This is a genomic window from Vibrio sp. 811 (assembly GCF_033339195.1).
The window spans coordinates 171232-228902 of sequence record NZ_JAWOUB010000006.1; the positions used below are offsets into that span (position 1 = coordinate 171232).

Annotated in this window: 55 protein-coding genes (1 of these 55 running past the window's edge); 27 read left to right on the forward strand and 28 right to left on the reverse strand. The window is 45.3% G+C overall.

Translation table 11 applies throughout. The features are described from left to right. Positions 1–594, forward strand: the 3' portion of a protein-coding gene (locus tag R7Q46_RS12175) for a hypothetical protein (RefSeq protein WP_005374025.1). 63 nt of this gene lie to the left of the window's left edge; 594 of the gene's 657 nt are visible here — the last part of the coding sequence; its start codon lies beyond the left edge, outside the window; the stop codon is at positions 592–594. Here the strand turns inward: R7Q46_RS12175 and R7Q46_RS12180 are convergent. Continuing rightward, positions 584–1426, reverse strand: a complete 843-nt coding sequence (locus R7Q46_RS12180) for a YdcF family protein (protein WP_154204175.1) — start codon at positions 1424–1426, stop codon at positions 584–586. The two genes, R7Q46_RS12175 and R7Q46_RS12180, sit on opposite strands and share 11 nt — an antisense overlap. A gap of 131 nt (positions 1427–1557) precedes the next feature. On the opposite strand from R7Q46_RS12180, the gene R7Q46_RS12185 reads away from it, so the two are divergent. Beyond that, the gene (locus tag R7Q46_RS12185) at positions 1558–2928 is read left to right on the forward strand and encodes an L-serine ammonia-lyase (RefSeq protein WP_318077527.1); all 1371 of its coding nucleotides are present in this window, start codon (positions 1558–1560) and stop codon (positions 2926–2928) included. A 121-nt stretch (positions 2929–3049) separates the two neighbouring features. Here the strand turns inward: R7Q46_RS12185 and R7Q46_RS12190 are convergent, their stop codons facing one another. Next, on the reverse strand, positions 3050–3286 hold the full coding sequence (locus R7Q46_RS12190) for a hypothetical protein (protein WP_005374030.1): 237 nt from the start codon (positions 3284–3286) through the stop codon (positions 3050–3052). Positions 3287–3534: 248 nt separating this feature from the next. Here R7Q46_RS12190 and R7Q46_RS12195 point away from each other — a divergent pair, with 248 nt between their 5' ends. Next, the gene (locus R7Q46_RS12195) at positions 3535–4410 is read left to right on the forward strand and encodes a LysR family transcriptional regulator (protein ID WP_239932332.1); all 876 of its coding nucleotides are present in this window, start codon (positions 3535–3537) and stop codon (positions 4408–4410) included. A gap of 68 nt (positions 4411–4478) precedes the next feature. Here the strand turns inward: R7Q46_RS12195 and R7Q46_RS12200 are convergent, their stop codons facing one another. The 5 genes from R7Q46_RS12200 to R7Q46_RS12220 all read right to left on the reverse strand — a co-directional run bounded on the left by R7Q46_RS12200 (position 4479) and on the right by R7Q46_RS12220 (position 10201). After that, positions 4479–5348 carry a LysR substrate-binding domain-containing protein gene (locus R7Q46_RS12200; RefSeq protein ID WP_239932333.1) on the reverse strand — a complete coding sequence of 290 codons (870 nt, stop codon included), beginning with the start codon at positions 5346–5348 and terminating at the stop codon, positions 4479–4481. Positions 5349–5548: 200 nt separating this feature from the next. Continuing rightward, positions 5549–6529, reverse strand: coding sequence for an OmpA family protein (locus R7Q46_RS12205; RefSeq protein ID WP_005374035.1), 981 nt, complete (start codon positions 6527–6529; stop codon positions 5549–5551). A gap of 454 nt (positions 6530–6983) precedes the next feature. Further along, the gene (locus tag R7Q46_RS12210; RefSeq protein WP_017819760.1) at positions 6984–8108 is read right to left on the reverse strand and encodes a M14-type cytosolic carboxypeptidase; all 1125 of its coding nucleotides are present in this window, start codon (positions 8106–8108) and stop codon (positions 6984–6986) included. Between the two features lie 113 nt (positions 8109–8221). Next, a complete protein-coding gene (locus tag R7Q46_RS12215; RefSeq protein WP_318077528.1) occupies positions 8222–9622 on the reverse strand; it encodes an FAD-dependent oxidoreductase in 1401 nt (466 codons plus the stop codon). A gap of 219 nt (positions 9623–9841) precedes the next feature. Next, positions 9842–10201, reverse strand: a complete 360-nt coding sequence (locus R7Q46_RS12220; protein WP_017819758.1) for a DUF3316 domain-containing protein — start codon at positions 10199–10201, stop codon at positions 9842–9844. Positions 10202–10613: 412 nt separating this feature from the next. Between R7Q46_RS12220 and R7Q46_RS12225 the strand changes: the two genes are divergently transcribed. Then, positions 10614–11540 carry a VirK/YbjX family protein gene (locus tag R7Q46_RS12225; protein WP_005384371.1) on the forward strand — a complete coding sequence of 309 codons (927 nt, stop codon included), beginning with the start codon at positions 10614–10616 and terminating at the stop codon, positions 11538–11540. Positions 11541–11552: 12 nt separating this feature from the next. After that, complete coding sequence (locus R7Q46_RS12230) at positions 11553–12104, forward strand: outer membrane beta-barrel protein (protein WP_005374044.1); 552 nt, start codon at positions 11553–11555, stop codon at positions 12102–12104. 68 nt (positions 12105–12172) lie between these two features. Here R7Q46_RS12230 and R7Q46_RS12235 read toward each other — a convergent pair whose 3' ends face one another. From R7Q46_RS12235 to R7Q46_RS12255, 5 genes are all read right to left on the reverse strand, one after another. After that, a complete protein-coding gene (locus tag R7Q46_RS12235; RefSeq protein WP_138939767.1) occupies positions 12173–13078 on the reverse strand; it encodes an EamA family transporter in 906 nt (301 codons plus the stop codon). A 66-nt stretch (positions 13079–13144) separates the two neighbouring features. Next, positions 13145–13849, reverse strand: a complete 705-nt coding sequence (gene phnR, locus R7Q46_RS12240; RefSeq protein ID WP_005442366.1) for a phosphonate utilization transcriptional regulator PhnR — start codon at positions 13847–13849, stop codon at positions 13145–13147. 9 nt (positions 13850–13858) lie between these two features. Beyond that, on the reverse strand, positions 13859–15583 hold the full coding sequence (locus R7Q46_RS12245) for a putative 2-aminoethylphosphonate ABC transporter permease subunit (protein ID WP_318077529.1): 1725 nt from the start codon (positions 15581–15583) through the stop codon (positions 13859–13861). Positions 15584–15591: 8 nt separating this feature from the next. Beyond that, a complete protein-coding gene (locus R7Q46_RS12250) occupies positions 15592–16698 on the reverse strand; it encodes a putative 2-aminoethylphosphonate ABC transporter ATP-binding protein (RefSeq protein WP_318077530.1) in 1107 nt (368 codons plus the stop codon). Between the two features lie 889 nt (positions 16699–17587). Beyond that, a complete protein-coding gene (locus R7Q46_RS12255; RefSeq protein WP_258677665.1) occupies positions 17588–18598 on the reverse strand; it encodes a putative 2-aminoethylphosphonate ABC transporter substrate-binding protein in 1011 nt (336 codons plus the stop codon). Positions 18599–18864: 266 nt separating this feature from the next. Here R7Q46_RS12255 and phnW point away from each other — a divergent pair, with 266 nt between their 5' ends. From phnW to phnX, 3 genes are all read left to right on the forward strand, one after another. Continuing rightward, on the forward strand, positions 18865–19968 hold the full coding sequence (gene phnW, locus R7Q46_RS12260; RefSeq protein WP_005432490.1) for a 2-aminoethylphosphonate--pyruvate transaminase: 1104 nt from the start codon (positions 18865–18867) through the stop codon (positions 19966–19968). A gap of 26 nt (positions 19969–19994) precedes the next feature. Continuing rightward, positions 19995–21374, forward strand: coding sequence for an aspartate aminotransferase family protein (locus tag R7Q46_RS12265; protein WP_213871483.1), 1380 nt, complete (start codon positions 19995–19997; stop codon positions 21372–21374). A 90-nt stretch (positions 21375–21464) separates the two neighbouring features. After that, on the forward strand, positions 21465–22280 hold the full coding sequence (gene phnX, locus R7Q46_RS12270; RefSeq protein WP_213871484.1) for a phosphonoacetaldehyde hydrolase: 816 nt from the start codon (positions 21465–21467) through the stop codon (positions 22278–22280). 85 nt (positions 22281–22365) lie between these two features. Here the strand turns inward: phnX and R7Q46_RS12275 are convergent, their stop codons facing one another. After that, positions 22366–23394: a LacI family DNA-binding transcriptional regulator gene (locus tag R7Q46_RS12275; RefSeq protein ID WP_005442357.1), complete on the reverse strand. Its 1029-nt coding sequence runs from the start codon at positions 23392–23394 to the stop codon at positions 22366–22368. Between the two features lie 249 nt (positions 23395–23643). On the opposite strand from R7Q46_RS12275, the gene R7Q46_RS12280 reads away from it, so the two are divergent. Genes R7Q46_RS12280 through R7Q46_RS12290 form a run of 3 tightly spaced genes read left to right on the forward strand, consistent with a single transcriptional unit; the run spans position 23644 to position 25699 of the window. Further along, positions 23644–24087, forward strand: a complete 444-nt coding sequence (locus tag R7Q46_RS12280; RefSeq protein WP_005384357.1) for a PTS sugar transporter subunit IIA — start codon at positions 23644–23646, stop codon at positions 24085–24087. A 58-nt stretch (positions 24088–24145) separates the two neighbouring features. Next, entirely contained in the window at positions 24146–24433 is a 288-nt protein-coding gene (locus R7Q46_RS12285) for a PTS sugar transporter subunit IIB (RefSeq protein WP_005374080.1), read from the forward strand. A gap of 9 nt (positions 24434–24442) precedes the next feature. Then, positions 24443–25699, forward strand: a complete 1257-nt coding sequence (locus R7Q46_RS12290) for a PTS ascorbate transporter subunit IIC (RefSeq protein WP_005384349.1) — start codon at positions 24443–24445, stop codon at positions 25697–25699. A gap of 218 nt (positions 25700–25917) precedes the next feature. Here the strand turns inward: R7Q46_RS12290 and R7Q46_RS12295 are convergent, their stop codons facing one another. After that, a complete protein-coding gene (locus tag R7Q46_RS12295) occupies positions 25918–26280 on the reverse strand; it encodes a hypothetical protein (protein ID WP_005384348.1) in 363 nt (120 codons plus the stop codon). 9 nt (positions 26281–26289) lie between these two features. Further along, a complete protein-coding gene (locus tag R7Q46_RS12300; protein ID WP_025768035.1) occupies positions 26290–28320 on the reverse strand; it encodes a S8 family serine peptidase in 2031 nt (676 codons plus the stop codon). Between the two features lie 466 nt (positions 28321–28786). Here R7Q46_RS12300 and R7Q46_RS12305 point away from each other — a divergent pair, with 466 nt between their 5' ends. Then, positions 28787–30043: a type 2 secretion system lipase gene (locus tag R7Q46_RS12305; protein ID WP_017819748.1), complete on the forward strand. Its 1257-nt coding sequence runs from the start codon at positions 28787–28789 to the stop codon at positions 30041–30043. A 155-nt stretch (positions 30044–30198) separates the two neighbouring features. Here the strand turns inward: R7Q46_RS12305 and R7Q46_RS12310 are convergent, their stop codons facing one another. Next, complete coding sequence (locus R7Q46_RS12310; RefSeq protein WP_054728629.1) at positions 30199–30798, reverse strand: TetR/AcrR family transcriptional regulator; 600 nt, start codon at positions 30796–30798, stop codon at positions 30199–30201. Between the two features lie 111 nt (positions 30799–30909). Here R7Q46_RS12310 and R7Q46_RS12315 point away from each other — a divergent pair, with 111 nt between their 5' ends. Further along, positions 30910–31452: a carboxymuconolactone decarboxylase family protein gene (locus R7Q46_RS12315; RefSeq protein WP_005374097.1), complete on the forward strand. Its 543-nt coding sequence runs from the start codon at positions 30910–30912 to the stop codon at positions 31450–31452. Between the two features lie 96 nt (positions 31453–31548). On the opposite strand, the gene R7Q46_RS12320 is transcribed toward R7Q46_RS12315, so the two are convergent. Genes R7Q46_RS12320 through R7Q46_RS12330 form a run of 3 tightly spaced genes read right to left on the reverse strand, consistent with a single transcriptional unit; the run spans position 31549 to position 36081 of the window. Next, a complete protein-coding gene (locus R7Q46_RS12320) occupies positions 31549–32925 on the reverse strand; it encodes an efflux transporter outer membrane subunit (RefSeq protein ID WP_213871485.1) in 1377 nt (458 codons plus the stop codon). A gap of 14 nt (positions 32926–32939) precedes the next feature. Next, positions 32940–34904, reverse strand: coding sequence for a MacB family efflux pump subunit (locus R7Q46_RS12325; RefSeq protein WP_130546475.1), 1965 nt, complete (start codon positions 34902–34904; stop codon positions 32940–32942). Between the two features lies 1 nt (position 34905). Next, positions 34906–36081: an efflux RND transporter periplasmic adaptor subunit gene (locus tag R7Q46_RS12330; RefSeq protein ID WP_318077531.1), complete on the reverse strand. Its 1176-nt coding sequence runs from the start codon at positions 36079–36081 to the stop codon at positions 34906–34908. 771 nt (positions 36082–36852) lie between these two features. Here R7Q46_RS12330 and R7Q46_RS12335 point away from each other — a divergent pair. The 4 genes from R7Q46_RS12335 (at position 36853) to R7Q46_RS12350 (ending at position 40080) form a co-directional block, all read left to right on the forward strand. Next, positions 36853–38196 (forward strand): OmpP1/FadL family transporter, encoded by a 1344-nt coding sequence (locus tag R7Q46_RS12335; RefSeq protein WP_213871487.1) that lies wholly within the window; start codon positions 36853–36855, stop codon positions 38194–38196. Between the two features lie 78 nt (positions 38197–38274). Beyond that, a complete protein-coding gene (locus R7Q46_RS12340) occupies positions 38275–38994 on the forward strand; it encodes a carbonic anhydrase (protein WP_053349369.1) in 720 nt (239 codons plus the stop codon). A gap of 79 nt (positions 38995–39073) precedes the next feature. Continuing rightward, on the forward strand, positions 39074–39625 hold the full coding sequence (locus R7Q46_RS12345) for a YtfJ family protein (protein WP_005480925.1): 552 nt from the start codon (positions 39074–39076) through the stop codon (positions 39623–39625). Between the two features lie 20 nt (positions 39626–39645). Further along, the gene (locus tag R7Q46_RS12350; protein ID WP_085569217.1) at positions 39646–40080 is read left to right on the forward strand and encodes a hypothetical protein; all 435 of its coding nucleotides are present in this window, start codon (positions 39646–39648) and stop codon (positions 40078–40080) included. A gap of 80 nt (positions 40081–40160) precedes the next feature. Here the strand turns inward: R7Q46_RS12350 and R7Q46_RS12355 are convergent, their stop codons facing one another. Together R7Q46_RS12355 and yjjG are read right to left on the reverse strand one after the other, a co-directional pair. Further along, positions 40161–40700, reverse strand: a complete 540-nt coding sequence (locus R7Q46_RS12355; RefSeq protein ID WP_020834877.1) for an NUDIX domain-containing protein — start codon at positions 40698–40700, stop codon at positions 40161–40163. Between the two features lie 51 nt (positions 40701–40751). Further along, positions 40752–41426 carry a pyrimidine 5'-nucleotidase gene (yjjG, locus tag R7Q46_RS12360; protein WP_005374109.1) on the reverse strand — a complete coding sequence of 225 codons (675 nt, stop codon included), beginning with the start codon at positions 41424–41426 and terminating at the stop codon, positions 40752–40754. Between the two features lie 138 nt (positions 41427–41564). Here yjjG and R7Q46_RS12365 point away from each other — a divergent pair, with 138 nt between their 5' ends. From R7Q46_RS12365 to R7Q46_RS12390, 6 genes are all read left to right on the forward strand, one after another. Continuing rightward, entirely contained in the window at positions 41565–42488 is a 924-nt protein-coding gene (locus R7Q46_RS12365) for a LysR family transcriptional regulator (protein WP_025541423.1), read from the forward strand. Positions 42489–42603: 115 nt separating this feature from the next. Continuing rightward, entirely contained in the window at positions 42604–42918 is a 315-nt protein-coding gene (locus R7Q46_RS12370) for a hypothetical protein (protein ID WP_033906265.1), read from the forward strand. A 47-nt stretch (positions 42919–42965) separates the two neighbouring features. Next, positions 42966–43652, forward strand: a complete 687-nt coding sequence (locus R7Q46_RS12375; RefSeq protein WP_005374113.1) for a helix-turn-helix transcriptional regulator — start codon at positions 42966–42968, stop codon at positions 43650–43652. A 164-nt stretch (positions 43653–43816) separates the two neighbouring features. Further along, complete coding sequence (locus R7Q46_RS12380) at positions 43817–43999, forward strand: hypothetical protein (protein ID WP_021035913.1); 183 nt, start codon at positions 43817–43819, stop codon at positions 43997–43999. 1064 nt (positions 44000–45063) lie between these two features. Next, positions 45064–45381, forward strand: coding sequence for a hypothetical protein (locus R7Q46_RS12385; RefSeq protein WP_235213034.1), 318 nt, complete (start codon positions 45064–45066; stop codon positions 45379–45381). Further along, positions 45369–45749 (forward strand): hypothetical protein, encoded by a 381-nt coding sequence (locus tag R7Q46_RS12390; RefSeq protein WP_005374128.1) that lies wholly within the window; start codon positions 45369–45371, stop codon positions 45747–45749. The genes R7Q46_RS12385 and R7Q46_RS12390 overlap by 13 nt, the downstream gene beginning before the upstream one ends. Before the next feature lie 87 nt (positions 45750–45836). On the opposite strand, the gene R7Q46_RS12395 is transcribed toward R7Q46_RS12390, so the two are convergent. Beyond that, positions 45837–46391 (reverse strand): sugar O-acetyltransferase, encoded by a 555-nt coding sequence (locus R7Q46_RS12395; RefSeq protein WP_031780875.1) that lies wholly within the window; start codon positions 46389–46391, stop codon positions 45837–45839. A 129-nt stretch (positions 46392–46520) separates the two neighbouring features. Then, positions 46521–46919 (reverse strand): OsmC family protein, encoded by a 399-nt coding sequence (locus R7Q46_RS12400; RefSeq protein WP_005374132.1) that lies wholly within the window; start codon positions 46917–46919, stop codon positions 46521–46523. A gap of 202 nt (positions 46920–47121) precedes the next feature. Here R7Q46_RS12400 and msrB point away from each other — a divergent pair, with 202 nt between their 5' ends. Both msrB and R7Q46_RS12410 read left to right on the forward strand, forming a co-directional pair. Further along, positions 47122–48264, forward strand: a complete 1143-nt coding sequence (gene msrB / locus R7Q46_RS12405; protein WP_033906259.1) for a peptide-methionine (R)-S-oxide reductase MsrB — start codon at positions 47122–47124, stop codon at positions 48262–48264. Between the two features lie 23 nt (positions 48265–48287). Next, positions 48288–48434 carry a DUF2256 domain-containing protein gene (locus R7Q46_RS12410; RefSeq protein WP_005374142.1) on the forward strand — a complete coding sequence of 49 codons (147 nt, stop codon included), beginning with the start codon at positions 48288–48290 and terminating at the stop codon, positions 48432–48434. A gap of 61 nt (positions 48435–48495) precedes the next feature. Here the strand turns inward: R7Q46_RS12410 and R7Q46_RS12415 are convergent, their stop codons facing one another. Genes R7Q46_RS12415 through R7Q46_RS12425 form a run of 3 tightly spaced genes read right to left on the reverse strand, consistent with a single transcriptional unit; the run spans position 48496 to position 52099 of the window. Then, positions 48496–49203, reverse strand: coding sequence for an SDR family oxidoreductase (locus R7Q46_RS12415; protein ID WP_213871489.1), 708 nt, complete (start codon positions 49201–49203; stop codon positions 48496–48498). Further along, positions 49203–50747, reverse strand: a complete 1545-nt coding sequence (locus R7Q46_RS12420; RefSeq protein WP_206954835.1) for a cryptochrome/photolyase family protein — start codon at positions 50745–50747, stop codon at positions 49203–49205. The genes R7Q46_RS12415 and R7Q46_RS12420 overlap by 1 nt, the downstream gene beginning before the upstream one ends. Further along, positions 50747–52099 (reverse strand): DASH family cryptochrome, encoded by a 1353-nt coding sequence (locus R7Q46_RS12425; RefSeq protein ID WP_213871490.1) that lies wholly within the window; start codon positions 52097–52099, stop codon positions 50747–50749. The genes R7Q46_RS12420 and R7Q46_RS12425 overlap by 1 nt, the downstream gene beginning before the upstream one ends. Before the next feature lie 349 nt (positions 52100–52448). On the opposite strand from R7Q46_RS12425, the gene R7Q46_RS12430 reads away from it, so the two are divergent. Next, positions 52449–53462: a GGDEF domain-containing protein gene (locus R7Q46_RS12430; protein WP_005374150.1), complete on the forward strand. Its 1014-nt coding sequence runs from the start codon at positions 52449–52451 to the stop codon at positions 53460–53462. 90 nt (positions 53463–53552) lie between these two features. On the opposite strand, the gene R7Q46_RS12435 is transcribed toward R7Q46_RS12430, so the two are convergent. Then, on the reverse strand, positions 53553–54131 hold the full coding sequence (locus R7Q46_RS12435) for a malate synthase (RefSeq protein ID WP_005374156.1): 579 nt from the start codon (positions 54129–54131) through the stop codon (positions 53553–53555). Between the two features lie 174 nt (positions 54132–54305). Between R7Q46_RS12435 and R7Q46_RS12440 the strand changes: the two genes are divergently transcribed. Beyond that, complete coding sequence (locus R7Q46_RS12440; protein ID WP_005384164.1) at positions 54306–55862, forward strand: DUF3612 domain-containing protein; 1557 nt, start codon at positions 54306–54308, stop codon at positions 55860–55862. A gap of 387 nt (positions 55863–56249) precedes the next feature. On the opposite strand, the gene R7Q46_RS12445 is transcribed toward R7Q46_RS12440, so the two are convergent. After that, complete coding sequence (locus R7Q46_RS12445) at positions 56250–57605, reverse strand: diguanylate cyclase (RefSeq protein ID WP_021035911.1); 1356 nt, start codon at positions 57603–57605, stop codon at positions 56250–56252. Positions 57606–57671: the final 66 nt, after the last annotated feature.

The following is a 57671-nucleotide window of genomic DNA, read 5'->3' on the forward strand; positions in this document are numbered from 1 at the left end:
AAGCGCATTATTTATAAATCGAGTTTAAACGCCTTGATGATTGTCGCTATAAGTATTCTCGTTAACCTTAGTCTTCGTCTTGATTATGTCGTGTTGGGATCAAGCCTTGGCGAGCTTTCCGTTACAGAAACGCTCCAGCTTGTGATGCTTGCTATTGCATCATGGTCGTTTTTCAGCTTATCGAAACAACAGCCTCAGCTAAAGCATGCGGCTATTTTGATTGCAGGATTTTTTGCAGTACTGATTATTCGCGAAACGGACTATTGGACAGACATGATTCATCATGGCTCTTGGGTTTTCCCAGCACTTGCTGTCACCGCACTGGCTTGCGCCAAAGCTTACCAAGGTGGTAAAGGTACCATGAACGAAATGGCGACCATTTTAACAGTGCCACATATGAAGCTATTAGTTGGTGCTGTAATGCTATTATTAGTCTTCTCTCGTTTGTATGGTATGGGTAGTTTTTGGCAACAAGTGATGGACGAAAATTACATCCGTGATGTTAAAAATATCTCAGAAGAAGGTATAGAACTGCTTTGCTACTGTTTGATCGCATTAAGCGCCGTCCGCACAAAACGCGAGCTTAATGAATAGACTCTGGGTCAAAGCGACGGTTCAATGCCGTCAGTATCGGATGGAAGATACTTAATGCCTTTTCCGCAGCACCTACAGATTCATCCAAGGCCGTCATTTCGACGGCCTTTTTCATTTCTTCAATATGTTGCAAAGCCTCTTTATCGAGCGGTAAAGAGAGCAATTTGTGAATAGCATCTCTTGCGATCATAAGTGGCTTTTTTCGGACAATTGATAAATCTCGGAAAAATGCGCCATGCTTGATCCCTTCTAAATAAACTCGGTAGGTTGTGAGTTCATCGAGTAGCAAGAATGTCTCCGCCATAAGCCCTTTATGTGGGTATGGCACGCTAATATGTTTGCTGATATCCAGTGGAATATTGAGGGTCACCCCCATGGATTCGCAATCGGATTTAAGTACTCGTAATAAGCCTTGCTCATCCATCAAATTCTGGATATCAATGATTCGTTCGAGGTGGTAGTCATTAGACAGCAAGATAACCTCAACCGGATGCCCCGACCATAACTCGAACAACCCACTTTTGCACAAAACTTGGGAAACATAACGCATGTTTTGAAACGTGTTCAACGACTCCGTTTCTAAGAGTATATGACGTTCAGGGAACGGATTCACAGAGTCTGTGTTTAGGGCTCTAAAATACGCGTACATCGCCTCTGCTTCAGAAACGCTTTGTCCTTGCGTTACTCCGCCACAAAAAACAATCGCCGTTCGCTCTATCGGTAGTGATGCAGTCCTACAAGACAAAGCTTCGACTCTTGTTATGCCCTCAGAGGTCAACCTGTTATTGACGAGGCGTTTACCTAAAACGATGACGATGTTGTCTAACTTCATTTTAAAATATCGCGCTTAGTTGGCAGTGTTACAAAAATCTTCTTTCACTCCCGACCCACAAGCTTTAACATCTAGTTAACAACACTGTTCTAGAGACCTTTATAAAGGTTCACTGCTAAAGGAAGTCAATTATGCTGTCGATTTTCGATATATTTAAAATTGGTGTCGGGCCATCCAGCTCCCACACTAATGGTCCTATGCTTGCCGGATTCCATTTCACTCAGCTAGTTAGCGACTCTATGGCGAAAGTGCATCGGGTGCAAGTGGACCTTTATGGCTCATTGTCATTGACAGGTAGAGGGCACCATACAGACCGAGCCACGGTCCTTGGTTTGATGGGAAATAAACCTGATACCATCAAAATGAGCAGTGCCAAAAGTGCGCTACAAAATACCATAGACAATAATACGCTCATGCTCGCCGGTACACACCAGATTGAGTTTAGCTACGACCATGACATCGTCTTTCATAGCGACAACCTTCCCCTGCATGAAAATGGCATGACGATTACAGCATTAGACGCTGCTGGAGATCAAGTAGCGTTTGAAATTTATTACTCCATTGGGGGCGGATTCATCGCCACCGCCGACGAACTAGAGAACGGCACGCAACAAGATGAGATCGCAGTACCATTTCCGTTTACATCCGCAGATGAGATGCTGGAAAAAGCCGAGACGAACGGTTTCAGCTTGGGAGGCATGATCCTCCAAAACGAACTCGCATTTCGCTCAGACGAAGAAATTAACCAAAGAGCAGAGCAAATTTGGAAAGTGATGTCGCTCTGCATGCAACGTGGCTTCGATACGGAAGGGATTTTGGAAGGTGGTCTAAATGTCACTCGTCGAGCACCAAACCTTTTGAAAAAGCTCGAAGCCAACGCTGCAGTTGAAAACGATCCGATGGAGATCATGGATTGGATCAATCTCTTCGCCTTTGCGGTTAGTGAAGAAAATGCAGCAGGAGGGCAAGTCGTCACTTCTCCAACGAATGGTGCAGCAGGGGTGATTCCGGCGGTATTGATGTACTACCATCGCTTCATCAAAGAGCTTGATGTTAAACAGCTAAAAGACTTTCTCGCAGTCGCCGGCGCTATCGGCATCTTATATAAAACTAACGCGTCAATTTCTGGTGCAGAAGTGGGGTGTCAGGGAGAAGTTGGGGTTTCTTCATCCATGGCTGCCGCTGGCTTAACAGCGCTAAGAGGGGGCAGTAACGAGCAGATTTGTATTGCTGCGGAAATTGCGATGGAGCATTCATTGGGTATGACTTGTGACCCGATTGGCGGCTTGGTTCAAGTACCTTGTATTGAAAGAAATGCCATGGGAGCAATGAAAGCGATTAATGCATCGCGTATGGCATTAAAGCGCACAAGTAAATGTTTAATTTCGTTAGATAAAGTTATCGAAACCATGTATCAGACTGGTAAAGATATGAATAAAAAATACCGTGAAACCTCTTTGGGGGGCTTAGCTGTCATTCATATGGCACCGCCATGCGAATAATGGCAGGTGGTCATTGCGCTTAGCTTCTCACCATACGCTTATCTGGTAATTATGATCTGATGATATTACATATAGAAATGCCGCGTTCTTCGCGGCATTTTCTTAACAAGAAACTATTCGATTAATCACGTCGACCACGAAGTTCAATTTTTTGAGTTGCAGCATCCGAATGGATTGTTACACCGCCATAGGCCATTTCATTGCGACCCTTCAGCGTCAATTGAGAATCTGCACGCTCTACGTCAACCTGATTTTTCGTTGCCATCGTCATATCAATCGTGCCCGTGTATGACCCATCGCCAGCAAATGCTACGTTTGTTGAGCAAACCATCAAAACAAGTGCGATTAGTTTTTTCATACATCACCTCTATTATCGTTCTTACTTTCTGTCGGTGGAAAAACTGTAACAACAGAAACGCGCTCATACGAGGAAAGCCATTATTTACCAAATGGAAATCCATGCTAATAAACTGATGTAACCAAGAATAACTTATCGTTACCTTCAATAAATCAGGGATAAGGCAGCGACTTAAATTGACCGAGCGTTGTCTTTTCTTAAGAAATTCAGCGATATGATTTGTCGACAAAAGCCAAGCGAGACAATGTATGAGCGTTAATCTGGATATTCAAAATATTTTGGTATTAAAACGGATGTATGAGTTACGTAACGTCCGGTTAGTCGCAGAATCACTCGGTAAAACGTCAGGAGCAATCAGCAAAAATCTGACTAAGATGAAAACTCAGCTCAATGATCCGCTATTCGTTCAGACCAAAAATGGCTTTGAACCAACAGCTTTTGTGGAAGCGAACATTGCGCATTTTGAGCAAATAATCAACAGTATTGATTCCATCAAACCACAGAATTTTTCACCAGCTCATTTTGACGGTTCAATCACTATTTATGCCAACACATTGTTTTGGGAGTACTTCGGTGACAAGTTTTACTTGGAGTTACTAAAGCACGCCCCAAACGCAAAATTCTCATGTTTGCGCTGGGGTAGCGAAGCAAAAAAACGATTAATTAACGGTGAAAACGCCATTGCGATTCATTACTTTGATGAAGATCTGCCACAGTCAATTGTTCAGACCGAACTAGGGCGAGGAAAAGCGGTATTTTTTGTTCGAGAAGATCATCCCGCTCAAAACTCCCAAGAGCTAGAAGAGTACCCTTTCATACTTTTTAAAACGCCGGGATGGAACGACTACCGATACCCTGTGTTGGAAAGGCTCAAACATATGGGTTTTAGAGCCACACCTAAAGTGGAAATTGAGCATCCAGCGATGATTCAAAAAGTGCTTCTGCAAACGAATCATTTTGGCATAACGATGAGTGGACATGTTCCTAAGGGTTGCCGAAGTATCGCGCTTCCTGCTGGGCTAGAGCTTGATGTTCGCTACGTGATGAGCTGCCGTCGCTCTCAACAGCAAGATCCGGTAAATCAGTGGTTATTAGATGTCATTAAGCATGTCGCTCAGTCCTAGACTGATGACTTGCTACTGCTAATAATAGCCAAACCACACATGCGCTCTACTCACTAGCTGAACGAACATTAAAGACTCTGTATTAACCATTGAGCAAAGGTGTTTACGTGTGATTTTTCGGATGCTCGAACCACCATATAATGTGCACCAGAACTTGGCATATGCCAAGTTCCAACCTGGACTAATACGCCCTGTTGCAGCTCATCCTCAACAAGAAAGTCTCTTACCAGCAACACGCCAAGTTGATTAATCGCAGCATGAATAGCAAGCAATGAGTGTTCAAACTCGGCGACGACTTTGCTCACCTTCCCTTGATAACCTTGGTGCGTAAGCCACTCTTGCCAAGATTCATGATAACCGCTAGTACAGATTTTAGGCGCTTTAGCTAACTGCAAGAGGTCATTTATCGGGTTTAAATGCATAAAGCCCGGGCTTGCGACAACGATCCAGTTTTCTTGGGTTAATCGTATGGCTTCTTGCTCTTGCCAATCTCCATCTCCGTTAATAATTTCGATATCCGCAATCGCACTGGCGTTTGGAACTGTATTAGCAGTGGTCGAGATTTTAAAGGAAATGTCTGGGAATTGTCGCTGAAAATCAGCCAATCTTGGCATTAACCATTGAGAGCAAAAGCTGTGAGCGACATGTAAGTTAACTTGCGTATTCTTGGGACGAGTAAATAAATGCTGCGTCGTGGTCGATAATGTTTGAAGCACATGATTAACCACTGGCCAGTATTCTTGCGCGGAGCAGGTCAGCGTAAGGTGAGTGCCCTTACGCTCGAATAACGTCGCATTGAGCTGTGACTCTAGCGATTTCACCTGTTGGCTGACGGCCGCACGAGTCACATTTAGCTCCTCTGCAGCTTTTGTAAAACTCTGTAGTCGAGCCGTGGCTTCAAAAGCTCGGAGCAAATTGAGCGGCGGTAAACTTTGCATATCATTCTCCCAAACACTTGGCTGTCATGCTATGAACTGGTGATGACAAATTGATGAAGGTGCTGAGTTTACGTATGTTGAGCACATGTCAAAGCGTCCCGATATAACTATGTTTCTACACAACTACTTAGTTAGTTAAGCGGGATCAAAAAAGCCAGCGTGATACACGCTGGCTTTTGGAACTTTATCTTAAGCAGGAATTATTCTGCTTTTTCAGTTGTTTGGTATTCAAACGCAGGAACAACCACTTCAACACGACGGTTCATTTGACGACCTTGACGTGTCTCGTTGCTTGCTACTGGGTTAGCTTCACCCATGCCTTTCACTGTCATACGCTCAGCCGCAATACCTTTTGCTTGGAACTCGTCAGCAACGGCTTTCGCACGTTTTTCTGTGAGTTGCTTGTTGTAAGCAGCAGAACCTGTCGTATCGCTGTAACCCGTGATCTCAACTTGAGCTTGTGGGTAAGTATTCATCAAATCAACGGTACCAGAAAGGTTCGACGCGTCTTTCACTTCTGCACTTTCTAAGTCGAATTGTACTGTCGCTGTTGTTTGAGCAGGGTAAACGTGATCTACAATGCGTGTTGCAGGACGTGCTTCTACCACCTCTTCAACGGCTTTTTCTTGAACGACTGGTTCAGAACCAAACTTGTAGTTGAAACCGATACCGAAGAAATCTGAATCCATGTCTTCAATTACATCATCAGACATATCTTGGTAGCGTTGGTATTCAGCACGTAGGCTCCAGTTGTAGTTGATTTGGTATTCAGCACCCAGAGAGCCAGTTGGTACGAAATCTTTCTCGTCACCAGCCATCATGTATGCAGCACCAACTTTCGCGAATAGATTCCAAGAATCCGTTAGTGGTAGGTTAAATTTAGGAGCAAGCGTCAATGCCCAAAGATCACCATCAACGGTGTTTAGGCCAGGCTTTTTGAAGTTTGCAGTGAAGTCACCAAGGTAATCAACACCATACTCTGCCGCAACGTACTTGTTGAAGCTGTAGCCTAAGTGCATAGATGCTGCAAAACTGTCGTCGTCACAAGGTTCGTTCAGGTAACACGCATCGTTTAGAGAGTTGTAACCTACTTTACCGCCCATGTAAGTGTCAGCAAGTGCAACGTTTGAGATCACACCACCAGCAAGTACAGTAGCCACTGCTATAGCGATTTTTTTCATTATTCTTTTCCTTTTTCTTGTACACAAAGCAACACACCGCGGCAGCATACTGCCGTAAAATATGAAGCCGTAACTTTCTCTTTTCTTCGAATAGAAATAGCTAAATAGCGCAGGAAAGAATCAAAAATGATATTCAAACGCCAATGACGTAAAACGGAAAAAGGTAACCTCAAGACCATCTATTCATGAGCTTCATCCGCATACCCAACCGAAAAATAAAGTTCGTTGCGTTGGTTTAGCCATAGTCAATTCGTTGCGGAGAATATCACAAAGAAGCCAACTTTCTGTGACGCAAATCACCATAAAAAGCCACTTTCTCAAATTTAAGAATCATCATTTAAGCTTGTGAATGGCAACAAATTTTTACAGGGGAGCGTGGAGCTGGAGAGCACAAAAAAACAGCTCATTTAAATGAGCTGTTTTCGAAATAATGAAAAAGCGTTAACTCGTCGAGCTAAATTTTATCCGCTACGGTTAACGTTGCAGCTAATACATCTTGCCCAAACAAGACACTACGCTCAGGAGACCAACCATAAAGTGGATCTGGGTGATTGTTGTTATCTTTAAATGGCATTTCGATTGTGTAAGACAAGCATTTGAACTGCTCTGCAACCCAATTTGAACCGACCGTCAAATTCGCTTTACCAGGCTCATCTTTATCGTAACCAATCTCATCTTGGAACTCTGGCGTAATAGTCAGTAACGCTTGCTTAAATGATGTCTCTAAAGCGGCAAGATTTTCATCGTAAGAAGGAATACCTTCTGAGCCAGCGACGAAGTTATACGGAATCGCTTCATCGCCATGAATATCTAAAAACATGTCAACACCCGTTTCCAGCATGCGCTGACGCACAAGGTAGACTTCTGGGCTCTTTTCCATTGATGGCGTTTGCCATTCACGATTTAGGTTTACACCTACTGCGTTGGTACGCAAGTGACCGCGAATACCACCGTCTGGGTTCATATTTGGTACGACGTAAAGCACCGCTTTTTCAAGCAATGCACGCGCAACCGTGTCGTTTTCATCTAACAGACGTTGGATCATACCTTCCATGAACCATTCCGCCATGGTCTCACCTGGGTGCTGACGTGCAATCATCCAGATTTTCTTTTTGCCTTCTTCTGGCTCACCGAAAGTAAGCAAGCTCATGTCATTGCCATCTAGCGTATGACCAAGCGTCTCTAGTTGGCAGTGGTGCGCGCTTTGTGCCATGTGTAACAAGTCTAAATGACGATCGTACGTGTATGGCGCAAAGTACGCGAAGTAAATTGAGCTGCGCTCAGGGATTACAGTGAAAGTCAGCGTGTCGCCATCGAACTCTGCCGGTACTCGGAACCATTCTTCACGATCGTAAGACGCAACCACATCGTAACCTTGCCATCCTTCTGGATAAGCCGATTTAGCCAAATCAAGCAATTTGATGGTGTGTGATTGCTCGGCTTCTGTCTCAAGACGGAAGTGGAACCACTGGTAGAATTCCGACATATTGTCGTTAGGAATTTTGAGTTGGATGTCGTTTTTGTCGTCCGCTTTCACTACGTGAATGCTGCCGCTATCGAAGTTGCTGAATACTTTCATTTTATGACTCACCTTTTAAATCTGAGCTTGAAAGACAGAGGCTAACACAAGGCTTCATCGCGCCCCAATGACTTTCACTGCAAACTGTCTCGTTTGTGGCTAAAGTCTTCAGTTTAGTCAAGCTTATCCGCTTTGCCTGCTGGTCCTGCAAGTTTTGCTAGCCACTTATCCCAGATAAACGGCGTTTTCTCGTTATCTTCTGCTTCCTCTTTTCGACGTACCGCGTTGCGCACTATCATAGCCCCGGTCCAGCGAAGCGGTTCTGGTGGGAAATACCCCAACGGTCCTTTGGCTAAACCACTGTTCGTCCACTCGTTATCGATTCCCAATATCAATGAAGATAAGATCTTTCCGCCCATTCGAGTCTGCGCTACACCATTGCCTGAATAACCAAATCCGTAAAAGATATTGCTCTGTTGATCTAGCTCGCCGAAGAAAGGGAAACCAGTAGCAGAACGATCAGAGCCCCCCGTCCATGAATAAGCAAACTCCTCGCCTCTCAAACGAGGAAACAACTTATCGAACGACTTACGCAGTAGACCTTGGTAGTGTGTTGGCTTGTTAAACATTGCGTCAACTTGGTTATTGAAAGAAAACTGATTGCCGCCTTTCCCCAACATCAAACGGCCATCTGGCGTATCTCGGTAATAGTGCACAAAAATACGAGAATCCAACACACTAGAACCTGCCTGCCAACCAGATTGAGTTAGTGCGTCACCAAGCGGCTTGGTGATCACCATGTCGGAAGAGACCACCACGATACTGTTTTTGAACTGTTTAAACTGCTCCACCATCCATGCATTTAATGCCAATACCACCTGCTGCGCTTGAATGTTTCCTTTAGGTGTACAGACAATGGCAGGTTTTCCATAATCTAGACGCGTCATCGGCGTGTTCTCATAAACTTCAACACCCAGATCAATAGCAACACGGCGTAACCCCCTCGCTAATAATGCAGGTTGAACGCTGGCTGAAACTGGAGAGTGATAGCCTTCAATATGTCGAGGTGAACCCGCATTGGCACGCAGTTCCTCCACCGAGCAACGACGCCAACTATTCACTTCTAATCGCTTTAACTCGTCCACAACTGGCTGCATTCCCCCAGTTTGAGCCTGATTGGTTGAAGTGTAATAAACCCCTTTTAACGATAATTGCGCATCGATGTTGTGCTGCTGACAAAAGTCGTCAATCTCGAGCACTGCTTGTTCCGACTCTTTTACTAACCAAGCAGCATGTTCTTCACCGAATAACCGTTTCAATGTCGGGAACTTGGTAGACCAAGTCAACATACAACCGCCATTTGCGCCCGATGCACCACTGCCACAAAGGCCTTTTTCAATCACGACTACCTTTTTTTCCGGAGATTGCTGCTTAATCATAATCGCGGTCCAAAGTCCGGTGTATCCGCCACCAACAATCGCAACGTCAGTATTAATGTTCTGCTGTAACGGTTGTGGCGTTTCTGGTTGCTCAGCTTCAATTGCCTGCTTGAACCAATATGAATGATGTGTCATCGGGTATCCTCGTTAGTGCGTTACATCCATTTCCGCAAACACTTTACAAACGATGATGACAATCAACGAGCAAGAAAATCTAACGCTGAGCGATAGAAAATGTTGCACTGAGAGTGTGAAAATTTTCGCTTTCGACAAAAACAAAATGGGGAGCTCGTGGCTCCCCAAAACAAACAGCAAAAAATATTAGTGGTAAACAATTCAAGTCCGTCTTACTGGTTAGTATTTACCGGTATCACGCATGCGGTACTCGTATTGAACATTGAGAATAGGCTGGTAAACAACTTGCCCGTCACTTTGCAAGAACTCATTTACCATGACTTTTGAGTCAGTGATAGAAAACGATTGGCGATCAACATACGTTGTAAGGCTCGTAAACTCATCACGGAGTTGTCCAGATGATTTATTTTGGTAGCTTTGGATCATGTCTCGGCCCATTTCATAAGCCGCTTGTTTGCTATCCATTACGTCGCCATGGATAGTTTCGGTATCGTTTGTCCACTGATAACCACCTGCAAGAGCCATAGAAGGTGCAGCAATCAGAGCAATCGTACTTGCTAAAGTTGTTAAGCGTTTCATAAACCTCTCCTTACTTACCTTTACATCGGGCCAAAATTGGCTCGATACTTATAAGGTACGTATAAAGACCTAAAACACGTCAAAACAATTTCAAATAATGTTCAATTTTCGTTCAACTTATTTCACATTAACTTAGCAACTCAACGTCATATTCAGCCGACATTCGCATTTTCCTCCTTTTGAACAATGGGTTTCAACCTGACACTTCCTTACCAAACCATACAATACCTAAGGTCAATTTTCTCTTAGAATTCCAGCAAAAGAACACTGTTCAAAACCTTACACAAACGTCGGACACAGCAAAAACCACCTCTTTTCAGTCGTGCTTTGCATTCCTCCTTTTCGGGTTCTTCGCTGCTCGTCCGTCGGTTCTTAATTGTCGCTATTGAGCACAAGTTAATCTGGAGTGAAAATGACCGCGAACAAATCCATTTTTTACCATAGCAAATCGATTTACTCAGATGATTATGCTGATGTCTACAAGCCAATTTGGACCTACAGAGCTAAGTTCATCTTACGTGCGCTTTATTACAAACGTGCGTTTAAGCACCTTTCAGACAATATTGAATCGTCATTGTTAGAGTTGCTTTGTACACGTACGCATCGATTTTTAGAGAAGCCGTTTCGTCCGTATATCATCAAAAACAACTCAGCGTTCGATCGTTCTAACTTGGTGGTTGATCACTACAAAACGATTTCAGAACTGTTTTCTAAACAAACAATCGAAGAAATCTACACAGACTCGAAAGGCCTAACATTAGCCTCTTTTGAAATTGACGAAATACTGTACTCGGTGAGATTAGTATACGAAGCACGTTATCAAAAAGAAGGCGACATGAGCCTAGTGCTGCACAGCGCTGAAGATGGCAACTTCTACACGCTCTCTTTTACGCTAGGTCACATCGAATCTGGACGCAGCATTATGATTGGCGGCTTACAAGGACCGCGAAGCAGTGAAGAAAACAACGCGAAAATTAAAAAGCTAACTCGTAAGCTTTACGGACAGAGACCAAAAAGCTTGATGGTGAGCTTGCTCACTTTGCTCGCACAAATTTGGGAAGTAAATACGATTCTAGCAGTGAAAACGCAGTCCCATACTTACGCAGCTAAGCGCTACAGCAAAGGGCGAATCAAAACGGATTACGATGCACTCTGGCAAGAATTGGGCGGCACCGAATACAATCGTCATTTTTACTCAATTGATGTAAATGCACCCCGTCGAGATATCGAAGGCATGTCGCGCTCTAAGCGTTCGATGTATCGTCGCCGTTATGAATGGCTAGACAACACCAAGATCACTTTCGAACAAATATTAAAAGGCGAGCAAGCTAAAAGCTAAGGAGAAGCGTTCATGCGTTATTCATTCATTACTGCTTTAGTGTTGTCGGCTTTTTCTTTGTCAGCCAACGCAGAAACCAGTGAGCACATCATAGGTACAAACATTGGCTATGGCGATGTGAACTACGATGCTCCGACAAGCAAAGAATCAGGCGACATGTTCTTAGGTGAAATATATTACCGCTACATGCCAACACATAACTTTGGTATCGAAGCAGGTTATAAAGGCGCGTTTGACGGTATCGGCTCGATACTCGTGAGTCCGATTTCAGAAGTCACCGATACGAGCTTCTCCGGACCTCGCTTGAGTGGCTATGCTAGCTATCCTCTGGGTTCAGGTTTCGAACTGTACGGCAAGGCAGGTGTCACTCTCTACACTCTCGAATACACTTATAAAGTGAACGGTCAGAGCAAGAACATCGAACACTCAAGTGTCGGAGGTGAAGCGGCTGGCGGTATCGGCTGGAGCTATAAACACTTTGGTTTGAATGCAGAATATGTGTACTCAAAAAACAGCGATTTTGACTCTAGCGGCGTGATGTTTGGTGCGCAACTGCGTTTTTAAACAAGGCTTACAAGTTAATACAAAAGGCAGCGAGAGGCTCATTCGCTGCCTTTTTTCGTGAATATAGGTCAATACGCAAGCGCGAGAATGATCCCCGCCACGATAGAAGTAACGCCAAGCCCTCGGGTGAGATACCATTTCTCAGACAGAAACCAAATCCCCATAAACAATCCAAACACAATGCTGATTTGCCTTAGTGCTACGACCAAGCTCACGTTGTCGGTCATGGTCATCGCAAACAGCACCAAGCCGTAGGTGGATGCCATCATTACCCCTGCCATGCTGGCTGTTTTGCGGATCTGCCACGCTGTCTTAATCTCATCTGGTTTGCCCGTAACTAAGCACCACACAAGAGCAGGAATACCAATTGCCCAAAACTGCACGCCCAAGTAGAAGATTGCACTGTACTGATCATTCAAGATCTCTGATGCTTGTCCTGTGAGTAAACTCAGCGCTTCTTTGTCGACCACCGAGTAACCCGTTGTGCCTATTGCGGCAATCAATGCCCAGAACACACCAACGTTCAAATAAGAGCCCAATGTCATCTGACGAAAATTCGTCAGTGGTACCAGCATACAACCAAGGGTAATCAGCAAGAATCCAAGCCACTGCTGACTGGATAATTCATGCCCCAATGCAACACTGATTGCGCCGACCATCATCACAGGCAGTGCCCGAGCAATCGGATAAACCACCCCCACATCAGCGTGCTTATAAGCGACAATCAAACCGACCAAATAAACCATTTGTGAAATGCCGCTAATGAACAGCAATCCCCAAAATTCACTCGGTAATGATGTCCAGCCAATGGTCGCCAAATACCAAATCAAATAAGGGGTAAGAATGGCACAGGCAGAGAAGCTGGCCGCCATAGTAAACGCGAGTCCAGAGCCAGAGTTGCTTTTACCAAGGATATTCCAACCCGCATGGAGAACAGCAGAAAAAACGACGAGACCAATCGCCAACAAATCCATTTCAATGTTCCTGTCTGAATAAAATAAAGGCCCCGAGATGGAGCCTTAGGTGATGAGAAAATCCACTTAACGATTGAGTTCCGCCAGAGATTCAATGCTGATGGCATCGTGTCGCCAATACTCGATATCGCAATCAATCAACTCACCGTGCTGGTTATAGTTGATGCGCTCCACCACCATCGCTGGCGTACCGGCTGTCGCACGCAGTGCCTGAGCCATTTCCCCCAACAAAGTGCTGGTTGAAATGCGGTAGCGAATCTTTTGATACGTCACGCCATAATGATCGCGGTAAATGTCCGTCAGTGAATTTGATAAATCGTAGTCCAACAGGTTCGGAAACAGCTCTGGGCGAATGTAGTTTGTTACGAACACCACGGGTCTATCTTCAAGGTATCGCACACGGTCAACTCGATACACATCCGAGAAAGGCTGCAAGTCCAACAAGCGCGCGGCTTGTTTGTTTGCCAACGTCCCTTTTGCTGCGACCAACTCCGTTTTTGGCACGCGATTTTGCGCTTTCGCCATGTTCGGGAAGTTAAGCGTTTGGGTTGGGTCGTAACGCAATGGCTCAGGAGAGATAAACCAACCTCGGCGATCTTCACGATAGATTCGACCTTCTGCTTCCAGCAGTGATAAAGCTTCACGCAGAGTGACGCGTGTAGTATCGAACGACTCCGCCAACTTACGCTCTGCTGGCAGTTTTTGACGCGGCGATAGCATGCCCGCTTCAATCTGTTCAACAATCGAATCTTTAATTTTTACGTATTGCACGAAGTGTCCTTATCTTTTGCGCCAAGCTTGTGTGCGACTCTCTAACAATTTACCCAAAGTCATCTGAACAATCTTCGCAATTGCGGCAGCCATCATGATCATCACCGCCATCGCTGCTGCAGCGCCAGTTTGACCTGCATCATCCATATTCAGAATCGAGACCGAAGCCGGAATCGTATCGGTTGAGTAAAGGAATACTACCGCAGAAGTGGTGGTCAATGCATTAACAAACAAGTAAGTCGCAATGTCCAAAATCGCAGGTAAACACACAGGTAATGTCACTTTAACGAACAACTTGTATTGAGGAAGCTTCACCGATGCTGCCGTGGCTTCAATCTCCGATGGCAACTGCTTTAGCGCTGTCAGGGCGGTCATGTGACCCACCGTGTAATAATGCACTACCGTGTTAATCACCAAGAATGCCATGGTGCCATAAAGTACGTTCAGAGGATTGTTCGCATCGTTGAAGTAAAAGATGTAACCCAAGCCAAGCACCATACCAGGAACCGCCATCGGCACCACGCTGAGCATTTGCATCACTTGACGAATTGGACCGAACGCACGCCCTTTCTCAATGCAGTAAGCACCGACAAAGATGATGGCTGTACCAATAACCGCTGTCCAACCTGCCAGCGTTAGCGAGTTGAAGAATGGGCTCCAACCGTAAGTGCTCATTTCGGCAAAGTTGTAGTTGTTTAGCGTCAGCGCTTTGTTCCAAGGCCAGAACGTAACTAACGAGCCATACACCGCCATGCCTAGCACTGCCAACACTGCGATAGAAATGATGCTGCAGTAAACCAAACAAATGCTGTCGCGCGCTTTGTTAGGTTCTGGCTGATAAGGCACCGAGCGAGTGTCAAATAAGCTCTTTTGCTTTTTCTGTACCCAGCGGTCTGCACCAAATGCCATTACCGCAGGGAATAACAACATAATGCTGGTCACCGCCCCCATGGCAAAGTTTTGCTGTCCCACTACTTGCTTGAAAATGTCAGTCGCCAGAACGTTGTAGCTTCCACCAATCACTTTCGGCACACCAAAGTCCGTGATAACCAGCGTAAAGACGACGATAAGCGTACTGATCAAACCGTATTTCGCCGCAGGTAACGTCACCATAAAGAAGGTTTTGATGGGTGAAGTTTTCAGTGCGCGGGCTGCTTCATACAAGCGAGCATCAGAAGTGCGCAGCGAAGTGGTTAAGATCATCAATGCATGAGGAAAGGTCCAGAAGATCAACCCCATCGAGATACCAATCACGCCATAAATCGAGTTTCCTAACAACATCTCTTTGGCAATGCCTTGATTACCGAAAAGGAAGATCAAACTGATCGCCGGCAACAACGAAGGCGCAAGAATTGGCGCAGTACCTAGGATTTGAAACAAACCTTTAAACGGCATGCATGAACGAGTCAGCGCGTAGGCATAACCAAACGCAAGCGCACCCACTACCGAGGTCACTATCACGCCCAAAGTGAAGGTGTTGCCCACCGACACCCACAAGCTTGAAGAAGAAAAGTACGTCGCAAAGTTGGCCAAACCAACGAATTCGCCATTGGCATTTTGCACACTCTTGGTCAACATTGCCCAAAGTGGCATCAAGATGAACAGCACCATCATGGTCGACAAACCAGCGAGCAAGCCAAACAACACAAGGTTGTCGCGGCTAACACGTCCGAGTAGGGATTTTGCTTTGTCTTGTGTGGTCAGGCTATTCATCGTCATTGTCTTCGCATCCATGTTTACACCTACGCCGCTAGCGCTTTATCAACCGAGGGCACGGCGTAACCATGCAGCCCTTCTTCAGCAAACTGGATGTAACGTACATCGCCCGCCTTGATATTGAGTTTTTGAACCGTTTCCACAGGCACATCCACGACGATGGTTTTCGTTGAGCTGTCGTTTTGCAATACGCAATCAATGCGGAAAAACGCCCCCAAAAACTCGGTAGCCGTTACTCGCACTGGTAAAGAGTTGGTGTAGTTTTCAACGAACTTGATGCTTTCAGGACGCACCGCAAGGTCGAAGCGGTCACCGCGTTGGATCTTACGATTAGTCAAGCTTGGCGCTGGCATCAAGGTTTCGGCAATGCGTACTTGGGAGTCCGTTGCGACTGAGGTTTCAATAAAGTTCATGCTGCCGACAAACTCAGCGACAAAGCGCGTTGCTGGTTGCTGGTAGATCTCTTGAGGTGTGCCGACTTGCTCAATCACGCCATGGTTCATTACCACGATACGATCCGCCATCGACAACGCTTCGTCCTGATCGTGCGTAACCATGATGGTGGTGATGCCAAGCTTACGTTGCAGCTTACAAATCTCGTCACGTAAGTGAACACGTACTTTTGCATCCAGCGCTGACAACGGCTCATCAAGTAACAGTAAACCCGGTGACAACGCCAATGCACGAGCCAAAGCAACACGCTGCTGCTGACCACCAGAAAGTTGGTTAGGGAATTTCTCGCCAGAGGTTGGAAGACCAATGGTTTCTAGCCAGTAATCTACTGTCTCTAGCGCTTCTTTGGTCGACATTCCTTGGTTCTTCAGGCCCACTGCAATGTTCTCTTGCACAGTTAGGTTCGGAAACAGCGCGTAAGATTGGAATACGATGCCGAAATCGCGCTTCTCTGGTGGTAGGAATGTGGTCTCTTGACCGTTTTGAAAAATCGCACCAGACGTTGGCAAGTCTAAACCTGCAATGGCACGTAGCAGAGTGGTTTTACCGCAGCCAGAAGGACCAAGAAAACAAACGAACTCGCCCTTCTCAATCGCTAGCGAGATTTTCTTTAATGCAGTGAACTGTCCGAATTGCTTCACTACATTTTCGATATTTAGGTAATGTTGGTTAGTTGACATAACACACGCTCCAAATGGTATATACCAACTTTAGTTTTGGAGTGTTACGTTCCAATGACAAATTTATAGCCAGAAGATGACAAATAGATGAAGAGAAGCGAAGTTTGTTTACGTGACAATTAGAGATTCCCGACTCGCTCCTTCGTCACTCTCGAGAATGAAGTGATGAGTGTGGATTACAAATTCTGAAATCACATTCGCGCTCAGAACGACAAGTTTTGACCTTCACTCCATATACTTAAGATCGTCATTCCGGACGAGCCTAAGCGAGCCATCCGGAATCTCTTACAAGTACTATATTCTGAGATTCCCGACTCACTCCTCCGTCGCTCTCGAGAATGACGTTGTAAGTGTGGTTCATAAATTTTGAATCACACTCACTGCCTAGAATTACGAGCTTTGACTTTCACTCCATATGCTTAATATCGTCATTCCGGACGAGCCTAAGCGAGCCATCCGGAATCTCTTACAAGCACAATGCTAAGAAATTTCCAACTAACGCCTTTGCTGCGTTCAACTTTTACAACCCCTCCAACTCCCCCTTTTCTCGACATGCTTTGCCAAGCATTTGAATGTGGTTATCAAGGGGGAGAGCTGTTCTTTGCTGCGGTGAGCTCTGTGCTTTCCCAACGTCATTCTGAAAGAGCCTAGGCGAGTATTCAGAATCTATTTTCAGCACATTGGATGTTGCATTGTGAATTAAACTATCCGCGAATGCAGAACCAGTCCCTCCCCTTTTCCAGCGTGACTGTTGTAGTCCCGCGGAGTTAAAGCCAAGGGGAGGTTAGGTGGGGTTGCTGCTTTAAGGCTTTTGACTCTCGCCTCTTCCAAAAACAAAAAATCCACCTCAACCGAGGTGGATTCAATATTCAACTCAAAGCAATTTCAATTAAGACTTTGGCTCTGATTTCGCGTCGAACTTCTCAGACCATGCCGCTAGAATCTCTGCACGCTTACTGCCCATTTGCGCGAAGTCCATCTTCGCCATGTTCTCTTGAACGTTAGGGAAGTTAGATACTGCCGCTTTCACTTCTTTATGTGCAACCACTGGGTACATTTCTACGTAAAGCTCGTTTGCCGCTTTAGAGATTGACCAGTCGACAACACGTTTCGCTGCATCCGATTCTTTTACTAGACCAACAGCTTCTGATTCCCAGCCGATACCTTTTGGTGTGATAACCGCTAGTGGTGCGCCTTGTGTTTTCAGCTTCGCGCCGCGGCTTGCCATCGAAATACCGATAGCCACTTCACCCATGCCCGCTTGAACACATGGCTTAGAGCCAGAGTGCGTGTAGTGTGCAATGTTCTTGTCTAGGTCACGCATGTAGTTCCATGCCTGATCTTCACCCATGTTTTGTAGCCAAGCAGAAACCTGCATGTAGCCAGTGCCCGAAGACGCTGGGTTCGGCATTGCAATGTGACCTTTGTAAACCGGCTTCGTTAGGTCTTCCCAAGACGTTGGTTTAGGCAGGTTAAGTTGTTTCGCTACCGCTTCGTTAAAACAAACTGCGTTGAAGAACGCATCGTTACCGAACCAAGCTTGGTTTGATTGAGGGTCGTTTAGGTTCGCGTGCAGCTCTTCCAAACCTTTTGGTGTGTAAGGCTTAAGAAGACCTTCATCTTTAAGCAGTGCCATTGACGAGCCAGCAAGACCCCAAACCACTTCCGCTTGAGGGTTGTTCTTTTCTGCCAGCAATTTCGCCGTCATGATACCGGTTGAATCGCGAACCCACTTAATCTTGATATCTGGGTTATCTTTCTCAAACGCAGACTTGTATTTCGCAAGAATGTCAGTTTCGAAAGCGGTGTAAACCGTGACTTCCTGTGCTGCCATTGCATTCGTAGCTAGCAGAGAGACAAGTGCAGCCAGCGATCCTTTCATCAAACGGTTTTTCATCATTTTCTCCAGTTAATTTGGTTAAGCTTTCATTTGGTCTGTACCAGTTGACGATATACACCCTACTGAGCCTTTGTGACGAAATCATGACCATTAAATGGCAGTTTTACGAAAATTTGCGATGAATAATTGTTCAAATGATCCGCTATTTTCTGGATATTAAAGTTTTATGAAATTGAAGATTCGCCTATTTACTGCCCTTTTCTTCCTCGCTAGAGTGAACTTGAAATTTGGTGTAGACCAATTAGCTTATTCTGATGGAAATCGAGATGAAAAACGAATACCTACTACTGACTCCAGGTCCTCTATCTACTTCTGAAACGGTACGTGAAGCCATGCTGAAAGACTGGTGCACTTGGGATGATGAATACAACAAAGACATTGTAGAAGTGATCCGCACTAAGCTTGTAAAACTGGCGACGGAGCAAGACGGCTACACCAGCGTACTAATGCAAGGTAGTGGCACCGCATCAGTAGAAGCGACGATTGGCAGCGCCATTGGCAAAGATGGAAAGCTGCTAGTTGTCGACAACGGTGCTTACGGTGCACGTATCGCTCAGATCGCTGATTACCTAAATATTCCATGCCATGTAGTTTCCCCAGGCGAAACATCACAGCCACACTTGAACGAGGTGGAAACTGCATTGGCATCGGATCCTGCTATCACACACGTGGCAATTGTTCACTGTGAGACAACCACTGGCATGCTTAACCCAATTGAGGCATTTGCTTCTGCGGCAAAAGCACACGGTAAAGTGGTGATTCTCGATGCCATGTCGAGCTTTGGTGGCATTCCTATCGATATCGCAGAGCTAGGCATCGATTTTATGATCAGCTCTGCAAACAAATGTATTCAAGGCGTGCCGGGCTTTGGCTTTGTGATTGCGAAACAAACTGAGCTCGAAAAGTGCCAAGGTCAGGCTCGCTCTTTGAGCCTTGATCTTTACGACCAGTGGCACTGCATGGAAGTGAACCACGGCAAATGGCGTTTTACGTCTCCAACGCATACGGTTCGCGCTTTCTATCAAGCATTGTTAGAACTGGAACAAGAAGGCGGCATTGAGGCTCGTCATAACCGTTACCAAACTAACCAGAAAACACTGGTTGCAGGTATGCGCTCTTTGGGGTTTGAGCCACTACTAAGTGATGACCTACACTCACCAATCATCACTTCTTTCTACTCTCCGACGCACAGTGATTACCAGTTCAAAGCGTTCTACACACGTTTGAAAGAGCAAGGTTTTGTGATTTATCCGGGTAAGGTATCGAACGCAGATTGCTTCCGCATCGGCAACATTGGTGAAGTTTACCCAGCAGATATCGAGCGCTTAATCGGTGCAATTGAAAAAGCAATGTACTGGCAAGTTGCGTAAAGCAGCCTTCTGATTGAGAGAGCGTTATGACTCAGAATATCAAACCGACCCATTTCCGCAGCGAAGGCGATGTCAACACAACACCAGCGCGCCAAGCTTGGAATGCATCGATGGATGACGAACGCACGCAAGCATTACTGAAGCGTGATTCAGAGGTATTTCTTCATCAAGCAATGTCGACACCTTGCTTAGATACCTTGGAAGCAGCAGAAGGCATCTACATCCAAGATGCTACAGGCAAAAAATACATGGATTTCCATGGCAATAACGTCCATCAGCTGGGCTACGGTCATCCGCATGTGATTAAACGCGTGCAAGAGCAAATTGCCAAACTGCCGTTTTCACCACGTCGTTTTACCAACGAGACCGCAATTGAATGTGCCGAAAAGCTCACCCAAATCTGTGGCGGCGAATTGAACCGCGTGCTGTTTGCTCCGGGTGGTACATCTGCGGTTGGCATGGCACTTAAACTAGCGCGCCACATCACGGGCAACTACAAGGTGGTGTCTCTGTGGGATTCCTTCCACGGCGCATCGTTGGATGCCATCTCAGTAGGTGGTGAAGCGTGTTTCCGCCAAGGCATGGGACCATTAATGGCAGGTGTTGAACGCATCCCACCAGCCGTATCTTACCGTGGTGCTTTCCCTGTCGCGGACGGCAGTGACGTGCATTACGCCGACTACCTTGAATACGTGATTGAGAAAGAAGGCGGCGTGGGCGCATTTATCGCAGAAGCGGTTCGTAATACCGATGTACAAGTGCCGAGCAAAGCCTACTGGAAACGCATCCGTGAAATCTGTGACAAACATAATGTCATGTTGATCATCGACGACATCCCTAACGGCATGGGTCGCAGCGGTGAATGGTTTACCTACCAAGCCTACGACATCGAGCCAGATATGCTCTGCATCGGTAAAGGTTTGGGCGGAGGCTTAGTACCTATCGCAGCCATGGTAACCAAAGACAAATACAACACCGCCGAGCAAATCTCCATGGGTCATTACACTCATGAGAAAAGCCCTATCGGTTGTGCTGCAGCACTGGCAACCATGGAAGCCATTGAGCAAGACGGCTTGCTAGATAAAGCCAAAGCCGACAGCCAGTTCATGCGTGAAAAGCTGCTAGAGATGAAAGCCAAATACCCAGTGATTGGTGATGTGCGTGGCATTGGCATGTTGTGGGGTATTGAGTTGGTCACTGACCACGAAAGCAAAGCACGCGCGTATGACGAAGCGGAAGCTGTGTTGTACCAATGCCTCAACAATGGCGTGAGCTTCAAGGTATCGCAAGGCAATGTGATTCAACTCAGCCCATCGCTGATCATCACTCGCGAACAACTGACAGAAGCGTTGGCGATCTTTGAAGAAGCGATCGCCAAAGTGTGCAAAGACTTTAACTACTTTTAGGGTCAATAGACCTCAACAAAAACCAATTGATTCAGAGTGCAGTTCAAACGTGTAGGCAAGCACTCTGGCAAGCAAGAAAAAGGATTGAACATGAGCAACTCACCAATTCAAGCAGTGATCTTTGACTGGGCTGGCACTATCGTCGATTTCGGCTCTTTTGCGCCAACTAGCATCTTTGTGGAAGCATTCAAACAAGGCTTTGATTTCGAAATCGACCTTGAAGAAGCGCGCGAACCAATGGGGCTTGGTAAGTGGGATCACATCCAAGCTGTGGGTCGCATCCCTGCGGTTGATAAGCGTTGGAATGAGAAGTTTGGTCGATCAATGACCAGCGAAGACATCGATGCTATCTACGCAGCATTTATGCCTTTGCAAAAAGCAAAAGTGGCTGACCACGCAGAGCCAATTCTCAATGCGATTGAAGTTGTGAACGATCTGAAAGACAAAGGCATCAAGATCGGTTCTTGCTCTGGTTACCCTCGCGAAGTGATGGACGTACTGATTCCAGTTGCAGCGGATTACGGCTACAAACCAGATTACGTGGTAGCAACGGATGACCTGCCTCAAGGTGGTCGCCCTGCACCATTTATGGCACTGAAAAACGTGATTGAGCTGAATGTAACGGACGTTAACGCGTGTATCAAAGTGGATGACGCAGCCCCAGGCATCGACGAAGGTCACAACGCCGGTATGTGGACCGTTGGTTTGCTGCTGTCTGGTAACGAAGCAGGTCTAACGTTTGAAGAATACCAAGCTGCGGACGAAGCAACACTTAATGCCGCTCGTGAAAAAGCGCGTGCAAAATTGCTAAAGAGCTCGCCGCACTACCTTATCGATACGATCGCTGACTTCCCAGAAGTGGTTGCAGATATCGAACGTCGCCTAGCAGCAGGTGAGCGTCCTTAGTAGAGAATCATTATTCTCACGCATAAAAAACCTCTCAGCATCGAGAGGTTTTTTGTATCACGTATTAGTTTCTAACCAAATGAGGTTAGTTGATCGCAGTACTCGCTCGGCGTTTTAGCTTAAAGCCCATGTCCGTTGCATGTTCTACAGGCTCACCTTTAATGGCTTGCAGTAACTTGTCTGCGGCTTTCGTCCCCATACGTTCGTAATCGAATTCCGCACAGGTCAAACTTGGGTAGGCGTGCTCACCCATGGAAGAGCCTTCCAAACAGATAATCGCAATGTCGGTCGGGACTTTCAGCACTCGGCGGTGACACTCAAACAATGCGCCAATCGCAATCTCTTCATGGCTACATACCAGAGCATTCAAACTTGAATCGCGCAGCAATAGTTTTGCCAATCCTTCCGCACCTAATTGTGAAGATGGTGCTTCGTGCGTGGTTAAGAAATGGTCCGGCGCAAGGTAGTTCTCAATCATCGCGCTTTGCCAGCCGTGTAGCTTACGTTGCAAAGTGGAGTGATCGCCGCGCGCACCAATGAAGCCCACGTTCTTGAAGCCTTGCTCAATCACATGCTTGGTACAGGCTTTACCCACCTCAAAATGATCAACACCGATATTGAGATAACTGGCTTTCGAACTTAGCTCAGCAATTTCCAATACAGGCGTGTTCGAGGCTTCCAAAAGTTGATTGGTTCGCTGGCTATGTTCATTACCAAACAACACCACTCCGGCTGGACGGCTCTCAAGAAATGTCGAAAGCAGTTTCTCTTCTTGCTCTACCGAGTAGTCGCTGTAACCAAGCAGCAACTGATAACCTGCCTTGTTCAACGCTTGTTGAAAGCTCGGTAAGAAAAGCGCGCACGCTTTTTCAAACAGGGAAGGAATGATAAGAGCGATGGAGTAACTTTCAGCAGACGCCAAAGCCCCTGCCGCTTTATTCGGGATATAGCCGAGCTCATCAACCACTTGTTGAATCTTTTCTCTCAGCTTGTCAGATACTAGCTCGGGCGTTCGTAATGCTCGCGACACAGTCATGGTGCCTACGCCGGCTTTTTTAGCGACGTCCGCCAAGGTGACATTGCCAGTACTTCTTCGTTTGCGAGGTTCGCTCATTGTTTTTATTTAGTGTTCTCTATTTTCTGCCGCGACATCTTACCACAGCGTTTTAGTGGTTTTGATATTAGCGCATTAGAAGTCGATCACAAGCATATGAAACTCGGATGACTGATAAAAATGGTAGCGCTATCACAATTTATGATAGCGCTATCAGATAGCGCTACCATTTGTGATCATTCTCAGGTTTTTCTGACAAATTGATCGATAAAGTACGCAGCAACAAAACAACAAATCGGAAACATTCCAATGCTACGTGAACTGATTACCTCTGATGTCATTCGCATCCATTCTGACGCAACCGACTGGAAAGATGCGGTGAGCAAATCCTGTGAAGCACTGATTGAAAATGGTGCGATTGAGCCAAGCTATGTGGACGCTATTTACCGCTCCCACGAAGAGCTCGGTCCTTACTACGTGGTAGGTCCTGGTATGGCAATGCCACACGCTCGCCCTGAAGATGGCGTTAACCGTTTGTCTCTTGCCATCACGGTGATTCAAAACGGCGTGAACTTCGATTCTGAAGGTAACGATCCAGTAAAAATGCTGGTTACGCTAGCCGCGACAGACAGTAACTCGCACGTGGATGCGATTTCTAAACTGGCTGAGTTGTTTATGAATGAAGAGCATGTAGAAGCCATCTGCACCGCTCAAAACACACAAGATGTTCTCGCGATCATCGAAAAGTACTAACTCCTGATGTGCCCTTCAAAATGGGCATACACCCCTATAAAAAGAAAAGGTCTGAATTATGAAAATTATGGTTGTTTGCGGTCACGGTCTTGGTACTAGCCTAATGATGGAAATGAGCATCAAAGGCATCGTGAAAGAATTGAATGTAAACGCAGAAGTGGATCATATCGATCTAGGTTCTGCAAAAGGTACGGATTGTGACATCTTCATCGGTACTAACGACATCGTTGAACAGTTGAACGCACTTGGCGTTGAACCTCGCATCGTTGCGCTTGATAACATGGTCGACAAAGTGGCAATGAAAGAGCGTCTATCTGTGGCACTTCAAGAGCTTGGCGCTCTATAAGGTGGCGTTATGGAATTCTTCAGTTTCTTAATGAACGATGTCCTATCAGAGCCAGCGGTTCTGGTAGGTCTTATCGCCCTAATCGGCTTAATTGCCCAGAAAAAACCGGTCACCGAGTGCATTAAAGGCACGGTAAAAACCATTCTTGGTTTCATCGTGCTTGGTGCGGGTGCGGGTCTGGTTGTAACTTCTCTGGGTGACTTTGCGACGATTTTCCAACACGCGTTCGGCATCACTGGCGTGGTTCCAAACAACGAAGCTATCGTCTCTATCGCGCAAGAAGCGTTTGGTAAAGAGATGGCGATGATCATGTTCTTCGGTATGTTAGTGAACATCTTGATCGCTCGCTTCACGCCATGGAAATTCATCTTCCTAACAGGTCACCACACGCTATTTATGTCGATGATGGTAGCGGCGATCCTTGCTTCTAGCGGCATGAAAGGTGTTCCACTGATCGCGCTTGGCTCTCTGGTTGTGGGCTCTGTGATGGTGTTCTTCCCTGCGATTGCTCACAAGTACATGAAGCAAGTAACAGGTTCTGACGACGTTGCGATTGGTCACTTCTCTACCCTTTCTTACGTACTAGCGGGCTTTATTGGCAGCAAGTTCGGTAACAAAGAACACTCTACTGAAGAGATGAACGTACCTAAGAGCTTGTTGTTCCTACGTGATACGCCTGTAGCAATCTCGTTCACCATGGGCATCATCTTTATGGTGACGTGTATCTTTGCTGGCGGTGACTTTGTACGCGAAGTTAGCGGTGGTAAGCACTGGTTCATGTTCGCGCTGATGCAATCCATCACATTCGCCGGTGGTGTGTACGTTATCCTTCAAGGTGTACGTATGGTTATCGCAGAAATCGTTCCGGCGTTTAAAGGCATCTCAGACAAACTAGTACCAAACGCGAAACCTGCGCTTGATTGTCCGGTTGTATTCCCATACGCACCAAACGCAGTATTGGTTGGCTTCCTATCGAGCTTTGCGGCGGGTCTTTTGGGTATGTTCCTACTTTACGTGATGGGGCTTACTGTGATTATCCCTGGTGTCGTTCCACACTTCTTTGTAGGTGCAGCGGCAGGTGTATTTGGTAACGCTACAGGTGGTCGTCGCGGTGCAATCTTGGGTGCTTTTGCACAAGGTCTACTGATTACCTTCCTACCAGTATTCCTAATGCCAGTACTGGGTGACCTAGGCTTTGCTAACACGACCTTTAGTGACGCAGACTTCGGCGCTGTTGGTATCCTACTGGGTCTGATTGTTCGCTAAGTAGTTAGTCTGAATATAACTAGCTGATAACTGACTTGATTGATGCGCGAATAGGCTCATCGGCATCAATCTTCAAGAATATCTCGTCATAGCAAACGACTGGCTTTAGAAGAAACCAGTCATAAAAAATAATCATAGAAAACAATCGTAGAAAGAAAACAAACGCCCCTCACGTGAGGGGCGTTTTTCTTTTTGGCACTATCTTAAGGAGGTTTGGCTTATTGAAGCGTATTTCCGTTAGATAGCAGCTTTCTTGTCGGCTCTTGCTCAGTGTATTCGACCGCATCGTGATCCGCGAGCTTATCGACTTCCGCCTGTTCACCCACCACAATCAACACATGTTGTTTCACCAGAGCATCGACCACTTCAATGTTGTGCTGACGAAGAAGCGCTCTCACTTCGCTCTCTTTTCCTTCATGATACTTAACAAAGTAACGTGCAGGTTGCTGCTCGGCTTGATCTTGGCGTTCATCCACGAGAGGAAATCCTTGATTGTTTGCCAAGCTGCTTGAGCTCAGTCCGATTGCCAATAGTGCGGTAGCGCCTACCGCAGACAAAGAAAGTAAGGTCAACTTCTTCATAGCCACTCCTTATTGAAAGGTCAGAGTCCAACTGTTGATGGTGCCTGTGTCTCTTCTGGCACTGTCCACCGCTTTTAGTTCCCATGTACCTTGCGATTCAAAACCAGAAAAATCCGCTTGGAACGTGTTTTTTATATCGTTAGCGCTGCCGCCAGTATTATTGTGAAGTACAACTTCTCCACCAGTCGGTGACGTTAAAGTCACTCGTAGATCACCGATGTAAGTGTGGCTAATATCAACGTCAATACTTACTGTGCCTGAATCACCAGAGCGATCGACTTCTACTGCACTGATTGCGCCAGAAGATTTATTATCTGGAATCGCAACAGGGCTGGTATTTGAGAAGCTAGAGTCCGAAGAGCTACCACCATCAGGTCCATTACAGCCAGCGTCCAAGAACAGCTTCGCCGCTTCAGCATTAACTAGGCCGTGGCCAGTACGGTTGTCTCGACCAGCAACATCAATATCTGTTGCAGTTTTCACTAGGGCATTACGTACTTGCGCTGCGGTACAGGTTGGGTGGTAACTCCACACCAAGCCAGCTACGCCCGTTACGTGCGGTGTCGCCATTGATGTACCATTGTAGTACTCGTAATCTTCACCAGAGGTTGTTGCAACAGTAATTTCCTGACCAACATACCCCAACAGCTCTTGACCAAATGCACGATCAACCGTTACCGAAACCATACGATAAGCGTTGTTTGTGTCTACCAAGAAAGGGTTTTGTAAACCAGGTAGTTCAGAGTTGCTGTATACGATTGCAGCTCGCGCACCCGCATTGTAACAAGCCTGAACCGCATCTACTTCAGGGTAGTTTCCTGAAGACTGGTTGCCGATACGCTCAGTCAAACAAATTTTGCCCGACATATCACCACAGTTAAAGTTACCGCCAGAGACATCACAGCTATCTAGCGTTGCCGTTACTGAACCCGCGATTGGATCCGGAACATACGAAGAACCGTTATTGATCAAACGATTGTGAGGAACAATCCCACGATCAAACTGACTGACACCATTCAAGGTAATATCAGAAAGTTTACCTTCACCTACCGTAACCGTTGATAAGATCGCCACACCCGGGCCTGAGATCTCAACTTGATTAGTAGATTGTGAGAACGCTGCATGATCATTTTGATTATCAACAGCCGCAACAGACATCACTGAGTCATAAGAAGCTGGATAGCTGTGCGCTGTATTGCCATCATTACCCGCAGCGGCGATCAATAGAACGCCTTGATCGTAAATATTTTGCAGTGCATTTTGCTCAGTTCGGCTTGATTGACTACCACCAAGGCTCATGTTCACAACGTTAGCACCATTATCGGCACAGGTCTGGATAGCTTTAACAAGCCCAGATGAGTAACCCCAACCCGATTCGTTAAATACTTTCACGATGTGCAAATTAACATTCTGGTTTGGCATCACACCCTTTACACCTTCGGTGTTGGCAATCGCAGCAATCGTACCCGCGACGTGAGTACCGTGGGCATTGTTGTTACCCGGATCACTCCATGATCCCGTACCACTATCGTTAGTACCAGCAACGCGGTTACCGCTTAGGTCGTTGTGCGAAATGTCGTACCCTGAATCGATAATACATACAGTGCGATTACCCGCATTGAAGTCAGCTAGCAGTTGAGCATTAACCGCTTCATATCCCCATGGGGTCGTTTCGCTGAGCAAATAGCGAGGTGGATCGACTTCCACGTATTCCACATCACTACGATTGCGAAGCGGCTCTAAGTCATCGCCATCCAATTCAACGCTGTAAATGGCGCGATTGCCTAGTTTTTCCACCTTACGTGCCTTCACCTGTTCTAGAACAGACTCCTGCGCGATTCGTGGCCCCCAGAATGAGTTACCACCCATTGAAGAACGGCTGACTGCATCTTCTTTGAATTTGACGATGTACTTCGTCGGTAACTTAGATTCATCAAATCCCATTGGTGGAGCCGCAAACGCTGACATCGAAGTGGTCAGTGCTATTGCTACGGCAGACAACGAAAATAAGCCTTGTTTTTTACTTGTTGTGTAGTGCATTTGCCCTATTCCTTATTTGAGCTAATTTTTATTCACTATATTCTCATGAAAAGTCATCATCATGATGTTTGCATGAGAGCTTCAGCTATAGTTTACAGAGCAAAAATGCCAAACAATTTGTTTCATGAATATACAAATTTGTACAAAAGATCATTCAATAAACACTTTAAGTTAACATTAAAAATCACCGACAAAACCTTATAAAGCAATTACTTAATTAACAAAAAGTGAATGTTAAATTAATGTTAGTGAGTAATTATTCTAAATATCACCCATTTAATCGATTGCTATGCTGAATGGATTTTTTGACCGTGGTGCCAAAACTGAAATATTGAATATTTAGTTGTTGACTGTCTTGAGCATTTACTCAGAATTAGAAGGTTTAGTGAGAAAAATTCTCATCTAAATACTGTTATAGCCGAGCGTATTCACGCATTCGGAACAATAACCATTACAAGAAGAGTGAATGATGAAAAAAACAATCACACTATTAACTGCATTACTTCCGCTTGCCTCCGCCATTGCAGAGGAGCCAACTTTATCACCAGCAATGGTTTCTGCGGCTGAAGTGGTTAGCGCGCAAGAAAATCAAACTTATACGTACGTTCGATGCTGGTATCGTACGAGCCACTCTAAGGACGATGCGGCTACCGATTGGAAATGGGCAAAAAACCAAGATGGTAGTGACTTCACTATCGATGGCTATTGGTGGAGCTCTGTTTCATTTAAAAACATGTTCTACACCAATACCTCACAAAACGTAATTCGTCAGCGTTGTGAAGAAACACTAGATCTAGCGAACGAGAACGCAGACATTACATTTTTTGCTGCTGACAATCGTTATTCTTATAACCACACGATCTGGAGCAATGATGCTGCAATGCAACCAGATCAGATAAACAAAGTAGTGGCTTTAGGCGATAGCTTGTCTGATACAGGCAACATCTTTAACGCGTCCCAATGGCGCTTTCCTAACCCGAATAGCTGGTTCTTGGGTCACTTCTCAAACGGTTTTGTTTGGACGGAATACGTTGCTAAAGCCAAAAACTTACCGCTATACAACTGGGCAGTTGGTGGCGCAGCAGGTGAAAACCAATACATCGCGCTAACTGGTGTCGGCGAACAAGTTTCTTCTTACTTAACCTACACAAAGCTGGCGAAGAACTACAACCCTGCTAACACATTGTTTACGTTAGAGTTTGGTTTAAATGATTTCATGAACTACAACCGTAGCGTGCCGGAAGTAAAAGCGGATTACGCTGAAGCTCTGATTCGTTTAACAGACGCTGGCGCTAAGAACTTCATGTTGATGACACTGCCTGATGCAACCAAAGCACCACAGTTCAAATACTCAACACAGGAAGAAATTGAAACGATTCGTGCGAAAGTATTGAAAATGAACGAGTTCATCAAAGCACAAGCGATGTACTACAAAGCCCAAGGCTACAACATCGCATTGTTTGATACACACGCACTGTTTGAGAAGTTAACCTCGGCACCAGAAGAACACGGTTTCGTAAATGCAAGCGACCCTTGCTTAGACATCAACCGTTCATCCTCTGTTGACTACATGTACACTCACTCATTACGTTCTGAATGTGCAGCATCTGGCGCAGATAAGTTCGTGTTCTGGGATGTGACTCACCCCACCACAGCAACGCATCGTTATGTGGCTGAAAAAATGTTAGAAAGCAGCAATAACTTAGAAGAGTTTCGCTTTTAATAAGCCGTTGTTGTTCATTGCAAGTTAATCTGCATAAAAATGACCACGATGCTTCGTGGTCATTTTTTATCGATATCGACCCCCGATAACGGGTTTATTTGAGCTCGCTTACTTCAAGCCGTTGATTTAGAGACGTTGACTTTGAGCAGCCTCATTCAGCTTTCTGTTTTTGATACGTTACCGCGGAAGCTGTCCACCATAATAGAGATCAACGTCTTTAAGGTTACATCATCACTACGGTATGAGTAGGCTCGTATACCCGTAAACTGAACCTGGAACAACTGAGCAAGAAGCAATGTATCCTGAGCTTCAATTTCGCCATTCTCGATTGCTCGCTCAAACAGCTTTGCAAGAAAAGATTCAAATTGGTTTGCTAAGCTGTTTGTTTGATTGCGCAGCGCATTAAAATCCTCAGCAAATTCACTTGCTGATTTGACTAACATGCACACTTCACTGGGATTGGAGTCTCGCTGATTGATAACCACATCAATCGCGAAAGCTTCTATTGCATCTAGAACCGTTGTGTTCTGAGCTAAATGCAACTCAAACAGGGCTTGTAAGTTCGCAACGTACATTTTTAGCGCTTCACAATATAGCCCCTCTTTTGACCCAAACGTCGCATAAATACTTCCAGGACGCAGATTCACGCTATCTTGTAAATCACGTGTAGATGTTGCATGAAAACCTTTCTTCCAGAATAGATCCGAGGCGGCTTTCACCACTTCATCACGTTGGAATTTCTTTGTATTCGCCATGAGTAATTATCAATTTTGAACATATGCTCAATTTTATATTGAGCGACCGCTCAAAATCAACTATCCTGTTCTTGCCTAATCCGCTCATATCCAATTACAGGAGATTTAAACATGGCAGAATTTAAACTGTATACCGCAGAAAACGCACCCGAAGGATCAAAGCACCTGATTGAAAATTCAGTCAAAGCGTTTGGCATGCTACCAAATCTTCATGCTGTTATGGCTGAAGCGCCAACCTTGCTTGAGGGTTATCAAGTTGTGCATGAGCTCTTTCAACAAACATCATTTAACGCAGAAGAATTGACCGTCGTATGGCAAACCATCAACGTTGAACATGGTTGTCACTACTGCGTTCCTGCTCATAGTGCGATCGCGGCGTCAATGAAAGTGGATCAGGAGATTGTCGATGCTCTCGTCAACCAAACACCATTGGCAGACGAAAAACTTGAAACACTACGAGAGACAACGCTTCAAATGGTGCGCCAACGTGGTGTAGTTGAAGAGTCTCAGATAGAGAAATTCTTTGCGGCGGGTTACGGACAGCAGCAACTGCTTGAAATTGTTCTTGGTCTAGCGCAAAAAGTGATGAGTAACTACACCAATCACCTAGCTGACACCCCGGTTGATGCACCTTTCAAGAAGTTCGCCAAGTAACTTAAGCTTTTATTACTGGTCCCATTCATGGGACCAGTAATACCTTCAAAAAAGGCTTTGTTGCATGACGCTTCGCTAGTGTGCGCTGATCCCTAATTACAACGGCGCGACGTCGGTTCCTCCTAAAGACTGGTAAAGCGTAACCTGAGTGAGAAACTGGTTGTAGCGGTTTTCCAACAAAGAAGCTTGCGCGTTTCTGGTCTCTTCTTGGGCATTCAAATAGTCCATGATCGACGTCGAGCCATACTGATACCGCGCAGCATAAATGGACTCAGCGGCACTTGCGGCATCATATTGTTCTTGTAAACGCGCCGCCTGATACTTCAATTTTTCTCGTGCCGACAAGGCATTTTCGACATCTTGGAATGCGGCGTACAACACTTGGCGATAACTCACAATGGCCGATTGATAGTCTAAATCGGCAATGGCTTGGCTATTTTTCATCTCATTCCACTGCAAAAACGGTAGCGTCATATCCGCACCTAAGCTGCCAATCGGGTTGGAAAGCAGGTCTTTAAGCGCTTGTGATGATCCACCCAGAGCCCCAGTGAGCGTCAGCTTGGGCAAGTAGTCCAAATCTGCTGCGTCTTTATTTGCTAGCGCGGCTTTGACGTCATAAATCGCGGCTTTAATGTCGGGTCTGCGGATCAATAAATCAGACGGAGCACCAACACTCAACGATGGCATATCGCCTTCAGGCAGCATTTGGATGTTTGCACTGATGCTCTTCGGCGGTTGATTGAACAAAATCGCAAAGGCGTTGTTTGCCTCAAGTAAACTCTGTTCAAACTCACTTTGCTGCGCTTGTAAGCTTGCCAACGTACGTTTGGCTTCAAGCACATCTAACTGATCCACAGCGCCAAGTTGGTACTGTTTTTCAATCAATTGTAGCGTTTGAGCTGCGTCTACCACATTACGCTGGCTGAGGTTTAAGCGCTGTTGCAGATAGCCGATTTGCCAATATAGCGATGCCGTCGTTGCTACCAAACTTTGTGCGGTCGCCTCGCGATCTTGTTGACTTGCCATCGCCGACCACTTGGCTTGGTCAACGTCTGCCGAGATTTTTCCCCATAAATCCAACTCGTAATTGACGGATAAGTTAGTGCTGTAACTATCTGCCGATTCCCCGCTATCAAGAGATTTTTGAACTTGTCCTGATGTAGAAGAACTCAACGTAGGGAAAAGGTCATCTTGCGCTAAACCCAGCTGTAAACGCGCTTTCTTTAGCGTTAGCGTTGCCAGCGTCAAATCGTTATTTTGAGCCAACACCTGAGTAATGTATTGATTAAGAGTTGGGTCGTTAAACGCCAACCACCAAGGATCCATACTGACATCACCCGCAACATGCATCTGTTGCCAATTTGCAGGCACTTGCACCTCAGGAGCTTGATAGTCGCTACGCATAAGCGAACCACAACCTGACAACCACACTGCGCTTAAGGCAGCCGCGACCAATCGAGTTTTGAATTTCATTGTGTTACTCATTTTTAGTCTCTCGCTAGCGCTTCTATCGGATCGAGTTTGGCGGCATTGCGAGCGGGTAAAAAGCCGAAAGCGATGCCAATCAACGTTGAGCAAATAAACGCCCAGATGATCGAGTTCATCGAGTAAATCATTTGGAAGCTGCTACCAGACGTACTGAATGCAAAACCAATCAAAAACGCCAAGCCAATACCAGCAATGCCACCACACAAACACACTAGTACCGCTTCAATCAAAAACTGACGCAAAATATCCGCTTGCCGCGCACCCACAGCCATTCGCACACCGATCTCTTTCGTGCGCTCTGTCACCGACACCAACATGATGTTCATTACGCCAATTCCCCCGACAATTAGGGAGATCACCGCAATCGCTGAGATCAGTAACGTCATGGTTGCGGTGGTTTTCTCGATGCTCTGACGAATGGTGTCAGTGTTAATCGTGAAGAAATCTTCTGTACCGTGGCGCATTTTTAACAAGTTGATGATGCTCTGCTCTACCGCCGCACTTGGGGCGTTCTCATCAATCCGTACAGTAATGCCGTTGAGGTAGCGTTGTCCCATCATGCGTCCCGACATAGTGGTGTATGGCACCCAAATTTTCAGCGCGTCGCTGTTGCCAAACGCGTCTTCTTTTTTCTGCGTGACACCCACAATACGCACTGGCAATGAACCAAGAAAAATCACTTCACCAATCGGATTTCTATCCGCAAACATTTCCTTTCTGGTGTTGTCATCAATCACTGCTTCTTGGGCGAGTGAGTTCACGCTCTCTTCATCCCAAAACTGACCTTTGGCGATCCCATAACCGCGCACACGGAAATAGTCTTCCCCAACGCCTTCCACAGACGCAGTTGCATCCTGATTGGCGTAACGCACGGTTATGCTGTTGGATAAAGACGGCGTGACACTGTCAACAAAAGGTAGACTCTCCAACGATTTAGCATCGTCGGCGGTTAGCGTTTTCACTCGTCCGGAGCGGCGGTCACCAAACCCTTTGCCCGGCCTGACATCAATGGTGTTTGTTCCCATGGACGAAATATTCGACAAAATTTGCTGTTGTGAACCATTACCTAGTGCCACCACGGAAACCACCGAGGCTATACCAATAATGATGCCGAGCATGGTCAAAAACGTACGCATCCTGTGGCTAGACATCGCCAGCAGCGCCATTTTTAGCGCGTCAATAAAACTGTCCCACTTCCACCACTTACTGGCGGCTTGCGCTGGGCGATGAAAAGACGCGCTCGGTGTCTTTGCTGCTTGCTCATTGATTACAACTTGTGCATTTGGCGTATCTGCAATGATTTCACCATCTTTGATTTCAATGATGCGATCCGCAAAGTTCGCCACGTTCATATCATGAGTCACTAAGATGATAGTATGCCCAAGTTGATGCAACTCTTTAAGCAGTGCCATCATCTCTTGCCCACTGTGACTGTCTAATGCGCCAGTGGGCTCATCAGCGAGAATCACTTCACCACCGTTCATCAGTGCACGAGCAACACTCACGCGCTGTTGCTGGCCACCACTCAGTTGGCTGGGCTTGTGAGTCAAACGATCTTCCAGCCCCAAGCGAGCCAATAGTGACTGCGCTCGCTCCGTTCTTTGACGATGAGGAACTCCCGCGTAAACCGCCGGTACTTCCACGTTTGCCACCGCGGTTAAGTCCCCCAGCAGATGGTAACGCTGGAATATAAAGCCAAAATACTCGCGGCGCAGCTCCGCCAGTTGGTCGGATTCCAACGTCGAGACATCTTGCCCATTAATGAAGTATCGACCGCTGGACGGTTTATCCAAGCAGCCGAGCACATTCATCAGCGTCGATTTACCAGAGCCTGATGCACCCACGATCGCGACCATTTCACCGCGTTTTATCTCTAAATTAATGTGGTTCAACACAGTAAGCGACTCGTCGCCAGAGACAAATCGTCGAGTTAAATCCTCAACTTTTAAAAGCACGTCACTCATCTTAGAACCTCATTGGAGATCGACGACGATCACTTTGGCTTGATGATTCTCCATCCATAGCATTGCCAAGAACAACCTGGTCACCCTCCTTCAAACCTGAGAGAATTTCTGCGTTCACTTTGTTGTTAATACCCACTGTCACGGGCTTTTCCACCACTTGGCCCTGTTCAAGCACTGGCACAGTATAGTTGCCTTTGCCGCCAGATTTTTGCAGCACTTGTGAAGGGACAATCAAGGTATTTTCCGATTGCTCAAGGACAATCGAAACTTGCGCAGTCATGCCAATACGCAAAATACCTTGCGGGTTCTTCACATCAAATACAGCGTTGTAGTAAATGGCGTCGCTATCTGAAATGCTCAAATCGCTGTCATCGCCATCCATGATGGTTGGCCCCGGCTCAATGGCGCGCAATGTGCCTTTAAACTGCTGATTCGGTTTGCCTAAAATGGTGAACAGCGCCGTTTGGCCTGGGTGAACAAAAATCACATCGGCTTCCGAAATTTCTGCTTTCACCGTCATCGTATCTAACTTGGCTAACTCGATAATCGTTGGCGTGGTTTGATTGGCGTTTACGGTTTGTCCTTCTTCCACCGCGGTGTAGACCACCGTGCCATCCATCGGTGCGTTGATGGTGGTGTAACCGAGATCTAACTGCGCATTGTCGACGTTGATTTTGGCTTTCTCGATTTCGGCATCCAGTTGCGCTAACTCGGCTTTGTAGATGGCGAGCGTCGCTTCGGCATTCTCGTAATCAGCTCGTGAGCTCGCTTTCGCTGCCAACATGCCTTTTTGGCGCACGTATTCATAGTTTGCTTGTTTAATCTGCGCTTGCTTAGCCTGGTACTGAGCGTTGAGACTATTAAGAGACGCTTGGGCTTCTTTGAGGCTGTTTTGCTGAGTCAGGCTGTCAATCTGTGCAATCAAGTCCCCCTGTTTTATCTCATCCCCTAAGTTCACAGCGAGGCGTTGAATTTGCCCAGATACTTGCGCACCTACATTCACCAATTTGGACGCTTGCAACATGCCGTTAGCTAATACCGCCTTTTCGATATTGCCTTTGCGAACGACTTCTGTCGCGTAAGGAGAAATGGGTTCTGGACGTTGCAGATAATGATAACCACCAGCACCAATAGCAAGTAGGCCACACAAAACGAGCCATTTTTTATTGAGTTTCATAGCAGGAGTGAAGTAAATAATCGTTTTGATTTTATACTGCTATTTGTCTTAGCCGTACAGGGTACGAGACGTAAAGATAGGTAAATTAACGTCAAGAAACTGAATGAATAACTTCACTAACGTGAAAAATCAGAGATATTATAGTCACTTCAAAACTTTATTATTCAATACGTATGGCAAAGACCATTTTTAATATAGAAATTCAAGTTATAAGTATTATAAACAAAACTTTTAAATACCAACAAACCAGTAAAAATCTTAACTTATTAAATATGCAATCCATTAAAATTTCATTATGGCCATTTTTAATTATTGAATTTAAAGAGGAGTTAAGTGGCAAGTTAAATAAAAAATACCCACATAACACAGGTAAGACCGAGAGGAGTGTGTCATGTGGGTTTAAACGATAGTTCTCTTGCTGATTCGAACTACCAACGTTGGGATGCAATGGAAATACAAATGACTCAGAGTTTCCATCACGGACACTTTATCGCTGGATTTCCCTCTATTTGTTAGGAAACAGTCAGTACAATAAAAATAGAGAAGTAATACCGAAAAAATAAAAATAGAGGTTCAGGATTTAATTTACACGTAAAATAACCACTATATTCACGCCATGAAGCATTAATAAATTCAACAATAAATATTTATTAAGTTAAATTTACTTATTGTCAGCACACTGTTAGTTTTACTCTTAAATGCACTGGTCAGATTTGTTTATTTTACTGATTTTCGTTGCAATACAACTTCTAATTAATTCATGAGAAAAACATGCAGCGACAATTAACTCTTTCACCGATTTATTTATTAATCGGGTTAGCCTCCTCGACGGCGTATGCCGGTGGTTTTCAAATTAACGAACATTCTGCGACGGGTCTTGGTCGTGCTTTTGCTGGTGATGCCGTCATTGGTGATAATGCGTCTGTAATCAGCCGCAACGCCGCAGCGATGACGCTGTTTAAACAAAATGCCTTATCGTTCGGTGTCACTTACGTCAAACCTGACGTTACCGTTAAAAATACGCAATATCATCGAGCTAACATTAATGCGGATGTCAATGTTGGTATGGGTGGTTTTCCTCCGCCCCCTCAAGTTGACATTACCCCGTCCTTCTCTCAAACCGTGACCGACATTGATGACGTCGATGGCGTTGGTCAACCAGCCGTTGTACCCAATTTTTACTTTATTCACCCTATCAACGACGACTGGTATCTAGGCTTATCGGCATATTCCAACTTCGGAACCGACATGGAGTTTAAACCAAACTATGGCGCACCTGTTTTTGGCGGTGTCACCAGCGTAGCGAGTGTCAACCTTGGCGCAAGCTTGGCATACAAGGTGAACGATCGTTTTAGTATCGGTGGTGGTATTGATGTGATTTACGGCTCTGGTGAGCTGTACCGCGATATGGACGTGGGTTTTTGCGTTGGTGGGAACATACTTGGAAACGAACTAGAACAACGCTGTGGATACGTAAAAGGCAACGCACTTGATGTGGAAGCAGGCGGCATTGGGCTTGGTGCGAATATTGGCATGATGTACGAGTTTAACGAACGTCATCGCTTAGGTTTAAGCTACAAGCACAGCCCTAACATAGATGCCAAGGGCGACATCCACTTTGCGGGCGAATCGTACGACTCGCTTGCTATGCCGCTACCGGATATTGCGGAGTTTTCCGGTTATCACCGCGTCTTACCTAAATTTGCCCTGCACTATTCTGTGCAGTGGATTGGTTGGTCAGCATTTGACAGCTTGAAAGCTGATGATCAGTTGCTAAAAGATTTTCAGTGGCAAGACTCCGCGCACTACTCCATCGGTGCGACTTGGTACGCCAATGAACGTTGGACACTTCGCACGGGTTACATGTTCGACAAAACACCTGTCGATGAGCTGACCTCGCTTTCTATTCCAGATTCGAACCGTCACTGGTTATCTGCGGGGGCCTCTTACCAATGGTCATCAGATACCACGGTTGACATCGGCATGACGTACTTGATTGGTGAAGATGTCAACGTAGAAGAGTACGCGTATGAAGGTGTTCCTGCACCGATGGTAACGGGCGTGACCCATTCAAATGCGTTCCTAATTGGTGCCCAGCTCAGCCACCGTTTCTAATTTGTCAGGCAGTGATCAAACCTCTAGGTCATTGCCTTGTAACAACGCTTATCGAAGCGACCGAACAGAGACATTATTATGAACAAAACACTACTTGCTTTTTCACTCTCACTTCTCACTCTAAGCGCAGCTCAGGCTTCGGAATGGGGCTATGGCAATGACAAACACGGGCCAGAGCACTGGGGAAAAATCGCCAAAGACTGCGCAACCACGAAAAACCAAAGCCCAATCAACATCGACAACCCAGCCGATGCAAAACTGGAAGCACTGAACCTTTCGTACACTGGTCAGGTCATTGGTTTAACCAACAATGGTCATACGCTGCAAGCGCAAGTGAACGGACGTAATAGCTTCACCATTGATGGCGAGACGTTCGAGCTGCAACAGTTCCATTTCCACACACCTTCAGAAAACCAAATCAAAGGCCGCCAGTATCCACTTGAAGCGCACTTTGTACACGCCAACGCAGACGGCGAGTTGGCGGTAATTTCGGTGATCTTTGATGCTGGCGATCAAAACGCAGCGCTGTCTAAACTGATCAACGCAATCCCACAAGAGAATCAAACCACCTTCTTTAAAGATACGTTTGAGATTAACGACTTACTGCCAAAAACTGCAAACTACTATCGATTTAACGGCTCTTTAACCACACCACCATGTTCAGAAGGTGTGCGCTGGTTTGTGCTTAAAGACACTCAAACCTTATCCAAAGATCAAGCCGCGAAACTGATGGAAGTCATGGGACAAAACAATCGTCCGCTGCAACCGCTAAATGCGCGCGTTGTACTTTCTAACTAAACGCCACATCCGATAAGGGGCATCGTATTTGCCCCTTATTTTGATTCGCTCTAACCTCACTTCGTTACAGGAACCCCCAATGAAAACTCCATCTGTTCTGTCACTCTTACTCGCACTCGCCCCGACATTCGCCTTCTCTCATAACCTTTCTGTCGGTCAAACCACCCCTTCCGTCAGCATTGATACCTATGGCGAAATGACGCTGCAAGGAGACGATGTGGCTTATCAACCTTGGGCAACTCAGCAGATGTTAGGCAAAGTCCGTGTGATACAAGCCATTGCAGGTCGTAGTAAAGCCAAAGAGATGAACGCGCCGCTGATGTCAGCAATCACTGCCGCTCACTTTCCTGAAGATCAGTATCAGACCACAACCGTGATCAACCAAGAAGACGCCATATGGGGAACCGGTACATTTGTTAAATCGTCGGCAGAGGACAGCAAAAAGACATTCTCTTGGTCTTCCATGGTGTTAGACAAAAATGGCGTATTAGCAACAACTTGGGATCTACAGCAAGAAAGTTCTGCGATTATCGTACAAAATAAACAAGGCGAAATTTTATTCGTGAAAGAAGGGGCTTTAACTCAAGACGAAGTCACACACGTCATCGAACTGATTAAACAGAATATCTAAACCTAAGGTAAGGAAAAGCTATGAAACTGTTCAACACCATCGCACTCTGTCTTTTAGCGGCTGTAGCCTCTTTCCAATCGGTTGCAGGAGACAACGATTGGGACAAGATTGCAGATAAAACCGTCAGTTTTAAATCAGAAACCGACACAGTCAATCCACTGTCACCATTTGCTAACGCTCGTTTCAGCCACATCAAAATCAAATGTACGCAAGGTACGGTCGATCTGAAAAGCGTTAAAGTGATCATGAAAGATGGTCAGGAAAAGACGTTCGACAGTTTAGGTGTTCTGACTAAAGGCATGTCATCAAGAAGCTTAAGCCTACCAACAAAAGATAACGCGAAGTTAGACAAAATCGAGTTGAACTATGAATCGGTTGGCAGCACTGCGCTGCAAGTCGTGGGGGTGACTAAAAAAGCGCAAGTGGAAATCTTAGGTAAGAAAATCGACGAGTAAGCGATGGCTCAACGAGCTCACCCAAACTAAAAAACAGCGGCACTAGGCCGCTGTTTTCATTAAAAAATCGTCATGTATAACTAAATGAATTTCTTCAGCTTCGCCAAACCATAAGCGGCGATGGTGACACAATCTTTGATCGTGCCGTCGATCATCATCTGTTCGAACTCCTCAACCGAAAAAGCACGAGTGATCAAATCCTCTTCTTCACTGTCGAGTTGATTGCCCACGTCCGTTAAATCACTGGCGAAGTAGACGTGACATGTCTGATTCAAAAAGCCGTATGCGATAAACTGCGCGCCGACATACGCCATGGCGCTCGCCTGCATGCCCGTTTCTTCACGCAGCTCGCCTTTGGCAAGCTCAAGATGATCCGCATCTGGGTTTGATTCCCACGCCCCTTGTGGGATCTCCCAACAACGTTGACCTACGGTGTAACGGTACTGCTGAACCAAGTGAATCATCCCGTTATCGATAGCCAGAATCGCAGCACAATCAGGTTTGTCGACCACACCATAGATGCCCTCTGCGCCGCTCGGACGTAAAATTTTGTCCTCACGCACCGTCATCCACTTATTCTGGTAAACGACTTTGCTGTCTAACTGTTTGATGTCTGACATGGTTATTCCTTGATTTTTCTGAGGGTTACTGCGGAATAATACCGGATTCGGTTACGCCACCAAAATGTTCTTTAGTTCACTCAAAGACTCAACGGTGTAATTTGGTGCGATACGCTCATCGACGCTTGCGCCTGTGGTATTTAACCAGCAAGTTTCAATACCAAAATTATTACCACCCAGAATATCGGAATGCAGGTTGTCACCCACCATCAGTACGCGCGTTTTGCATGGGTTGCCCATTTGCTGCATCGCGTATTCAAAAATACCTAAGTCCGGTTTTGCTACGCCCACTTGTTCAGAGATCACCACTTTATCGAAGTACTCAGTCATCCCTGTGCGCTCAAGGCGAATTGCTTGCAACTCTGTAAAACCGTTGGTGATGATGCCCATTTTAGCTTTGCCTTGCAGCGCTTCCATCAGCTCTTTTGCACCTGGCAACAAGCTGCAAATATCGGCCATTGCTTCTAAAAATGCGCTATTGAGATCTGCTGTTGTGGTATTCAACTTCTCAGCCCACTCGGTAAAACGCTTATGTTTTAGCTCATCTGCCGTTACTTTGCCGTCTTGGTAATCCACCCAAAGCGGTTTGTTTACGGTTTGGTAATGAGCAAAATCTTGTTCAGTAAAATCTACGCCTTTGCGAGAAAACATAAGCTGTAAACCTTTGAAAGCATCAAAGTGGAATAAGGTTTCGTCAGCGTCAAACAGGATCCAATCGTACTTCATTTTCTTCTTCCCAAAATCAAGGTCGTAATACTGGTGCATAGTCTAGATTGTTTTCTTCTTGAAGATAATCTCTATAATTGGAAATTAATTGTATCCTTGTGCTCAACAATAAATGCTTCACGATAATAGGAGATTGATGTGAACGCGATTGCCTCCCTGCCCGTTTTTGTTGCTGTTGTCGAATGCGGCAGCTTTTCCCTTGCTGCCAAACAGCTGAATCTGACGAAATCGGCGATCAGCAAACGCATCAACCAACTAGAAGACGATTTGGGCATTCGTCTCCTTAACCGAACTACGCGTAAGCTGAGCCTGACCGAAGCGGGAGAACGCTATTTTGAGTACGCCTCTCAAGCGCTCAACCTAGCCCAGCAAGGCGTGGACGCGGTATCGGAACTGCAAGGCTCGCCACAAGGTCGGCTCAAAATTACCGTGCCGATGTCTTTCGGTGTACTGCATATCGCGCCTTTGATCAGCGAGTTTCTCGCTCGTTACCCGAAAATTGAAGTGGATTTAAACCTCGAAGACAAAATGGTCGATTTGGTTAAAGACGGTTTTGATTTGGGGATCCGTATTGGTGAACTCACCTCTTCCAATCTAATCGCAAAACGTCTCGCCCCTTGTAAAAGTGTGCTTTGTGCCTCGCCAGATTACTTAGCGGAGTTTGGAACACCACAAAAACCAAGTGATTTAGTCAGTCACAACTGCCTGCGCTACTCCTATTTCCGTGGCGGCGTCGAATGGATGTTCATCAACAACGGCAGCGAATACAAGGTACTTCCAAAAGGAAACTTTATCGTCAATAACAGCGAAGCCATTCGCCAGTTGCTGTTAAGAGGTTCGGGCATTGCGCAACTGCCAACGTTTATTGCAGGAAGAGACTTTGCCGCAGGAAATCTAAAACCGGTAATGGAAGAGTATTCTCTACCAGAACACGCCATTTATGCGGTTTTCCCTGAGCGCAAGCACATGCCGTTGAAAGTAAGAGCCTTTATCGATTTTATCAGCGAAAAACTCGGTACAGATTTACCTTACTGGGATCGTTACAGCAGCCCAGAAAAATAACCATATTGATGATAAGTGAGTGAGATTTCACTACTGACACGTTCTGACATTCCATCCGCGTAACCTTATTTGGAAATCAACAGGCAATCCGCCAAAACCAATAAGGAATCACAATATGGAAACCGTTATCGAAACTGTGCAATTTCGTCTAACCGCAGGCACAACAGAGCAAGACGTGATCGCCGCTGCCAAACAGTCACAAACGTTTGTGAAGAATCTGCCGGGCTTTTTGTATCGCTCACTCAGTCACGAAGCGACGGACGATGTGTGGACAGACATCATTTACTGGCGTTCGATGTACGATGCAAAACAGGCGGGAAAACAGATTAAGCAAGCCGTTGAATTTCAGCCTCTGTTATCGATGATTGACTGCGAAAGTTTCGAGCTTAAACATCACAACTTAAAAATGTGCAGTGAGCTAGAGAAGTAATCAGCCACACTATCACTAACAACCAGTAGGTCTAGATAAGGAACATCATGAGCAAATCAGAACGACTGTTTGAGCTACTGACGCTTCTGCGCGCAAAGCGTTACGCCGTGACAGCGAAAGAGCTCGCAGAAAGAATGGAAGTTAGCGAACGTACGATTTATCGCGATATTCAGTCGTTGCTCAGTTCTGGTGTTCCGATTCAAGGTGAAGCAGGTGTCGGCTACCTGTTGCAAGCTGGCTCTCATCTGCCGCCTTTGATGTTCTCAGAAAAGGAGATGATGGCGCTTGAACTGGGTATGCGGATGGTTCGAGCCTGGTCGGATGTTGAACTCGCCGAAGCGTCTCACTCTGCGTCCACCAAAATACTTTCGGTATTGCCCGATAAGCTCAAACAACAAGTGGAAGATTGTCCGCTGATTGTGCCCGATTATCACACCCAATCCGAGACTGCCAAACGAGGGCAGCTTCTGCGCCACGCGATTGATCATCAGTTTAAGGTCAGTTTAGATTACCAAGATGAAAGCGGACAGGTGACCGAGAGAAAAATCCAACCGTTAGGCCAGTTCTTTTGGGGCAAAGTCTGGACGCTGGTCGCCTGGTGCGAATTGCGCGATGACTACCGCCAGTTCCGCCTCGACCGTATCCAAGCACTGCGTATGCACGATGAAGAGTTTCAGAGTGCGGAAACCAAATCTCTCAAACATTATATTGCGCAGTATGAATCGAAAGATTGAGTGTTTTTCATCCCTTCATCACAAGGATTCTAAATTGCTCTGCTCAATGCGCGATATTTGGAAAGGCACATTTGGTTAAACTAATGTTTCATTTTTAACAGATGCGCAACCAACCTAAGATCGTTAACTTAAGTAGCACGTCAACCACACCGGAGCGTGAAGCTATGAAAGTACTGATTCAATACACCCAAGCAGGGAAATATCGAGATCAAGCGTGGGAGTCTTTAACTCTTCGATCTAAAGGTGACATGCAGGCAGTTACCCCTTCTTATGCTGCCCAACTTATCGAACAAAGCAAAGCGACACTTGTGATGACAGAGGAGCAACAAATCGTTATTCATCCATAACCGATTATTAGCCTTGTTTAACCAACCTTTGTTAGTTGTGCAAGGCTTACATCTCGCCATTTCACGTTATCAATTTTATACACGACCAACTATATTTACATAAAAATCAATAAAATAGTTCTTATTTTCGTTCTCGACACTCCTTCAAAACGGCCTTACATTCATAGCTAAGATATAGGTTATCTGTTAGTCTCTTTATTTCTTCATGATAAAAATTAGGATAAAACCTTTGAAAAAGCATCGGTTTATTATAAGGATAGGTGCAATATGCAATTGATCTGGAACATTATTGGATACTTAATGTTCTCTGGTGTATTAGTTATTTTTTTTCAAACATTCTTTATAGGTATCATGCACCTTTTAATGCCAAAAGACATTGTCAATAGCTACTTTAAAGAACCTTATTTTAACACTTTCGAACTAGCTCTATTTACAGGTTGGCCTTACGCATTTTTCCGAACATTGATGTTTGTTCGTTTAATCGTTCAACCTAACTCAGGTAAAAAACGAAAGTTACCCGATGTATCCCAAGAGGTGCCTAGGTGGTACCGCCTATTATCCTTCATAATAATATGGGTAATTATCATAAACTCTACAATATTAGCACTTGTATTTTTTATCGCAGGTTTTTTATCACTAGCAAATCATGTATGACCTTTACTTATCCAACCAAGTTTAATATCACACTTTAAATGTAAAAAATCACATTAACAATTTCATGCAAATAATAAATACATCAGCTAATTTGTAACTTTTTAAAATGAAAGTCTAGAATGCAAAAAATAAACCTTTTTAAATATAGTTTTTTGTTAGTATCTGCACAAACAAATTATTAACTAGAGGTGCTCTGTGTCGGGATTATTTGAGTATAAAATAAAAACTCATGATAACTTATCATCAATTATATTAAACATGTATGGTACTCCATATGAAAGGCTAAATTTATCACTTGATAATAAAAAGCTTACGAGTCTATCCGCATCGCTCGAAGTTGAGGGTTACCTGCGAATGCTCATATAGTTAAACAAGCCGAAAAACTGAATAAAATAGCTCAAGCATCTAAAGTGGGCGGACATGTTTTAGTCGGTGTTGGTCTGACGGCTTCCTGCATTCAGATTGCGAATACACAAGACCAACATGAGAAGAATGAAATTTTTGTTGAGTCAATAACTAGCACAGCTGTAGGAATGGGTACCAGCGCGTTAGTCGGTCTATTTTTAGTATCAAACCCTATTGGCTGGGTGACTGCCATTGTACTCGCTGCCGGTTCAACGGCTGTAGGTTATGCATCCGGTAAAGTGGCAAAAAGCTTTTATAATTCAATTGAAAGCAAGCCAAACTTAGTCGCTAGTACTGGAATAGAGTCTATATGCAGCAAGTAATCACATTTCTTTTTTACACTTTAATGACTGGTGTGATTATTATTTTCTTACAAACCATTTTTATCGGTGTCATGCACTTTCTGATGCCGAAGGAGATTGTTGGGAACTATTTTAAAAAACCATATTTTAATGAATTTGAGCTTTCTTTATTCACAGGGTGGCCTTACGCATTTTTCCGAACATTGATGTTTGTTCGTTTAATCGTTCAACCTAGCTCAGGTGAAAAGCGAAAATTACCTAATATTTCTAGAGAAGTACCAAAATGGTATCGTTATTTGTCGATTCTATTACTGGGTATTATCATTGTTAACTCTGTTGTCGTTGCCCTGACTTTATCAATTGGTGCCGTTCTTTTAGCAATTGAATGAGAAATTAACATTAAAATATAACGATGTACTCGACGAAGAGAGCTCAGTCAGAACTCTCTAATCGCCAGTGTTATTGCATACTGATCTCTACTCTTCTTCGTTGAGACGACGAATCAACTTAGCTGGCGTGCCTCCGTATAGACAATCTGGCGGCACATCATGGTTAACGACCGAGTTCGCCGCAATCACCGAGCGAGCGCCAACTGTTACACCTTGGTTGATGACGGAATTTCCGCCAATCCACACATCATCTTCAATCGTGATAGGTTTACAAAACGTTTCCCAACGTCGACGACTTCGGTAATCAACAGAATGAGAAGCGGTATAGAATTGCACGCTCGGTCCAATGAGCACGTGGTTCCCGATGGTAATTTTGGCACCATCGAGCATGACCACGTTCATGTTGATAAAGGTTTCTTCACCTATTTCGATGGTCTTACCAAATTCACAATGAAAAGGGGACTGGACAATACAACGGCCTACCTTGCCAAATAGCTGCTTTTGCAATTCGTCGCGCTGACTTTCGTCGGTGTTATTATTAAGTGCTCTAAGTGCTTGAAGAGCATGGCTTCTAATGGCGTCAATTTCTTTGTCCATGCCATCAAAGACCTGGCCAGACATCATTTTTTCTAGTTCTGTCACTGGAAGACTCCTACAACCTGCAATTACTGCTTTCAGATTCTTCACAAGGTACGTGAACTGTGAAATAAAAAAAGAGAAAAGCCCGGACTTTTCTCTTTCCTGTTTTTATATTTTGTGGAGTCTGTCAACTCACACAATTTCCCAACTGTGGGTCATCTCAACACCTTCGCCTAGCATTAAGCAAACCGAGCAGTATTTTTCTAGCGAGTCAGCCGCCACTTTTGCTACGACTTCTGGGTCAAGCTCGTCACCTGACACTTCAAAGTGGATATTCACTTGCGTAAAGATACGCGGTGCGGTTTCACGACGCTCTGTGGTTAGCTTGGCATTAACTGACGAAACCTTTTGGCCTGCTGTTTTCAAACCATCAACAACATCGACAGAGCTACAGCCACCAGCAGCCATTAGTACCATTTCCATTGGGCTTGGTGCGGTTGCACCACCATTGCCATCCATCACTACGGAGTGGCCCGACTGAGATTGCCCAAGGAATTTAAAATCTTCTATCCATTTAACTTCAGCTTGCATGATTTACCTCATTTAGCATCGCTTATTCAAGGCATCGTTGCCCTTACTAGCGGTGTGTTTCTTGTCGATACTTTAGCTCTATCGCATAAAAGGGCAACGGAATTTTCAACATTACTGTAATTTTTTCGCTCGGTTACCTTTCTCTATACGTAACACTTTTTATTTAAGTAACACTTTCTACAAAAATAACGATGAGGTAGCTATGAAGAATATGTCTAAGTTATTGGCCGGTTTCTCCTTCGCACTTCCAGTCTTGTTTCTACTATTGAGTAAAACAGGTACCGCCGATACGATGGATAAGCTGAAGGCTTCAGAGAATACAAGAATCGCAACGCTAGCTGGCGGTTGTTTCTGGTGTACAGAATCGGATTTAGAGCAACTGCCCGGCGTAATCGATGTTGTATCAGGTTATTCAGGTGGTCATATTGAAAACCCGACTTACCGCCAAGTCTCTTCTGGTAAATCTGGTCATATTGAAGTGATTGAGGTGGAGTACGATCCTGCTGTCGTGAACTACGAACAAGTGCTGGACTACTTCTTCCGTCATATCGACCCTACCGACGATAAAGGTTCATTTGTTGACCGTGGCCCTCAATACCGTCCAGCGATCTTCTACCATAATGCGGAGCAAAAACAGATTGCTAAGCAGTTTATGATGGAAATCGACAAGGCGATGATCTATCCAAAGCCGTTGAAAACAGAGCTGATCGAGTTTGAAAAGTTTTACCCTGCGGAGTCGTACCATCAGGATTACTACAAGAAGAGTAGCCTAAAGTACAAATACTACCGCTACGCATCAGGTCGCGATAAATACCTCGACGAAGTGTTTGGTGAAGATCGAAAAGAAAGTCCTAAAACACTTCGACAGTTGATTGAAGAAAAAAAGCTGCTTTCGAAAGTGAAAGCGTACAGTAAGCCTGCTCAGTCTGAAATCAAATCAAACTTAACAGAGCTACAGTATTACGTGACGCAAGAAGAAGGCACGGAGCGTCCGTTTGATAATGAATACTGGGACAACAAAGAAGCGGGAATTTATGTTGATATTGTGACCGGTGAACCGCTATTTTCTTCTACTGATAAATACAAATCTGGCACAGGTTGGCCAAGCTTTACTCGACCAATTAACCCGGGTTACATCGTGGAGAAAACCGATTATAAACTACTCTACCCTAGAACGGAGATCCGCAGTAAGTTTGGTGATTCACACCTAGGTCATGTGTTTAAAGATGGTCCGAAGCCGACGGGATTACGCTATTGCATGAACTCTGCTGCGATGAAATTTGTACCTGTGAACAAGATGGCGAGTTTAGGCTACGGCGATTACCTGTACCTATTTGATAAGTAGTTTTAACCAGAACATTCAGCGCGATGAAAGGTTTTAAATCCAACCTTCCCATGAAAGTCTGTCCGGTCTGTCAGCGCCCATTTTCTTGGAGAAAGAAGTGGGCGCGAAATTGGGAGGAAATCGTTTATTGTTCTGAGCGTTGCCGAAGAAATAAATCAACGAAAACGTAGGTCACTCCGAACCTCTCTGGAGAACGCTATTTCCTTTGTATTAACGTTTGTACGCGTTCTCTTACCAAGGCAATAACGTCCCGTCATAAGCCCAAAACGCCCCGCTATCTTGCGGGGTTGCTTTTTCTATCAAGCCTAATAGATCCTTAGCTACTCGCTCTGGTGTGAACAGCTTTCCCTCTGGCACATTGGTTTGAAAAGGTGCCGACAAAGCGGTGTCTGTAGTACCTGGGTGAAGTGACAGCACCGTGCCATGTTTGACCATTCTTTGCCATTCGATCGACATGGTTTTAAGGAACATGTTTAATGCGGCTTTCGATGCTCGATAGCTGTACCAACCACCTAACTGATTATCGCAAATGCTGCCAACTTTGGCCGAAATGGTCGCAAACTTAGGTGCAGTACTGCGTTTTAGTTTGGGCGTGAAGTATTTCGCCAACAGCAAACTTGGCAAAGTATTAACCGTGATGGTTTGCTGAAAAAAGCCTGCGTCGAGCGAGCTAAGATTCTTCTCAGGGCCTTTCTCTTGGGTGTGCAACATACCAACGCAGTTCACCAACCAATCGACGTGTTCAATCTGCTCACTGAACACTTGTACCTCCCCTTCTTGCGATACATCCACTTTGTGCCAAACGACATTTGGATGTTGCCAATCTGGTTGCTGCTTACGATAAGTGGCATGCACGTGCGCTTGAGGGAACCGAGCTGCGGCTTCTTGAACCATCGCCAAACCAATTCCACCATTGCCACCGACGATGAGTATTTCCATCACAAGTTCTCCACGTTTTCTATGTAGTGCTCTGCGGTATCAAGAATCGCTTGGCGTTGCTGTTCTTCCATGTTGTCCCAAGAGCGGAAAATCATCCCGATTCGTGGATTGGCTGCGAGGCGCTTGTCGTGCTTGTTCATAAAGCGCCAATAAAGGCTGTTAAACGGACACGATCCTTCCCCACTCCTCGCCTTATTGTCGTAATGGCAACCTTTACAGTAGTCGCTCATTTTGTTGATGTAAGAACCACTCGCCGCGTAAGGTTTGGTGCCAACAATGCCGCCATCCGCAAACAATGCCATGCCACGTGTGTTCGGCATTTCGACCCATTCAATCGCATCAACATAGATACCGAGATACCACTCATCCACTTGATCTGGGTCGATCTCGGTTAGCAAGCAAAAGTTACCAGTGACCATCAAACGTTGGATGTGGTGTGCGTAGGCATAATCGAGGGACTGCTCAATCGCATTGCGCATACAGGCCATTTTGGTTTCGCCACTCCAAAAGAAGTTTGGCAGCTTTCTTTCTGCGCCCAGCTCGTTCTTTTTCGGGTAATGAGGCATGTTCGCCCAATAGACGCCTCGAATGTACTCTCGCCATCCTAAGATTTGGCGAATAAACCCTTCGACTTGAGAAATGTCGATGTCTGCGTTGGAATGAAATGCCTTGAGTGAAGCATCAATGACTTCTCTCGGGTGCAGCAATTTGCTGTTAAGCGAGAATGAAATTCGGCTGTGATACAAGCTCCACTTAGCATCGTGCTGGCCTGTCATGGCGTCTTGAAAACGGCCGAACAACGGCAGACAGACTTGGCAGAAATGCGCGAGTAAAGAGAGGCTTTGCGCGCGATTGATCGGCCACAACAAGTCTCCTTCAAGATTTCCGATAGTTTTGATGTCATGTTTTGCCAATCGCTCAATAATGTCGCTTACGTCGGTACTGAACATCAAAGGTTGTGGAAGTTGTTCAATGTCTTTGGCTTTGAGCTTGTTACGATTATTGGCATCGTAATTCCATTTTCCGCCGACGGGCTTTCCGTCTTGCATCAAGATGTCGAAGCGCTTGCGCATCCGGCGGTAAAAGTGCTCCATCATGATGTGTTTACCTTGAGGAAACTGCGATTCTATTTCCTCAAACGGCAACAAAAAATGTTCCGAGTCGACACAACGTGTCACGACCCCATCAAGCTTTAGTTTGGCTAACTGCTCTAGTAAACGGTATTCATCGGGGCGTTGATATTCAAACTTGCTTGCACCACCTTCGCTCACATAATGTTGCAAAACTTGCTCAAGATCGTCGAAGGATTGTGTGTCATCCAACGTGAGGTGCAGAACTTGGTGACCTTCACTCTGACGCTCTTTCGCAAACTGTTCCATTGCAGAAAAGAACGCACACACTTTCTGAATATGATGCGTGACGTAAGTATTCTCTTGCTTGAGCTCCGCAATCAGGTAAAGCACTTGCTCATCCGGTTGCTGAAACCAAGAGTGCTCACTGTTAAGTTGATCGCCCAAGATCAATCGTACGGTTTCAAATTGCATTACGGTTTCTCCGATGACGAAGCTTTGTCACTGCTGCCCATCACAATCGGCCAATCGACCATGTCTACACTATCCAAATGCGCGCCAGGACAACGACCTTGCCACCTATCGATGAACTCCATGTGCGGGTCGTACATTTCGGTTTGCTTTTCGAGGTTGAATTGTCGTGAACCACGCGGATCAGCACCAACGCCTGCTAAGTATTGCCAATTTCCCCAGTTTGATGCCACATCGTAATCGACCAGTTGTGACTCAAAGTACGCCGCGCCATAACGCCAATCGAGGCCAAGCTCATGCACCAAACAACTGGCAACTAACTGTCTGCCACGATTCGACATATAACCGGTTTCATTAAGTTGGTGCATACACGCATTGACGATAGGAAATGGCGTTTCACCTTTCTTCCATTGTTGAAAACGGTGCGCGTAAAAGCTGGTGAGTGGTGCTTGATTTTGGATGCCACCGAATCGGAAGAGCTGTCGCTTGTGTCGACGGGCATACCAATAAAAGTATTCACGCCAAAGCAGCTCGAAGTAAATCCAGTAGGTTGAATCATTTGCACCATTCTCCGCTTCATAACGTTTCAACATGGCATAAATAGTTTTCGGAGAAACGCACCCATGAGCTAGCCAAGGAGAGAACTTGGTGGAGTAATCCATGCCATCTAAACCGTTGCGTGTTTGTTTGTATTCACTGGCTAGTGTGGAAGCAAAATACTGGCGACAATGTTCAAGCCCGCGGCTTTCTCCACCATGAAACGCAGCTTTTGTGTCAAAGTAATATGCAGTAACGGAAGGAAGATTCACACCTAAAGGAATTGGAGGTAACGAACGGATACTCTCGTGGGGCCGAGAGATGTCTAAACCTTCAACTTGCTTTCTAAACTGCGTGAAAGTCGTAGGCAGATTGCTCAAGTCAAATGGCAGTTGTTCTTCCCTTAACAGGGTCCGGATTGCTTGCTGTTTTATTTTTACATGAGACGCGCCTTCAACTGCGCGATCTAACGCTTGTTGCTCATCCGAACCGGGAAAGGCGTCAGCATATATATGTGTGACGCCGAAGCGATTAACAGCATACTTGATTGCTTGATCGGGCGTTAGTTCAACCGCCCATAATCGCTGACCAAGATGATTCAAAGATTGATTGAGTTCACTAAGCGATGCGTCGAGAAACTGCAATTTCGCGCGCCCAAAAGAGGCTTCCTGCGCAAAGTGATGCAAGTAAGGCGTCATTGAAGGGTAGCAATACAAGCAAATTAACTCGTCCATTTCTACACTGGCGCTTCTCAACAGTGGGTTGTCGTGCAATCGCAAGTCGTTCGTGAACCAATAAAGTCCTATTTTCTTTTTCAATTCGCACCCTCAGATGTTAATTCTTCGTCTACGAGTTCTTTTCACGGAGACCCTGACGCTAAGCCTTTTGATTTTCTTGCTTTTATACGAAAACGAGAGATTGACGATCATTAGGTTACTAACGTTTACACGGAATCCATTTGCTGGATATCTCAAAACACGCAATACCACCAAATACCTGTACATGTTTCATACTGATATTTTATAAAATTTGAATCCAACGGTATTGATCACGATCTTAATCACTCATTTTCTATATAAACCATGCAAAAGTGATAAAAATTAAAGCGACATTAGTTAATATCCGTTAATCTAAGCCCAATCCCATTTTGCTAGTACCATCGCAGAAATGACCGACGAGTTTAAGAAATCAACCGCTAATTTAAAAAAAGCGGTCCCACTGATGATCAAAAACCATGTTGCTGCCACGCCAGCCAACTACGCGCTTTGGTATACCTACGTTGACAAGACCATTCCAGAACTCAACTTTGAGTTAGACACGGTGTTAGAAAACTACGGTATTTGCCCGCCAGCAACCAATAAACAGCTTTACAACAACTATGTGGCCAGCAAAGCAGAAACCAGCCTTGAAGATCTTAGAACCAATGTAGAAGTTCTGCTACATGAAGTATCCAGTTCAATGAGCGATACAATTTCAGATACTTCCTCCTTTTCTGAGATGGTAGACAAAAGCTTTAATAAACTGGAAAAAGTTGAGGACAATAGCCTAAGCATTGAAGAAGTGATGGTAGTGATTCGTCAACTTGTCGCAGAGTCACACGAAATTCGTCACTCAACAAAGTTTTTGAATAGCCAATTGACTAACGCGAGTGAAGAAATTTCTCGCCTCAAAAACCAACTGGCTGAAGTACAGCAAGATGCGTTGTTCGATGGTTTGTCAAACCTATACAACCGCCGAGCATTTGACAAAGATCTCTCTTCACTTATTGCATCAAATCAGGCAATGACCTTGATCATGCTTGATATCGATCATTTCAAATCATTTAACGACAATTACGGGCACCTTTTTGGCGATACAGTATTAAAAGCCATTGCCCGCCGGCTACAACAAAGTTGTCGAGATGGGATATGTGCGTACCGTTTTGGTGGTGAAGAATTCGCGTTAATTGTACCTAACAAATCTCTGCGAATTGCTCGCCAATATGCAGACACACTACGCCGGATGATAGAAAAACTGCGTATCAGAGATAAGCGCTCAGGCACACAAGTTCACAGCATTACCGCTTCTTTTGGGGTAGCAGAATTTGAGCCGGGTGATACGCCTGAAGCCTTAATCAATAAAGCCGATAAACAGCTTTATGAAGCAAAACAACTCGGTCGTAACCGCGTGATGCCAATTTAAATAAACTGACTTAGCGAAAACGACTTTTACGATGAAAAAGAAAACCCCGCGACGTAAAGTGCGGGGTTTTTATATCCAATCATGAGTATCTTAATCGACGCTGTAGCAGTAACTTAGAATGTAGTCGTCACCATTTTTTGCGGTATATTCTTTATCTTCACTGCATGCCATCGGCTTACCTTTTTTGTCGCCTTTGATTAGACTTATCCAATGGCGCATCGCGGTTGGTGCATTGCCAGTTAGTTCAGGATGAAACGTCGTGCGAGTTTCCAATTGAATATCGTCAATGTCCACTAATTCCACGCAACCAGTGCCTTTGTGACAGCCAAACAGCACTTCTACATGATTACCCGAATCATCTTTAAACAAAATCGATTTTGGATCTTCCTTTTCACCAGTGTACGCCACGAAGTGTTTTGGGCTTTTCAGGCCGCTGTGTGTACCGTCTTTGAAATAAGCCAAAACATGGCGGTAATCAATCACGTAACTTGATACATCTTGGTGCGACCCGTTCTCCAATGGAAACATGCGGTCTAGTAGTTGCTTCGCTTTTACTTGTTTCTCACTCTGCTGCTCAGCACTTACCGCTTCGACGGCAAATACGGCTTCAGCGATAAATGGGCGTTGTTGTTGTTGCATCTCTTTTTTATCGAAGTTCAGCATATTCATCGTCATATCCTCGCACTTAAAAACTCGTCCTAGAGTAAAAACTTAAATCCTTTATTTAAGTTTCAGGCAATTCTGTGAAGTGGATGGTTAATTTCCTTGCCTGCTCATTATGTAGACTAGCGAAATATTGACTACAATTTCACAACAAAAATTTTACAATGTGAATTTTACAAAATGTCTGTGTCAAAAAGCCTTATTCGTCAGTCTCATTTTCTTGGTACGAAAATTCGTAACCTAAGAAAAAACAACCATTTAACGATGGAAGATTTGTCTGCCCGTTGTGTAAGAATTAATCCAGAGTACGCTCCGTCGGTTTCTTACCTTTCAATGATTGAGCGCGGAAAACGCGTACCGAGTATCGATATGCTCGAAGTGATCGCGGAAGTTTTTCAAAAAGATCCGGCGTGGTTTTTAGATGATGAACCCGAATTAGAAGCCATCACACCCAACAAAGGAAATCGTGGCGGGATTAGTGGCATGGCGTTGGAGCCGAGCTTCCTGTTCTCCAATGATATTCTTCAAATCGCGATACCAGAAATGCTCTCCCAAACAGGTATCACGGGGCGTCAATTCGCCCACTTACTGATCCGCGCACACCAAGAAAACCATCAAAACCATTTTCCTGATTTAGAGCGCGCCGCCGAAGAGGTCGGCTTGAAGCGGTTGAATCTATCTGTAGAAGATCTCGTAGACATTGCAAAGAGTATGGGATTGGATATCCGCTGGGTAGATCGAGCGCCACAAGATGTGATTGATGAACTGGGCGTCAGCGCCAAACAGTTGATTACGTCTTTCATGGAGCCACCTGGGACTATTTATCTCAATAAACGAATGCGTGACTATCCAACCCGATTGAAGTATGACTTGGCGGTATATATCGGCCATCGAGTGCTCCATAGCAGCGATGCAATGAATAACGTTTTATCTATCGGGCATCAAAACAATTGGGAGCAAATGGACAGCCCTGTGTCGAACTCTGAACTCAATTCGCAAGATATCCTGCAAGCTTGGCGTGATTTTGAGTCCAGCTTCTTTGCCGGTGCCTTACTCTGCCCCAAAGTACCCTTTCGTCAGTTGCTTGACCGTTCTGGTTACGAGATTGATGTTCACAAAAAGGCGGGGGTTTCTCCTTCCGTTGCAATGCGTCGCATGACGGTGGTCTCGCCTTACCCTCATTGGCACTATTTTGATGCCTATGGCCCTGGCAAGTTAAAAGCCGTGTATCGCGGAAATGGTATTCCATTGCCTTGGGGCAACATGCGCAAAGTGAACGACCCTTGCCAGCACTGGGCCGTATTCCGACGCCTTTCCCAGCCTTTGGATACAAGTTCAGCGCAAATTTCGATTTTAAATGTTGGTGACGAGCCACGTATCTACTGCTGCGAATCGGTCAACGTATTTGATCCTGCGGGGAATAATCGGGTGCTATGTGCCGGTATTGATCTTAACCCTGCCATTTCTGCACAAGGTGGCGATGCCGTTTCCATAGCGGAAGAACTTAAGTCCCTTTGTGTCGCTTCCGGCGGAAGTAGTGTTATTCCTCCCCACATCAAAAAAGACTTAACGACTATCGCTAAGATATTAAACATCAACTGGATAGAGCGCGGGATTCAAACCCAAGCAAGGTTGATCTGCTCCAGAGGGGCGGTTTGTCCAAGACAACCTAGTTGTTACAGCAAGTGCGGAGAAGCTGATGAGACGGGCAACGATGTGAATATCATCGGGCTTTAGAAAGAAAAAACGCCAATCACAATAAACGTGATTGGCGGTATATACTTGTGAACAATTTGTATTCACTAACAACGTCAGTTGGCTAGGTGACCCTCGGCTTAATAAGGGTCACTCTAAGTAAAGCACGATGCGTGCCAACTTTAAAAAAGCCGTTTTTTAATAGATCCAGATGCATATCGTTGCTTTATTAACCATTAATTTCGCAAACTGCATTTGCAAAATGCAACATCATGCAAATATGCCACTTAATGCACTGCTAATAACGACTCTCTCAACAAAGTGTCTGTGAACATATGAAGTCACATATTCGTGTATCTCAATAATGATGAGATTTCGGGCTCCCAACTTTACCACTCTTCTAACCCCTTATTGAAACTGGGCTCAGGCTCATCCGCCATGCTTTTGTTGATACATTCTCTCATCGGCTATTTTCATCATTTGCTCAGGAGATGACATTTTCGGGTCAAATATCGCGTACCCAATACTGGCTTTCAAATAGATAAGCGTTTCATCGTAAATGACGGGCGTCGAGCATAGCGCTAATCGAAGTTTTTGTAGAAGGGACTGAACATTTTCTTCCGTTCCTGGGTGATGAACTACAACTAAGAACTCATCACCGCCCATTCTGGCCACGATGTCTGATTTACGCAGAGAGCTTTTTACCCTTTCAGCCGTAGCGATTAAAACTTTGTCACCTGCGTCGTGACCATAGGTGTCGTTAATGTGTTTAAACCTATCTAGGTCAATATTAATTAAGGCGAAGCTATAACGCTTTTTATAACGTTTCGCTATTTCGAACTGCTGCTTGTAAAACTTCATAAAATAGCGACGGTTTGGTAAATTCGTGAGTTCATCGTGTAAAGCTCTGTCATCTGCAATGGTATACAGTCGATAAATGGCGAACAGCGCGAGGCTAAGTGCGAATATAATGGGATAGCCGATTACTCTAGCTAAATGCAACTGATGCCAAGAGATTTGGCGATCAGCTTTGCCTCCAGAGAAAACCACCATACTCCACCCACCATAAGGAAAATGAACCATCTCTTTTGCATATACCATGCTATTTACACTTTGCGCGCCAAAGAAAGCATCACCAAATGAGCCACCGCTATCGTAACCACGGATCATTAAAGGGTAACGATACGAGAAATCAATTACGCCGGTTTCTCTCATCAGAGCATCGAAATCAATCACCGCACTGATCACTCCCCAGTAGTCCTGATTCATTGGAGGATCAAGAAAAACAGGCACACGCACGATCAAACCTCGGCCACCTTGGATCAATGTAACGGGCCCTGCGATGAAAATTTCTTGTACATCCTTGGCTTTTTGCACCTGTACCCACTGCTGTGGCACTGCGCGGTAATCAAGGCCGATTAGGCGCTCATTACCTTGGCGTGGAAATACGTGACTAATTACATCATTTTTCGCGATACCGATGATTGTAATATGTTTACTTTTATTTAGGATTCGGTGAGCGGCGATACTCAATTCTTCTTCTTGGTTTTTAGGAAGTAAAGTAATGAGTGTCGCTAAAGTACTGGCTTTGTAGATATCCGCCATAAGTACCGCTTCCAAATTGGAACGGAGAATGGAAAGTTGTTCTTTGGCCTCAACTTGAACTCGCTCTTTGTGAAGCTCTTGCTGGTTTCGATTTAACAGCTCAATAACCCCAATACACAAAGCGAAAAAGGTGAGGAAGAACAATGCAAAATAGCATCGCTTTCTGGGTAAATAACGCATTTTCTCCCCACAACTCGTATACAACTACGAGATTTTTTATTTATTGTTAAAATTCTTATTATCACA

What these genes read in the sequence shown, in the direction of transcription:
- R7Q46_RS12180 (WP_154204175.1), bottom strand. Translation starts at nt 1,426, where the DNA reads ATGAAGTTAGACAACATCGTCATCGTTTTAGGTAAACGCCTCGTCAAT.
- R7Q46_RS12185 (WP_318077527.1), top strand. Translation starts at nt 1,558, where the DNA reads ATGCTGTCGATTTTCGATATATTTAAAATTGGTGTCGGGCCATCCAGC.
- R7Q46_RS12190 (WP_005374030.1), bottom strand. Translation starts at nt 3,286, where the DNA reads ATGAAAAAACTAATCGCACTTGTTTTGATGGTTTGCTCAACAAACGTA.
- R7Q46_RS12195 (WP_239932332.1), top strand. Translation starts at nt 3,535, where the DNA reads ATGAGCGTTAATCTGGATATTCAAAATATTTTGGTATTAAAACGGATG.
- R7Q46_RS12200 (WP_239932333.1), bottom strand. Translation starts at nt 5,348, where the DNA reads ATGCAAAGTTTACCGCCGCTCAATTTGCTCCGAGCTTTTGAAGCCACG.
- R7Q46_RS12205 (WP_005374035.1), bottom strand. Translation starts at nt 6,529, where the DNA reads ATGAAAAAAATCGCTATAGCAGTGGCTACTGTACTTGCTGGTGGTGTG.
- R7Q46_RS12210 (WP_017819760.1), bottom strand. Translation starts at nt 8,108, where the DNA reads ATGAAAGTATTCAGCAACTTCGATAGCGGCAGCATTCACGTAGTGAAA.
- R7Q46_RS12215 (WP_318077528.1), bottom strand. Translation starts at nt 9,622, where the DNA reads ATGACACATCATTCATATTGGTTCAAGCAGGCAATTGAAGCTGAGCAA.
- R7Q46_RS12220 (WP_017819758.1), bottom strand. Translation starts at nt 10,201, where the DNA reads ATGAAACGCTTAACAACTTTAGCAAGTACGATTGCTCTGATTGCTGCA.
- R7Q46_RS12225 (WP_005384371.1), top strand. Translation starts at nt 10,614, where the DNA reads ATGACCGCGAACAAATCCATTTTTTACCATAGCAAATCGATTTACTCA.
- R7Q46_RS12230 (WP_005374044.1), top strand. Translation starts at nt 11,553, where the DNA reads ATGCGTTATTCATTCATTACTGCTTTAGTGTTGTCGGCTTTTTCTTTG.
- R7Q46_RS12235 (WP_138939767.1), bottom strand. Translation starts at nt 13,078, where the DNA reads ATGGATTTGTTGGCGATTGGTCTCGTCGTTTTTTCTGCTGTTCTCCAT.
- R7Q46_RS12245 (WP_318077529.1), bottom strand. Translation starts at nt 15,583, where the DNA reads ATGGATGCGAAGACAATGACGATGAATAGCCTGACCACACAAGACAAA.
- R7Q46_RS12250 (WP_318077530.1), bottom strand. Translation starts at nt 16,698, where the DNA reads ATGTCAACTAACCAACATTACCTAAATATCGAAAATGTAGTGAAGCAA.
- R7Q46_RS12255 (WP_258677665.1), bottom strand. Translation starts at nt 18,598, where the DNA reads ATGATGAAAAACCGTTTGATGAAAGGATCGCTGGCTGCACTTGTCTCT.
- phnW (WP_005432490.1), top strand. Translation starts at nt 18,865, where the DNA reads ATGAAAAACGAATACCTACTACTGACTCCAGGTCCTCTATCTACTTCT.
- R7Q46_RS12265 (WP_213871483.1), top strand. Translation starts at nt 19,995, where the DNA reads ATGACTCAGAATATCAAACCGACCCATTTCCGCAGCGAAGGCGATGTC.
- phnX (WP_213871484.1), top strand. Translation starts at nt 21,465, where the DNA reads ATGAGCAACTCACCAATTCAAGCAGTGATCTTTGACTGGGCTGGCACT.
- R7Q46_RS12275 (WP_005442357.1), bottom strand. Translation starts at nt 23,394, where the DNA reads ATGAGCGAACCTCGCAAACGAAGAAGTACTGGCAATGTCACCTTGGCG.
- R7Q46_RS12280 (WP_005384357.1), top strand. Translation starts at nt 23,644, where the DNA reads ATGCTACGTGAACTGATTACCTCTGATGTCATTCGCATCCATTCTGAC.
- R7Q46_RS12285 (WP_005374080.1), top strand. Translation starts at nt 24,146, where the DNA reads ATGAAAATTATGGTTGTTTGCGGTCACGGTCTTGGTACTAGCCTAATG.
- R7Q46_RS12290 (WP_005384349.1), top strand. Translation starts at nt 24,443, where the DNA reads ATGGAATTCTTCAGTTTCTTAATGAACGATGTCCTATCAGAGCCAGCG.
- R7Q46_RS12295 (WP_005384348.1), bottom strand. Translation starts at nt 26,280, where the DNA reads ATGAAGAAGTTGACCTTACTTTCTTTGTCTGCGGTAGGCGCTACCGCA.
- R7Q46_RS12300 (WP_025768035.1), bottom strand. Translation starts at nt 28,320, where the DNA reads ATGCACTACACAACAAGTAAAAAACAAGGCTTATTTTCGTTGTCTGCC.
- R7Q46_RS12305 (WP_017819748.1), top strand. Translation starts at nt 28,787, where the DNA reads ATGATGAAAAAAACAATCACACTATTAACTGCATTACTTCCGCTTGCC.
- R7Q46_RS12310 (WP_054728629.1), bottom strand. Translation starts at nt 30,798, where the DNA reads ATGGCGAATACAAAGAAATTCCAACGTGATGAAGTGGTGAAAGCCGCC.
- R7Q46_RS12315 (WP_005374097.1), top strand. Translation starts at nt 30,910, where the DNA reads ATGGCAGAATTTAAACTGTATACCGCAGAAAACGCACCCGAAGGATCA.
- R7Q46_RS12320 (WP_213871485.1), bottom strand. Translation starts at nt 32,925, where the DNA reads ATGAAATTCAAAACTCGATTGGTCGCGGCTGCCTTAAGCGCAGTGTGG.
- R7Q46_RS12325 (WP_130546475.1), bottom strand. Translation starts at nt 34,904, where the DNA reads ATGAGTGACGTGCTTTTAAAAGTTGAGGATTTAACTCGACGATTTGTC.
- R7Q46_RS12330 (WP_318077531.1), bottom strand. Translation starts at nt 36,081, where the DNA reads ATGAAACTCAATAAAAAATGGCTCGTTTTGTGTGGCCTACTTGCTATT.
- R7Q46_RS12335 (WP_213871487.1), top strand. Translation starts at nt 36,853, where the DNA reads ATGCAGCGACAATTAACTCTTTCACCGATTTATTTATTAATCGGGTTA.
- R7Q46_RS12340 (WP_053349369.1), top strand. Translation starts at nt 38,275, where the DNA reads ATGAACAAAACACTACTTGCTTTTTCACTCTCACTTCTCACTCTAAGC.
- R7Q46_RS12345 (WP_005480925.1), top strand. Translation starts at nt 39,074, where the DNA reads ATGAAAACTCCATCTGTTCTGTCACTCTTACTCGCACTCGCCCCGACA.
- R7Q46_RS12350 (WP_085569217.1), top strand. Translation starts at nt 39,646, where the DNA reads ATGAAACTGTTCAACACCATCGCACTCTGTCTTTTAGCGGCTGTAGCC.
- R7Q46_RS12355 (WP_020834877.1), bottom strand. Translation starts at nt 40,700, where the DNA reads ATGTCAGACATCAAACAGTTAGACAGCAAAGTCGTTTACCAGAATAAG.
- yjjG (WP_005374109.1), bottom strand. Translation starts at nt 41,426, where the DNA reads ATGAAGTACGATTGGATCCTGTTTGACGCTGACGAAACCTTATTCCAC.
- R7Q46_RS12370 (WP_033906265.1), top strand. Translation starts at nt 42,604, where the DNA reads ATGGAAACCGTTATCGAAACTGTGCAATTTCGTCTAACCGCAGGCACA.
- R7Q46_RS12375 (WP_005374113.1), top strand. Translation starts at nt 42,966, where the DNA reads ATGAGCAAATCAGAACGACTGTTTGAGCTACTGACGCTTCTGCGCGCA.
- R7Q46_RS12380 (WP_021035913.1), top strand. Translation starts at nt 43,817, where the DNA reads ATGAAAGTACTGATTCAATACACCCAAGCAGGGAAATATCGAGATCAA.
- R7Q46_RS12390 (WP_005374128.1), top strand. Translation starts at nt 45,369, where the DNA reads ATGCAGCAAGTAATCACATTTCTTTTTTACACTTTAATGACTGGTGTG.
- R7Q46_RS12400 (WP_005374132.1), bottom strand. Translation starts at nt 46,919, where the DNA reads ATGCAAGCTGAAGTTAAATGGATAGAAGATTTTAAATTCCTTGGGCAA.
- msrB (WP_033906259.1), top strand. Translation starts at nt 47,122, where the DNA reads ATGAAGAATATGTCTAAGTTATTGGCCGGTTTCTCCTTCGCACTTCCA.
- R7Q46_RS12410 (WP_005374142.1), top strand. Translation starts at nt 48,288, where the DNA reads ATGAAAGGTTTTAAATCCAACCTTCCCATGAAAGTCTGTCCGGTCTGT.
- R7Q46_RS12415 (WP_213871489.1), bottom strand. Translation starts at nt 49,203, where the DNA reads ATGGAAATACTCATCGTCGGTGGCAATGGTGGAATTGGTTTGGCGATG.
- R7Q46_RS12420 (WP_206954835.1), bottom strand. Translation starts at nt 50,747, where the DNA reads ATGCAATTTGAAACCGTACGATTGATCTTGGGCGATCAACTTAACAGT.
- R7Q46_RS12430 (WP_005374150.1), top strand. Translation starts at nt 52,449, where the DNA reads ATGACCGACGAGTTTAAGAAATCAACCGCTAATTTAAAAAAAGCGGTC.
- R7Q46_RS12435 (WP_005374156.1), bottom strand. Translation starts at nt 54,131, where the DNA reads ATGAATATGCTGAACTTCGATAAAAAAGAGATGCAACAACAACAACGC.
- R7Q46_RS12440 (WP_005384164.1), top strand. Translation starts at nt 54,306, where the DNA reads ATGTCTGTGTCAAAAAGCCTTATTCGTCAGTCTCATTTTCTTGGTACG.
- R7Q46_RS12445 (WP_021035911.1), bottom strand. Translation starts at nt 57,605, where the DNA reads ATGCGTTATTTACCCAGAAAGCGATGCTATTTTGCATTGTTCTTCCTC.